A 57,671-nucleotide genomic window follows, 5' to 3' on the forward strand; every position below is an offset into this window, starting at 1 on the left:
CTCTCGGGGCATCGGGCTGGCAGACCTTCTGGCATGTGACGCTGCCCAACATCAAATGGGGGCTGCTTTACGGCGTGCTTTTGTGCAACGCCCGCGCCATGGGCGAGTTCGGCGCCGTCTCGGTGGTGTCCGGCCATATCCGCGGCGAGACCAACACCATGCCGTTGCAGGTCGAAATCCTCTATAATGAATACAACTTCGTCGCCGCTTTCGCGGTGGCGGCGTTGCTGGCGCTGCTGGCGCTGATCACCCTGATTTTGAAGACGGCGCTGGAGATCCGCTACAGCGCCGAGATCGCCGCCAGCCGCAGGCACTGACCGGGAAAGCCGGCATTCGAAAGGTATTGTCATGGACGTGCGCGTTCACAACATCCGCAAGGAATTCGGCCGCTTCCCGGCGCTCGACGACGTCTCGCTCGACATCCGCTCCGGCGAGCTGATCGCGCTGCTCGGCCCCTCCGGCTCCGGCAAGACCACACTTCTGCGTCTCGTTGCCGGGCTCGAAAGCCCGACCGAAGGCACGATCTTCTTCGGCGACGAGGATGCCTCGCAAAAGACCGTGCAGGAGCGCAACATCGGCTTCGTCTTCCAGCACTATGCCTTGTTCCGCCACATGACCGTGCTCGACAACGTCGCCTTCGGCCTCAAGGTGCGGCCCTCCAATCGCCGCCCGCCGTCGGCCGAGATCCGCAAGCGCGCCCTCGACCTTCTCGACCTCGTCCAGCTCTCCGGCCTCGACAAGCGCTATCCGGCGCAGCTCTCGGGTGGCCAGCGCCAGCGTGTGGCGCTCGCCCGCGCCATGGCGGTGGAACCGAACGTGCTTCTGCTCGACGAGCCCTTCGGCGCGCTCGACGCGCAGGTCCGAAAAGAACTGCGCAAGTGGCTGCGCGACATTCACGACCGCACCGGCCACACGACGATCTTCGTCACCCATGACCAGGACGAGGCGCTGGAGCTCGCCGACCGCGTCGTCGTCATGAGCAAGGGCGTGATCGAACAGGTCGGCACCCCCGACGAGATCTACGACCATCCGGTCTCGCCCTTCGTCTACGGCTTCATCGGCCAGTCGAACTGCCTCAATGTTACGCTGCAGAACGGCGAGATCTGGTTCGAGGATCGGCCGATCGGGCTGCGCGCCCCGTCCGAGCCCGACGGCCCCGCGAAACTGCACTTCCGCCCGCACGACATCGAACTGATCGACGGCTGCGGCGGTTGCCTTGCCGGCCTCGTTGCCGCCAGCCGCCGCGTCGCCGGCACCCGTCATCTCGAACTTGACCTTGGCCGCAACCATCCGCATGTCGAGATCGAACTCTCGCCCGAACGCGCCGCTGCCGGCGACCACAGCCGCATCGCCTTCCGACCGACAAAGTGGAAACTGTTCAGGGAGGAGCAGGCGAATGCGGCCGCAACGCCGGAGCCGCCGGCCGAAGTGGAGACCGCCGAACCGTTTGAACTGGCACGCACCGGCAGCTGACCGGTCGCGCTCCTAGCCCAGTTTCGCCCGTCTCGTCATGCCTAGCGTGCAAGCGCGCCGACAACGACGGGCTGAGAGTCGCCGTGCGGATATCGGTTTGCTTCGCGATGCGCTAAGCAAGGATACCCGCTGCCGACAATGGCTGCGGAACCAGGAGAAGCGCATGACCATCGTCGACGACCTGAAACAAGCCCTCGGCGACATCGTGCTCACCGGCACGCAAATCGGCGAACGCCACCGGAGCGACGCCAGCCTGACCGGCCGGGAGCTGCCCAAAGCCGTGATCCGCCCGACAAGCAGTGGCGAGATCGCCACGGCCCTCCGGCTCTGCAACGAGAACGGCCAAACGGTCGTCGTCCAGGGCGGCCTCACCGGACTTGCCGGCGGCGCCAATGCCGGCAACGACGCGGTGGTGATCTCGCTCGAGCGTTACACCGGCATCGAAGAAATCGACCCACAGGCAGGCACCATGACCGTGCGGGCCGGAACGCCGCTCGAAGTGGCGCAACGCGCCGCCGAAGACGCCGGTTTCCTGCTGCCAATCGATCTCGGCGCCCGCGGTTCCTGCCAGATCGGCGGCAACCTCGCCACCAATGCCGGCGGCATCCGGGTGCTTCGCTACGGCGTGACGCGCGACAACGTGCTCGGTCTCGAAGCGGTGCTCGCCGACGGCACGATCATCTCGTCGCTCAACAAGATGATCAAGAACAACACCGGCTACGACCTCCGGCAATTCTTCATCGGCTCCGAAGGAACGCTCGGCGTGATCACCCGCGCGGTCCTGCGCCTGCGGCCCTTGCCCGCCGGCCGGCTGACGGCGCTCTGCGCTCTCGAAAGCTACGACGACGTGGTCGCCTTCCTCACGCGCTGCCAACGCCGCCTGCCCGGCCTCTCGGCCTTCGAGGCGATGTGGGAAAACTACTTCCGCTTCAACGCCGAGGCGGAGAAGCTGAAGTTCTTTGACGAAATCCCGCCCTTCGCGGTGATCGTCGAGCAGGATCTGCTCGGTGATGCCAGCGAGCGTGACGGCTTCGAGGCCTTTCTCGGTGAGGCGCTTGAAGATGGGATCATTGCCGATGCGCTGATCGCCCAGTCGGAGAAAGAAAGCCGTTCGTTCTGGAGCGTGCGCGAAGGCCACGCGATGGACAGCCAGCTGCCGGCGCTCGTCAACCTCGACGTCAGCCTGCCGATCGGCGATATCGGCCGCTTCGCCACGGAATGTGGAGCGGCTCTATTTCAACGGTTCCCGGCCGCCCATGTCTCCTTCTTCGGCCACGTCGCCGACAGCAACCTGCATATCGCCTTTTCGGAGCCTGACAGCGACGCGGACACGCCGCATATCGTCGACGGCATCGTCTACGAAATCGTGCGGCGCTACAAAGGCTCGATCTCGGCCGAACATGGCATCGGCACGCTGAAGCGGGATTTCCTCGACCATTCGCGCAGCCCGGCCGAACTCGAACTCATGCACCGGATCAAACGGGCGCTCGACCCGAACGGCATCCTCAATCCGGGCAAGGTGATCTGAGGCAGCCTCATCGCCACGCAAACGGCTCAAATTCAGAGCCAGGACGCCGGCGTTTTCGGCAGGCGCCCTTCGGGATCGATAACCTTCAGTTCGGCACCCTCGCCCGTGTTCCAGTGCCACAGCGCGACGCAGGTGCCGCCGGGCGACATGAAGGACGGATAGATCAGGCCATCGAAGCCTCGGTCGCTCAACGCCAGTTGCAGGCGGTGCGTCTCCGGCACCAGACCACGATCGAGCGCATCACGCCATTCGCATCGGTGGATTTCTTCGGTGAGACCAAGGTCGGAAAGGATCTCCGGCGCCGTCAGATCGGCAAGACGGGCAAAGCGGAGTTCAAGCTGGGCGATCAGCGCCGGGTGTTGGACGAAACCCTGATTGTATTCGGCCCAGGCGGTCGAGAGCTCGCGGGCGGCATAGATCGTCGGCGTTCCCACGGGATTCCACCTCCCACCGTACCGCCCTGCCCCTTCGCCCGAGAGCGGCGCATGCGCCCAGCGCGGCACATAGGCGCGCCAGAGGCGCACCGGCTCACCAACCGCCATCAGGCGTAGACACCGGAACGCACGGCTTCGAGATAGGCGAGCACCTTGTCGGCCTTGCCCTCGCCGACGAGGTCATAGGCGGTCTTGCCGGCCCAGCCGGGGATCGGCTGGTGCTTGAACCAGATGACGGCGCGGCTGTCGTCGCCCGCCATTTCGCCGGCCATGGCAAGGATACGGACGACGCTGCTCAACGCCGCATCGACCTTTCGGGCACTGGACTTCGCCGTCAGCGTGTTGCGCGCGACACCGATCAGCTTCGCGAGTTCGGCAAGCGTCACGCCAAGGCGATCGGCAACCAGCCGAGCGGACAGGAAAGACGACTGGCTCTCGCCGTAGTGGGCGGTGGAGATGTTGAGACCGACAGCAGCCATGACAGGATCCGCACTTGTTTTGATCATCGTGTTGTCAAAGTAAGATCAAAACATGCCCAAATCAAGGACACCTATCGCCGCCAGGCGGGCTCGCGCTTGTCGAAGAACGCGCCGACACCCTCACGCGCCTCATCGGATTCCCAGCAATCGGCAAGCTGTTCGATGGTCGCGGCAATGGTCTCTTCGGTGATTGGAGCCCCAAGCGAGCGAGCCAGTCGCTTGGCCCGGCCGGTGGCCTCCGGCGCGACCGCCAGATAGGGCTCGATCTCCGCTTCGATCGCCACATCCAGCGCGTCGGCGGCGACAACGGTGGTGGCGAGCCCCAAGGCGCGCGCCTCCTCCGCACCAAACAGGCGGGCGGACATGAACAGCGGCCGCGCCTTACCCTCGCCGATGCGGGCGACGACATAGGGGCTGATGGTCGCCGGGATCAGGCCGAGACGTGTTTCGGTCAGGCCGAACTTGGCGTCGGTCGAGGCAACCGCCGCGTCACAGATGCTCATGAGGCCAACCCCTCCGCCAAAGGCATTGCCATGCAGGCGGCCGATCACGGGCTTCGAGATCTCGTTCAGCGCCTTGAACATCATCGCCAATCGCGTCGCCTCAGCAATGCGAGTCGCCCTGTCTGCATCGAACTGCTCGCGCATCCAGCCGAGGTCGCCGCCGGCGCAGAAGCTGCGGCCCTCGCCCTCAAGGATAACGACGCGGACAGAACGATCAGCCGAAAGCTGCTCTGCCGCCTCGGTCAGTTCGCCGATCATCCGCGCCGAAAGCGCGTTGTGCTTCTGCGGCAGTGCCAAGGTCAGCCGCGTGACACCGCGCGCATCGGTTTCGATCCGGATCGTTTCGAAGGTCATGATCCCGTCCTTAAGGTCCGCGCAAATGCGGCGGCCTGTTCGAGCTTCGCTAGGTCGAGCCCCGTCGAAAAACTCTTGGCCGTTACGAAGGCGTTGACGGCGAGCGTGTCGACATTGCCGGCAGCACCCGGCGCATAGGGGCAGCCACCGAGACCGCCGGCCGAAGCGTCGAAGACCCTAAGGCCGCGGTCGAGCGAAACGGCAATGTTGTCGAGCGCGCGGCCGGAGGTGTCGTGGAAATGCCCGGCGAGCCTGTTGGCCGGAATGCGCTCCAGCACCGCGGCCAGCATCGCGTCCACCGCCTCCGGCGTGCCGCGGCCGATCGTGTCGCCGAGACTGATCTCGTAGCAACCGAGATCGTCGAGCAGGCCGGCGACGCTTGCGGGGCTCGCTGGGGCGATCGCACCCTCATAAGGGCATTCGACAACGCAACTCACATAGCCGCGCAGCAGAATTCCTTTTTCCCGGCACAGTTCGGCAACCGGTACGAACCGCTCGATGCTCTCGGCGATCGAACAATTGATGTTCTTTTGCGAGAAGGTTTCGGAAGCCGAGGCGAAGATCGCCACCTCGTCGGCGCCGGCTTCGAGCGCGGCTTCAAGACCGCGCATGTTGGGCGTCAGCACCGCGTAGCGCGTCCCGGGCCGCCTCCGGATGCCGACCATCACTTCGGCGGCGTCGGCCATCTGCGGCACCCATTTCGGGCTGACGAAGCTCGTCACCTCGATCCGCCCGTAGCCGCAATCAGAGAGCATATCGACGAGACGTATCTTCTCAGTCGTTGGGACGAGCGCGCTTTCATTCTGCAGCCCGTCGCGCGGCGCCATCTCGACGATCGTCACATGCCCAGGCGCCGCTCCGCTCATTCCGCGCTCTCCGGCTGGAGCATCACCAGCACGGCGCCGGCTGTCACCTGCTCGCCTTCGCTGACCTGCACGCTCTCGACCACACCGGCGCGCGAGGCCGACAAGGTGAGTTCCATCTTCATCGCTTCCATGACGGCAAGCGCCTGGCCCTTCTCGACGGCATCACCGGGGCGGACCCGGATGAGCTTGACGATACCGGGCATCGGCGCCGAGACCGCGTCGTCGGCGACCTCGCTTGAGTGACCGGCACCAAGCGCGTCCGGCAAGCGAAGTCCGTAGGTCTCACCGTTCAGGAACAGCGTGATCTGCTCGCCTTCGCGCAGGAAACGGAACTCCTGCTGCGCGCCGGCGATTTCCGCCCGGGCGCCATCGGCAGAGCGATTGAGGATAACGACCGGCAGCGCCGCCGTCCCGGTGTGGACGGCGAACTGATCCCGGCCACGGGCCGCCAGCGCCACGGTCGTCCGTCCACCCAGGTGCTCGATCGCGATGTTGCGGTTTGCGTCACCCCAAATCTGCCAATGGCCGAGCGAAGACCAGGGATCGGCCGATCCGTCCGGCTGCAAGGCTCCGGTCGAAATGATGGCCGCAAGCGCGAGGGCCGCATCGTTCGGCACCGGCGACGCCGATAGCCGATCGATCGAACGATCGATCAGGCCGGTATCGGGGTGCCCGGCGCGAAAATCCGGTTCGGCCGCAAGGCGGGCCAGAAAATCGAGATTGGTGACCGTGCCACCGATGCGGCAGGCCCTAAGCGCGATCTCGAGCCTGGCCAGCGCCGTCGACCGGTTGGACCCGTGCACGATCAGCTTGGCGATCAGCGGGTCATAGAACGGCGTGATCCTGTCTCCCTGCCGGACACCGGCATCGACACGGACGCCCTCCTCCGGAAAGCTCAAGGTCGTGAGTTGCCCGGTCGCCGGCAGGAAGCCGCGCGACGGGTCTTCCGCATAGATGCGGGCCTCGAAGGCCCAGCCGTCGATGGAGATCTCGCTCTGGCGTTTCGGCAGCGCTTCACCGGCTGCAGCCCGCAACTGCCACTCGACGAGATCGATGCCGGTGATCGCCTCGGTGACAGGATGCTCCACCTGCAGCCGGGTGTTCATTTCCATGAAGTAGAACTGATCCGGCCAGAGCCCGTCGGTCACGTCGGCGATGAACTCGACAGTGCCCGCGCCGACATAGCCGATCGCCTGCGCCGCACGAACGGCGGCTTCACCCATGGCGCGCCGCACTTCCGCGGTCATGCCCGGCGCCGGCGCTTCCTCGATCACCTTCTGGTGGCGTCGTTGCAGCGAGCAGTCGCGCTCGTAAAGATGCAGGATGTTGCCGTGCCGGTCGCCGAAGACCTGCACCTCGATATGCCGCGGCTTTGTCAGATATTTCTCGATCAGGACCGCGCCGTCGCCGAAGGCCGCTTCCGCCTCGCGGCGCGCCGCCTCCAGCGCAGCCGGAAAGTCGGCGGCGCTGTCGACCCGCCGCATGCCCTTGCCGCCGCCGCCGGCGCGCGCCTTGATCAGCACGGGATAGCCGATGTTCACCGCTTCCCCGGCAAGGAAGTCCGGCTCCTGTGTCTCGCCGTGATAGCCCGGAACCACCGGCACGTCGGATTGCTCCATCAGCGCCTTGGCGGCATCCTTCAGCCCCATGGCGCGAATGGCCGACGCCGACGGTCCGACGAAGGTGATGCCGGCCGCCTCGACGGCTTCGGCAAAGTCGGCATTCTCCGACAGGAAGCCGTAGCCGGGATGAATGGCGTCTGCGCCGACGGAGTGCGCCGCCGCGATGATGCGTTCGGCCACAAGGTAACTGTCGAGCGCCGGCGCCGGGCCGATGCGGATCGCCTCGTCGGCCAGCGCCACATGCAGCGCGCCGACATCGGCATCGGAATAGACGGCGACCGTGCGGATGCCGAGGCGCTTGGCTGTGCGGATCACCCGGCAGGCGATCTCACCGCGATTGGCAATCAGGAGTTTGGAAAACATCGGCATCTCCTGGCCCTATTGCGCTGCGATCACATCGATTTCGAGCAACCATCCGGCATCGAAGATGCCGGCGATCGCGACCGTCATGGCGGGTGCTAGCGCACCGAGATATTCGGCGCGGGCCGCGCGGTTGGCCATGGCGTGTTGCCGATCGGCAAGCAGCACCGTCACCTTGACGATATCGGCCTTGGTCATGCCCGCCGCGGTCAATTGCGCGTCGATGTTGGCCCAGACCTGGCGCGCCTGCGCCTCGAAACCCTCCGGCAGCGCGTCTTCAGGCGTCAGCGGCACCTGCCCGCTGACGAAGAGCAGACGCTCGAAGTTCTCCAGGCGAACGGCCTGCGAGTAGCCTCCACGCGGCTGCGGTGCGTTCGGGGCATTGATGTTTTCGCGTTTCATGGCGGTGTCCCTACATCCTGAAGAGGCCGAAGCGCGTGTCTTCGATCGGCGCATTGAGCGCCGCCGACAGCGACAGGCCGAGCACGTCGCGCGTCTTGCGCGGATCGACGACGCCGTCGTCCCAAAGTCTGGCCGAGGCATAGAGCGGATGGCTCTGGCGTTCGAAGAGATCAAGGATGGGCTGGCGGAAACGCGCCTCCTCCTCCTCGCTCCAGGGCGTTCCCGCCCGCTTCAGGGCCTCGCTGCGCACGGTCGTCAGGACGCCGGCCGCCTGCTCACCACCCATGACGGAGATGCGGCTGTTCGGCCAGGTCCACAGGAACCGCGGCGAAAACGCCCGACCGCACATGCCGTAGTTGCCAGCGCCGAAGGAACCGCCGACCAGCATCGTCACCTTCGGCACACGTGCCGTCGCCACCGCCGTCACCAGTTTGGCGCCGTGCTTGGCGATGCCTTCCGTCTCATATTTCCGCCCGACCATGAAGCCGGTGATGTTCTGCAGGAAGACGAGCGGGATCTTGCGCTGGGCGCAGAGCTCGACGAAATGCGCGCCCTTCAGGGCGGATTCCGAAAACAGCACGCCGTTGTTGGCGATGATGCCGACCGGGATGCCGTGCACATGGGCAAAGCCGCAGACGAGCGTGGTGCCGTAGCGCGCCTTGAATTCGTCGAAACGGGAACCGTCCACGGTGCGGGCGATGACCTCGCGGATGTCGTAGGGCGTGCGCAGATCCGAGGGCACGATGCCGGCGATCTCGTGCGGGTCGTAGAGCGGCGGCTCAGGCGTCACCAGCTCGACCGTCAACGGCTTCAGCCGATTGAGTGCCGAAACGGCCCGGCGGGCGAGCGCCAGTGCATGAGCGTCATCGCGCGCCAGATGGTCGGCCACGCCGGAGAGCCGCGTGTGCACATCGGCGCCGCCGAGATCCTCCGCCGAGACGACCTCGCCGGTCGCGGCGCGCACGAGCGGGGGGCCGGCGAGAAAGATCGTGCCCTGGCCTTCGACGATGATCGTCTCGTCGGACATGGCCGGCACATAGGCGCCACCCGCGGTGCAGGAGCCCATCACCACGGCGATCTGTGGGATGCCGGCGGCCGACATATTGGCTTGGTTATAGAAGATCCGACCGAAGTGATCGCGGTCCGGAAAAACCTCGTCCTGGTTCGGCAGGTTGGCGCCGCCGGAATCGACCAGATAGATGCAGGGCAGATTGTTTTCCGCGGCGATCTCCTGCGCGCGCAGGTGCTTCTTGACCGTCAGCGGATAGTAGGTGCCGCCTTTGACCGTCGGGTCGTTGCAAACGATCATGCACTCACGGCCAGACACCCGGCCGATGCCGGTGATCAGCCCGGCCGCCGGCGCATCGCCGTTATACATGCCGTGCGCCGCCGTCATGCCGACTTCGAGGAAGGGTGTTGCCGGATCGATGAGGTTGGCCACCCGGTCGCGCGGCAAGAGTTTGCCGCGGCTGACATGGCGTTCGCGCGCGGTATCACCGCCGCCGGCGGCCGCCACCTTCACCGCGTCTTCGACAGTCGCGATCGCCTCCGCCATGGCCGCCTGGTTTGCCTTGAACGTATCGGAGGACGGAGAAATGTGAGATTTCAGAACGGTCATCAAGTCCTCTTTCGATCGAGTTCGGCCGTTTCAGTTGCCGGCGGCTACCGCGTCTCGGTAAACAGCTCCCGCCCGATCAACATGCGGCGGATCTCGCTGGTGCCGGCGCCGATCTCGTAAAGCTTGGCGTCGCGCAGCAGGCGACCCGCCGGGTAGTCGTTGGTGTAGCCGTTGCCGCCGAGCGCCTGGATCGCCTCGAGCGCCAGCGCCGTCGCCTTCTCAGCCGCATAGAGGATGCAACCGGCCGCATCCTTGCGCGTGGTCTCGCCGCGATCGCAGGCCGCCGCCACGGCATAGACATAGGCGCGCGCCGCATTCGCCGTCACATACATGTCGGCGAGCTTACCCTGCATCAGCTGGAACTCGCCGATCGCCTGGCCGAACTGCTTGCGCTCATGCAGATAGGGGACGACCACATCGAGGCAAGCGGCCATGATGCCGAGCGGCCCGGCCGAAAGCACGACACGCTCATAGTCGAGCCCCGACATCAGCACGCGCACGCCACCGCCGATGGTGCCGAGCACGTTTTCTTCCGGCACTTCGCAGTCCTTGAAGATCAGCTCGCAGGTGTTGGAGCCGCGCATGCCGAGCTTGTCGAGCTTCTGGCCGGTCGAAAAGCCGGCATAGCCCTTCTCGACGAGGAAGGCGGTGATGCCGCGCGGGCCGGCGGTCGGATCGGTCTTGGCATAGACGACGAGCACGTCGGCGTCCGGACCGTTGGTGATCCACATCTTGTTGCCGTTGAGCACATAACGGTCGCCGCGCTTGTCGGCTCTGAGCGTCATCGAAACGACGTCGGAACCGGCGCCGGGCTCCGACATCGCCAGCGCACCGACATTCTCGCCGGAAATCAGCTTCGGCAGGTAACGCGCCTTCTGGTCGTCGTTGCCGTTGCGGTTGATCTGGTTGACGCAGAGATTGGAATGGGCGCCGTAGCTAAGGCCGATCGAGGCCGATGCGCGGCTGATCTCCTCCATCGCCACGCAATGGGCGAGATAGCCCATAGCGGCCCCGCCATGCTCCTCGCCGGCGGTAATCCCGAGCAAACCAAGCTCGCCCATCTCGCGCCAGAGCGGCATCGGAAATGCGTTGCTGCGATCGGTCTCGTCCGCCAAAGGCGCGATACGGTCCGTTGCGAAGCGCCGCACACTCTCGCGCAACGCGTCGATGTCCTCGCCAAGCGCGAAGCTCAATCCGCCCTGAAACATGTCTATCCTCCCATCGTGCCGCCCAGTGCGGTCTCCTCCCACAGCGGCCGGACGATAACGCTCCATCCTCTACGCGGATCGCAGCGAATGCAATGAGATCAACGCCGCGACATGGCCGGACGATAGCACCGCGTTTCGCTAATTTCCTTCCAAAGAGGGGCAAAGCCAAGCACGATATGCAAATCCGGAACCGCCTGCCGATTGCATCCTGTGCGCGAACGAGTTGGCGGGCCCTCGCGCCGAGTCCGGCGGCAAGCGTTCCACTCCTGGTACGGCAACAGGTGTCGCCGTGACATCGCGGGATCGACGATCAGTTCTTGTTCGGCCAGATTTCCTGGCTGGCCTCGACGGCCGCAAGGCCCTGCATCGCGTCTCTATTGCCGGTGGCGGCAAGCGCCTCGAAGATGCGTCGCGCTTCCGCGTGGTACTTGAGGTTCATGTAGGCGTAGCCGCGCAGCACCATCAGGTCCTGGCGGCGGGTCGAGATCTGCCCGAGCTGATCGAGAAAAAGGATGGCCTCGCGGTAGCGATTGGCATTGAAGGCGGCAATGGCACGGTCTGCGAGGATCGCCGTCTGCAGCTCGTCGACCCGCCCCCGGCTCTGCGTCGACTTGGTCGCCGACACCGCCGCCTTGTTGGTGAGGCCGGCGCGCAGGTAGGCCAGGCTCTGGCCATAGGCCGCGTCTTCGCGCATCTGCGACGCAGGCGCCTGCAAGGCCACCTCGAATGCTTCGGCGGCCTCCAGCGGCCGGTTGAGGTCCATCAGGCACCAGCCGCGCGCGAGCGCCGCCTGCGGCGCCATGCCGGCGGGATTGATGGTGGTTCGGCAGCCGGCCCCGCTGCGCACCGATTTCTGCACGACGCCGCCCGTGCGCGGCCTCTGAGCGGCAGGTTGCTCGACCACCTCTGTGACGACGGTGGTACGGGCCGTCGGCTGCGGTTGCGTCCGTTGCACCTCGGCCGTCGGAAGCGGCGCGCGGCTGACTTCGTCGAGCTTCTCCTTGACTTCGCCAAGCCGGGCGATGCGTTCGGAACGGCCCGACCACAAACGCTGGACTTCGACGACGCCATCCTTGTCGTTCAGCTGGTCACGGCTGAGCGCGAGGCCATAGGCCGACGGCTCGTCGTCCGGCTTCCAGCGCAGCGCCGTTGCAAACCATTGTGCGGCGGTTGCCGGCTGGTTGAGGGCGCGCGCATACCAGCCGAACTGCTGGGCCGTGGCCGGTTCGCGGGCCTTGGTCGTTTCCTGAGCGATCCGCGCCAGCACGGCGGCATCGAGGGCGACCGGCGGATCGATTGCCAGCAGATTGGCAGTCGCCGCGAAATAGGTCGCAAGGGCATCGGGCGAGCTATCGCGCCACGGGTAGAGTACGGCCTCGGCCTCGAGCGGTGCCTTGCGCGCGATCAGCGTCAGCGCCAGCCCCTGCGCGGCGGAGGCGCTGTCTTCCTTGTCATGGGCACGGCGGAACCATTGCTCGGCGGCGCTCATGTTGTCGCGGCGCAGCTGATACCAGCCGAGCAGCAGGGCGTCGCTTGCCGTGCCACCGGTCTCGGCCAGTTTTTCGACGCGCTGGACGTACTTGGGATCAACCGCAAGCGCTTTGTCTCCGTCACCTTCGGCAACGAAGCGCCGGGCGAGATCGTCACGGATGCTTTCGAACTCCGGCACGCCCTCCGGCGTGGTGCGCTCGAGCGCGAGCAGATCCTGCAGCGTCGCGTAGGACAGCACAGCGGCAGCCTTCTGCACGGTGGCGAGCCGTTCCGGCGCGTTGTCGCAGCTCTTCAGCACATAGAGATAGGCATCGCGGGCCCGGTCCGGCCGCTTGGTCTCGGCAAAGGCCTGCGCCACATGCCAGAGCACATCCACTTCCGAGCAGGTCAGAAGGCTCGGCGTGCTCGCAGCAATCGAAATCACGGTTTCATACTGCTTGAGCTCGGAGGCGTTCACCAGCCGGGCGCGAGCCTCGGCGACGTTGAGGCGCTCGAGCAGGTCCGATGGCGGCTGCCAGGCGGCTTCCTTCGCCTGACGCTCGGCGATCGCCTTGCGCACTTCGGCGTAGCGGCCTTCAGAGTAGAGCCGCCACATGGTTTCGAGCGCGACGTCGTTGTTGCGTGGCACAGCCAGCGGATCGGCGGGCGGGACCCAGTCGGGATAAAGCGAGCGCAGGCGCGAGATTTCCGCCTGCAGCCGTGCGGTATCGCCCTTGGCGGCAAAGTAGCGAAGCGCCGATTCGTCGACGACCGACTGCGGCTTGCTTGTGCTTTGTGCTTCCTCCGACGGCCTGTCGGCCTGGGCCACCTCGGTGAATTGCGGCGGCGCGCCGCGCTGGCCCTGGCCGGCGCTGCCGCCGACGGCGGGCGCCTCCTGGCTCTCGCCAGTCAAGCTGCCGAGTTTCTTGTTGTCCTGGCGCAAGAAGCCGCCATCGGTCAGTCCGGCAACCCCGATCGCCGTAGTCATCACAGCGGCAATGGCAACGATTGAGGACTTCATAGACACTCCGGACGCTTCTCCCTCACGTAAGACAGCCCCAACAGGTGCAGCGTGGAAGGGTAATATTGCGTCGGGCTGAACACCTTGACGCTGTCGGGTATCGGAACCCTGTCCAAGACACAGGCCAGAATATGGTTAACAAATCGATAACCGGGGTCCGTGAGGCTGGTTTGAACGGCCCCCGTAGAGGCGTCGCTGAGGACCAATGCGTCTTTGTCGCCGGCCATTCCCGCCCGCAGCCGCGCCATCAGATCGCGGCCACCCATGTCCGCCCGGGCGAGGTAGAGCGGGATCCGCAAAGCGTTGTAGCCGAACTCGGCGGGAAAGCCCTGGGCTGGCTTCGGCATCGCACGCAGGCTGACCCAGTCGGCCGGCAGTTTTCTCGGGCCTGATTGCAGGGCATTGAGCAAGGCCAGGCCGTCATCCGAGAGCGCCTTCCAGCGCGGCGACGGCGCTACCCGATCAAGTGCGGGAAAAGCCTCGAAGATCCAGTAGGACGGATTGACCACCGGGCCATCCGGGCGATCGGTCGTGCCGAAGCCCGTAACGCCGGGCAACAGCAGCGTTCGCCCGCCATGATCGAGCAGGGTGTTGTCGAGGATGGCCTTGGCGATCCTCGATGCGGCCTGCAGGTAATCCTGCCGCTTCCAGCGTTCACCGGCGAGCACCAGCGCATAGGCGATCAGGATGTCGCCGTCGGTGGCATTGTTGATGTCGATAATGTGCGGCGTTTCGGTGGCACTCCACTTCCACGCCGCCAGCCCATCGTCGCGCAGCAGCAGCTCACGGCGCGTGAACGACCAGATCAGCGCGAAGTCGGCCGGGTTGTCGGCCAGCACGGCGAGAAGCAGGCCATAACCCTGTCCCTCGCTATGGCTGACATTGCCATTGGCGTCGTCGATGATCCGGCCACCGGAATCGAGGAACCGCGCCTTGTACTGGTCCCATTCCCCAGCCTTCACCGAGCCCGCCTGTTCGTCGGCTCCGGCCGCCATCGGCAAAAGGAGCGCAAGCAATCCGGCGAGAAGCGCGGTCCGCCACCTCATTGGCGCCGCCCCAGGCGGGTCAGCATCGAGGATGTTGCCAGCCCCAGAAGCACCGACAGCACGATCAGCAGCAGGGCATAGACCATGATGTTGCTGGACAGCCAGTTGGCAAAGATCAGGCGATAGTTGGTGAGCGACGGCGGCTGCGTCTGGACGAAATCGAATCCGGCGACCGGCGTCGCCTCGATCTTGTCTGTCGCCGGCTCATAGGCCGAGACCCGCCCGGCAAGCTGTTGCCAGCGCGTGACGTCGGCGATCGCCGCCGTGCCCTCACGCAGACGCTTTCCGGTTGGCGCCGTCAGCAGCGTCCAGGTCGCGTCGTCGCTCGGATTGGCGCCTTGCGCAATCACAAGCCCGGCACTTTCCGGCGGAATATAGGCGGCTTGCGCTTCGGGCAGGATACGCAGCGAGCTCAGCGAAATGTCGAACTCCTGCTTCACCCAGGTCTGAAACCCCGTGACCTGGTTGCGCCAGGCGCCGCCGCTCAGGCGCGTGCGCCATTCGTCGATGGCTTTCTGGGTGTCGTCAGGACGGCCGGTGTCCTCCGCATTGCCCCAGGACATCTGCCTGGCGGGGTCGATACCGACCTGTGTCAGCACCGTCTTCGGCAACTGCGGCATGGCGCCGATGAAGATCGCGTTGCGGCTGCCGGCTGCAAGCGGCGATGTGATCACCTCCACCAGCATCGGCCTGCCGCCGGCAACAGCCAGGCGGGCAAGGAAGGTCGCGGCCGCCGACAGCGTGTCCTCGTCGGCACGGTCGAGGAAAAGGGGAACGGCGGCGCTATCACTGCGATAGGGGGCGGCAGCACCGGAAATCGCAGCGATATTCGGCCGGCGACCGATGCGCGCGAAGTCCGGCATTCGCAGTTCGGACGTATCGAAGAGCGCGAAGCGCGGATCGTTGGAGGCCGGCGTTCCCGGCGCGCAGGCCTTGTCCGGCTCGGCGGAGAGCACCGCCTCGATCTCGATCAGGTTCGGACCGGGCTTGAAATGGCGCATCGTTACTTTGATCGGCAGGTGGCGCAGGATGTCGCCTGTGGCCGAGTTCAAAGGGATCGTCGATGCGATGTTGCCGTTGATATAGATGTCGATGTGGCTGCCTGGAAGCACGGCATCCGTATAGGCAGCGTCGAGCAAAAGCGTCGCGTCGCCATAGGCGTCGGCATAGAAATCCGACGGCACGGCTACGGAGAAACGCGTGCGAAAGCGCCGGCCGGTAAATTCGCTGGTTTCCACCCCGAGTTCGGAGAAGCGCAGGCGCGCATTCGTCACGACCAGCGGCGTCTCCGGCAACTGCCAACGCCCGGTGGCGATGACGTCGCGCGGCACGTTGCTCGGGCGGTCCATCGGCTGCGTGATCCCCTCGATCGCCTCCTGAACGGCGGACCAGTCTGGACCGCTGATCACCAGCACCGACGACTTCGTCTTGCCGTCGCGCACGAACATGGCGACAGGGCCGCTCGACGCACCTTCCGGCAGTCGCTCGAGGAACGGCGCCACTTCCTCCGCGGTGCCGACGAGCGCAGTCATCTGCCCGGGTTTCGCGAGTTCAGGCATGGTCTCGCTGAGGGCGAATTCCTGGGCGGGCATCTGGCCGCGCAACGCCATGCCTTGCGCAAGCCGCATCAGAGTTGCCGTTCGGCTCGGCTGCTGGAGGCCGGGTACGACCAGGTTGAACTGCGTCCGGCCGCGCGCATCGAGCCCGACCGCGCGTACGTCGTCGAGACTGGAAAGCGTCGCGCTGTCGCCGGAGGAAAACCGGATGAAGGCCGATTCCGGTGCGATCTCAGTCCACAGTTCATAGGTCGATTCGACCGTGCAGTCCGTGCGGTGGCGTTGGCGAACCTTGACGCGAATATCGTTGGATCCGGCGCGCAGCAACCCGGGCTTCAGGTCGTAGCTCAGCGGCGTGGCGGCCTCCGCCGAGCCGATCGGCTTCTCGCCGGCCAGTTCGCCATTGACGAAGATCGAAAGCGTCGACGCTTCCGGCGCAACGACGATCGCGTTCTGATAGGCGAAATTAAGCGAGGCGGCAGATTGCGCCTGCGCCGGCGTCAGATAGACGGACCAGGTGCGTTCATCGACCTCGCCGGTCAGCGACAGTGCGCTGAACGGGATGATGAAGCGCTTGAAGTCGTCCGGCGGCTTGAGCGTGACGATGGGCTCTGCCGGCCCGGCGTTGCTTCCGGTGTCTGCCGGCGGCTGCAGGATCGGAGCATCCGCCGGGCGCTCGCCGGACATGTCGAAAGGCGACGGCTGCGCCGACACGCCGGTTGCAAGGCTCGCAAGCAAGAGGGCTGGGAGAACGAGGCGCCTGAGCATCAAGCGCCCTCCTTCTGCGCCTCGGAGCCACGCAGGCTGCGAAGGAAGTAGATCATGCCGCGGCTCGTCTGATAGAGCGCCAGCCAGAGGAACCAGAACGTTCCGCGCACCAGTCCCGGATTACCGCGCCGGGCGCTTTGAAACTCGCTCCATTGCCGCGAATTGGCAAAGATCAGGTCGGCGACCAGGCTGTGATGGCGGGCGACCTGCGGCAGGTAGCGGCAGCCCATGATGGTGATATCGCCGGCAACCTCCTTGTTGCGGATCGCGACAGGCAGCGTCTCGGCCACGCCGCTGCCGCTGTAGGGCTCGAAGCGGATCCCGCCCTCGGTGTCGGTCGGCAGCGTCGATGCGTCGATGCCGTAGACCTGGACGCGCGCGCCGTGCGCCGAGACATCCTCGATCGTTGCCGGATACCATTTGTCGGCGACCCCGAACTCGCAGCGGCGGCTGACCTTGACGCGCCGGGAGGCTGCCCGCTCGCCGCGCTCCGACACGACGCCGAGCACGCAGCCGGCCATGATCAGGTTCAAGAGGTTCCAGCCGCCGACGACGAGCGTCACGTCTGCCTTGTACGGCTCGGTGTAGACCCGGTAGACCGTCATGAGCAGGGCGACGAAAAGCACCGCGAAGATGACGAAGAACGGCCGGGCAATCTCGGAGAGCCGGCTTTCCAGGATCGATTCATCCTTTGCCGTCACCTTGAAGGTCGGCCGGCTCGGCCGCAGCAGCACCGAGATGACCGCCGGCAGCAGATGCACCGTCTGGGCGAACTCGTAGAGTTCAGAGATCCAGGGCCAGCGGAACGAGCCGTAGAGATAGTTCTGCATCATCAGGTTCACGACCATGTAGGCCAGCGTATAGGCGAGGAACTCGCCGCCAGACGCCGTGAAGATCTCAAGGTCGAAGAACAGATAGAAGAGCGGCGCAAAAAGGAAAATCGTCCGCGGGATCGGAAACAGCCAGAACAGCGTCGACGACATGTAGCAAAGCCGTTGCGGGATCGACAGTCCGCCCTTGAACAGCGGAAAGCGGAATATGAGGATCTGCATCATCCCTTGCGCCCAGCGGCTGCGCTGGCCGATGAAGCTGGCGAAGGTCGCCGGTTGCAGGCCGGCGATCAGCGGGCGGTCGACATAGATGCTGTTCCAGCCGCGTCCGTGCAGCGCCAATGCCGTTTCGCAATCCTCGGTGATGCTCATGCCGCTGAAGCCCTCGGTATCCTCCAGCGCCTTGCGGCGGAGAACGGCGGCCGAGCCGCAGAAGAAGGCGGCATTCCACTTGTCGAGACCGCGCTGGATGATGCCGTAGAACATCTCGTTCTCGCTCGGCATTTTCTCGAAAGTGCGCAGGTTGCGCTCAAGCGGATCCGGATTGAGGAAGAAGTGCGGCGTCTGCACCAGGAACAGCTTCGGGTCCTGCTCGAAATAGCCGACGGTCTCTAAAAGGAAGTCGCGCGCCGGCGCGTGGTCGGCATCGAAGACCGCAATCAACTCGCCGTCGGAGTGCAGCATGCCGTTGTTGAGGTTGCCGGCCTTGGCGTGCTCGTTGCGCTCGCGCGTGAGGTAGCGCACGCCGAGATCGTCGCAAAGCGCCTGCAGTTCGGCATTGCGGGCGGATGCGCGCTGCGCTTCGACAAGGTTTGCCGAGTTGCGCTTCTGCAGGGTGCCGCCGTCGTCGAGCAGCCACACCGTCAGCTTGTCGGCCGGATAATCCATCGCCTTGGCGGCGGCAAGCGTATTGGCGAGCAGGCCTGCGTCCTCGTTGTAGGATGGCACGAAGACATCGACCTTCGGAAACTTGCCGGGAGAGATCGAACTCGCCTTTCGCGGCGGCAACGGCATCGCCACTACGAACAGGCTGAGCGACAACATCATCACGCTGTACATTTCAGCAAGGTAGAGCAGGAAGCCCGGGATGAAGTTTTCAAGCTGGTTGAGCGGCGGCAGCGTGCTTGTCGTGCGCCAATAGACATAACGCAGCACGATCGCCGTACCGAAGGCGAGCGCGATCAGCCGCCAGCGGCCGCCGGCATTGGCAAGCTTGAGCACGGCCATGAAGGTAACGATGAGAACGCTGACGATGAGCTGCGTCTGGAGGTTCACCGGCAGCGTGATGACCGCCATCACACAAAGCGAGAAAAACGCCCAAGCGGCAACCGATCCGATCCTGCTCATACATTTGCCTTCCAGCGTTCGGCATCATGCCACTGGTATTGCCCGACCCATATTCGACCGAGTCTCCCCTACCGACACCAGCCCATAACAAAGGATGGTTAGCGGTCGATTAAGGGCAGGCTCCTCCGGTCTGCTGCCCTGCGCACGCGGGAGCCGGCACGATCACGTTCGGCAAGGTTTTCGCCGTGGTTTCCGCCTGCGCCTGCGGCATTGAGACGGTCCCGTCCGGCTGCGGAACCGGGATCGACGTCACCGCGGCGGGCGCAACGACCTGCTGTTCGACGCGTGCCGGAACGCTGCTGACTTCACGCCGTGCCACGGGCTGCACCTGGCGCCGCGGAACCGCCACCGGAGCGCTCGTGGTCACCGCCTCTTCCTGGCGGTAGATCGGGCTGCCGGTTCGGCCGAGACCCGCCTCCAGCGGCGGCGGCGCGCCATAGGGGTTCCAGGCAGGATCGCCGAAGGTGCCGGTGATCGTGTAGCCGTAGACCGGGGCCAAAAGCTCGGTCTCGCTGGCGCCTGCCGCGCAATAGCGCAGCCGCACCTGGATCGTGCCGTAGCCCTTGAGCGGCGAGCGATGGTTCTCCGCCTGGCGGATCTGCTGCCAGGCAAAGATGCAGGCGTCGTTCGCCCGGCCCTGACCGAAGGCATAGCCGAACGGCCCGTAATTGTTCTGCAGGAAGTAAGGGTTGAGCGACAGCGAAACGCCGGGCAGCGCCCGGCGCGCCTCAGCCATCATTTTGTTGTCGCGCACAGCGGCATAGTTCGAGCGGGACTGTTGGTCGAACTTGGCGTTCATCGGGCCGAAGAACTTGGCCCGCAGCAGGTTCTGACCTGGGGTCGCCGCCGAGGTGTAAAGATAGATATCCTGCTCGATCGCGTTGGTGCTGCGCCGTTCGACGACGTTCAGAACCGCAGGCCCGCCGGGCGGCGGCAGGATCAACGCGTTTTCCGAGGGAACCATGATGCTGCCGGTCGGCGTGCCGACGTCCTGGCGCGTGTTGCAGCCCGACAGCACGGTCGCGGCCACCAGCGACACCGCAGCCACGCGCCAGCCGTTCGCAGGGCGCAGCCGTCTCTCCGACGTGCCGAATCTCCGACTCAGATATCGTTGCATCATGGCTGAGCATTAGTTGATTCACCCCATTTCGCAAACCCGCGAAGAATGGGGGCAGAGATGCGACCGGGCGACGACGCACGGCTTTGTCCCCTCAAAATCGATTGTTTCAGGGCGGGCCGGCGCGCTTCGGCGGCGCCGCGACCAGTCGCCTCAAACCGCTTCTCTGGGACGGGCAAGATCGTTGACACCCTCGTCATCCGGGGCCTGCCCGTAGCTCATGCGGCGCATCTGCGCGATGACGCGCTCCATCTCGTCGTCGGGCAGAACCGGCGGCTCGCCAAGCGTCAGCGCCTGAACATACATGCGCGACAGGGTCTCAATCTCGATCGCCAGCCACAGGGCGGACTCGAGCGTCCTGCCGAGCGAGATCTGGCCGTGCTGGCCAAGCAGGCAGGCCGTACGGTCCTTGAGCGCCACAAGCGCATTGTCGGACAATGCCTGCGTGCCGAAGGTCGCATATTCTGCACAGCGGATCGTCGTGCCGCCGGCAATGCCGGTCATGTAGTGAAAACTCGGGATGGTCTTGTGGTGGCAGGCAAGCGTGGTCGCATAGACCGAATGGCAGTGCAGTACGACGTTGATATCCGTGCGTTCCCTCAGGATATCGCGGTGGAAACGCCATTCCGACGACGGACGAAGACCGACATAGGTACCGTCGAAATCCATCTCGACCAGATCCTCAGGCTGCATCGTCTCATAGGGCAGCGACGACGGCGTGATCAGGAAACCGGTCTCGGTACGAACAGAAATGTTGCCCGCAGTCCCCTGGTTGATACCGTTCGAATTCATGCGGCGGCAGATGTCCACCATCTCGCGGCGGAGCGACAGAATGTCGGCCTTGCTCATCGATATGTCCTTTCGAAGTCGCGACTGAAACCATTGTTGCGCCCAGCCCGGGCGCGGGCTCGCCATTGCGACGCATAGACGGCGACAGCAGGCGAGAGGTGAGACACGTCGCCGGGATCGGCGAGCGAAAGCGGCGCCGGGCGCCGGCGCCGGCCCTCGCTTGCAAGCAGTGCGGCGCCGGAGGCCACGCCATAGGCATCGAGATTGAAACGCACACGCCGGTTCGGCATCAGTGCGGCGACGAGGCGGGCATAGAGCGGGTCGCGCAGGAAGCTTCCGTCGAGTACGACCAGCGGCCCCGGCCCCAGCGCCTCCACGCACTCCGCCGTTAGAAGCGCGCAATAGAGCAACGCCAGCGCCTTGCGTTCGATCGGCGTTTCCGGCGGTGGCCCGCTGATGCGACCGCGACCGGCACTTCCCGGAAAGAGGCCGTCATCGTCGCCGAACGACGGCAGAGCCATGCTGCGTCTGGCGATCAAGCAGAGAACGACGTCGTCAGGCACCGCGGCGTTCGGCGGTTCGCAGCCCGCCACATGGGAGAACTCGCGGCCACCCATCGTGAGCACGCCGCCGAGCGGGCGCCCGAAGACGTCGCTGTTCAGCGTCATGCCGCGGTGTTCGTCGAGCCGGTCGAGGGCCGTGCGGCCGGAAAAGCCGACGATCCAGGTTCCGGTCGAAACGACGATGAAATCGTTGAGCCCGCCGGCGTGATAACGATAGTGGTTGAGGCTGCTGTCGTGGCCGCCCGTAAGCACGCGCAAGCCTTCCGGCAACCCGTGGCGCCGGACAAGCTCGGGACGAGCGGAGCCGAGGACCTGCCAGGCATCGGCGAAATCCGGCATCAGGCTCCGCCAGCCGCGTGTCCCGACAATGGGCGCGAAGCGGCGTTCGGCGACATTCCAGAGATGCGATTGCGCGCCGAGCAAGCTCGCCTCGGATGCAGCAACGCCCGACAGCCGCCACGCCCAATATTGCGGCAGGCCGAGATACCAGCACGCGGCGGCGACGGCATCGGGCGCATGCTCCTGCATCCAGTAGAGTTGGCGCGCCTGATGGGTGGCGCTGTGCATCGTCGCGCTGCCGCGGTCGAAAAACGAGCCGGATAGCGGCGCGTAGCCGAGCTGGATTTTCTCCGGCACCGGCTGCTCGTAATCGATCATCGGTAGAGCCGCGCCAGCGGCCATATCCGGGTCATCGCCGACGAGTACGCCGCCGGACCCGTGACCGGCGGCGACGAAGGTTTGCAGCGGATGGCGGCGACCAAGATCTGCGAGACTGGCGAAGACCCATTCGCCAAGGCTTTCGAGATCGTGATGCCGCCAGGGCGGGCCCGGCAGCACTGGGTTGGCGACGCTCAGCGTTTCCACGACGAAACCGTCTGATGTGACCGCGTTCAGCTTCACATTGGTCTTGCCGACGTCAAGGACGGCGACCGTCCCCGTGTCCGCATCCGCTGAAACTGCCATACCGAGACCCTCCGTCCTGATAGAGGCGGCCCTTAATGCGCGCGCGCCTAGATCAATCCGTATTGCCGGGCCTTGTTCCTAAGGAACGGCAGGCCGTTGCCCATCACTTCCTCTTCGTCCCTGGCGACCGGCCGCCAGACCGCAAGGCCATAGGCCACTTCCGGCGGCATGTTGATGAAGCTTTCCATCGCCAGTCCACCCTTGAAACCGATCGCAGCCAGCGTCGCGAAGATCTCGTCCCAGGCGCAGTTGCCATAGCCGGGCGTGCCGCGGTCGCTTTCGGACAGGTGGATGTATTTGATGAAGTCGCGTGCATCGAGGATGCCGGTGCCGATGCCCTTTTCCTCGATGTTCATGTGGTAGGTATCGAGATGCACGAAGACGTTGTCGGCGCCCACCCGCTTGATCATGTCGACCGCTTGCCAACCGGTGTTGATCAGGTGGTTCTCGTAGCGGTTGACCGCCTCGACGCCAAGTTCGATGCCACGGGTTTTGGCGTGCTTGGCGGCGGCCTGCAGCACACGGGCGATGTTGTCGTACTCGGCTTCAGTCGGCGGCACGCCGGTGCGCTCGCCGATGCCGCCGTAGATGACGCCGGACAGCGCCTCGCCGCCGAGATCGGCCGTCTTGTCGATCGCCACCTTCAGATGCTCGATCGCGGCATCGGGTCGGACGGATGCCCAGGCGCGCTCCGGCAGGCCGAGCGAGCAGACCGCGCGCAGCTTGTTTTTCTCCAGCAGCGCCTTGGTATGGGCAGTATCAACCGCCGGCGGATTGAGCATCGGGATCTCGATGAAGTCGACGGCGTATTTCACCGCCGCCGCAACGGCGCGCTCCGCACCGGGGCGATCCCAATTCATGGTCCACATGCTCGTATGGACGCCAAAACCCTGCATGGTCATGTTTCCTTTCTGACAAATGAAATCTTGAATTTCGTCGCGACGAAGCGCAGCACCATGACGCCGGCGAGCAGCAAACCCCAGACGGCGGTCGCCAGATGCTGGTTGGCGCCGACGAGGTTGAGACCCGAAGAGAGAAGCTGCAGCACCACCAGCGCGACAAAGACAGGGATTACCCGACCGAAGCCGCCGAACGGATTGACGCCACCCAAGAAGCAGGCGAGCACCGTGATCAGCAGGTAGCTTTCACCGTGGCCGATGCGCACGGAATTGAAGCGCGCCAGCATGATGATGCCGGCAATCGCGCACATGGCGCCGGAGAGCGCATAGACGAGCACGATCACCTTGCGGGTGTTGATGCCGGAATAGCGGGTCGCCTCGAGGTTGGAGCCGATCATGTACGTGTTGAAGCCGAGCTTCGTGCGGGTCAGCAGCACGTTCCAAGCGAGCACGCAGACGATAAAGACGATCAGCGGGATCGGCACGCCGAGAAACGAGCCGTGACCGAGCGGACCGAGGAAGGCCGGAAAGCCGGATACGTCGCCGCCGCGCGTCAGGAACTCGCCGAGGCCGCGCAGGAAGATCATCATCGACAACGAAACGAGGATCGGATGCGCGCGGGTAAAGGCGATCACCAGTCCCATGATCACGCCGCTCGCCGCCCCAACGAGAATGGCGAGCACCGAACCGAGCAGGAAAGCGCCGGGGCCGGCCTCCACCCCGCCATTGGCCTGCAACACCCAGGCGAGCGTCAGCCCGGCGATGTTGGCCGTGAAGGTGATCGCGAGATTGAGCCCGCCCGTCAGGATCGGCAGCAACATCGCGAGCGTCAGAAGGCCGAGCTCCGGCAGCTGGAAGGCGACCGAACCGAAGGTGGCCGCGCTGAGGAACTGCGGCGAGGCGATGCCGAACACCAACACCACGGCGAGAAACGCCAGCCCCGGCCCGGCTATTTCCGGACCGATGAGGGTCTTCACGCGTTCGACGATCGCACTCATCGTCCGGCTCCTTTCTGGCTGACGAAGGGCAGAAGTCTTTCGATGCGGGTGTTGGAGAGCGTGATCGCCCCGAGGATGATGGCGCCGATGATCATCTTGAAAGCGAAGGGCGAGACGCCCATCAGGTTGAGGCCGTTCTGGGTGATCGAGATCAGGAGCACGCCGAGCACGCAGCCGAGCACCGAGCCCTTGCCGCCGCCAAGCCGCGCGCCGCCAAGGACGACCGCCGCAAGCACGTCGAGTTCGCGACCATAGAGCGCGTTCGGCACCACCTCCTGCGCATAGTGCGCCTGGATGAGCCCACCGATGCCGGCCATCAGACCGAGCCAGCCGAAGGCGATGAACTGCATGGCGCCGATGTTGATGCCGAAGCGGCGCGCGCCTTCCGGATTGTCGCCGAACGCATAGAGCTGGCGGCCGGTCGTGGTGCGGGTGATCAGCACCCAGGTGGCGATGACGCAGAGCACCATCACCAGCACGGGAAGCGTGATCTCGATCCAGGTTCCGTCCGGCATCTCGTGTTCGAACAGGATGACGCGGTCCGTCAGCCAATCCGGCAGGTCGTAGATCGACACGCCCTTGGTGAAAAACATCAGGAGGCCGAAGTAGATGTTGAAGGTCGAGATCGTCGCGACGATCGAGATGACGCGGAAGCGGTGGATCAGGAAGGCGTTGATGGCGCCGAGTAGGATGCCGAGCGAGCCGGCAATCAAAAGGCCTGAGATCCAACCTCCGCCGCCAATCCAACCAAGAGCAATGGCCGTACCGTATTGCACGACCGAGGCGGCAACAGCGAAGGAGATATCGATGCCACCGGCGATCAGCACGACGAGCAGCCCGACGGCGAAGATGATGTTGACCGAGCTGATGTTCAGCAGGTCAAAGGCGTTGCCGAGCGAGAAGAAGTTGGCGGTCGAGACCGACAGCACGGCGCTGATCGCGATGATGACGGCAAGCAGCGACACTTCCGTCGCGTGGGTGCGGACGAAGCTACGCATAGACCGCTCCTTCGATCTCGGCGAGCGAAGCGCTGCGCGGATCATAGCTGCCGACGATGCGGCCTTGCGCCATGTGCAGCACACGGTCGGCGTTGAAATAGACCTCCGGCACCTCATCGGAGATCAGAATGATCGCAAGGCCGGTCTCGGCAAGCCGCGCGACGATGTCGAAGATGCCAGCACGCGCACCAACGTCGACGCCGACAGTCGGGGCGTCGAGGATCAGGAGCTTCGGATCGGTCGCCAGCCACTTGGCGATCGCCACACGCTGCTGGTTGCCGCCGGAAAGCGTCGAGATCGCATCCTGCTGCAGCCCGATCTTGACGCCGAGATCGGCGATCCAGCGCGCGACAAGACTGCGCTTGCGATCCTCGGAGAGCAGTCCGCCTGAAAGGATCTTGTCGAGCGAACTAATCACGAGATTGTCGGCGATCGACTGCGGTTGGATGAGGCCAAGCGTCAGCCGGTCCTCGGAGAGATAGGCGACGCCCGCCGCAATCGCATCGCGGTTGGACGAAAAGCGGACCGGCTTGCCTTCAAGCGCAATGGTACCGGATGCCGGCTTCAGCATGCCGAAAAGCGTCAGCGCCAGTTCGGTGCGCCCGGCGCCGAGCAGGCCGGTAATCCCAAGTGTTTCGCCGCGCCTGACCGAGAGCGAGATATCCTCGAATTGCCCGGGGCGGGACAGGCCCTTCACATCGAGCACGACGGGCTGACCGTCGCGGAATTTCGCGCGCACCTGCTGGTCGAAGGTCTTGCCGGTCATCAGTTCGGTGATGCGCGACTGGGTCATGCCGGCGGCGGGGTAGACGCCCACCAGCGCACCATCGCGCAAGACCGTGATGCGGCTCGAAATCTCCAACACCTCGGCGAGCCGATGGCTGACGAAAACGACGGCGACGCCGGAGCCGGAGAGCCCGCGAACGATATCGAGCAGATGGTCGGTTTCCGATTGCGTCAGCGACGCGGTCGGCTCGTCCATGAAGACGAGCCTCGCTTCACCCACAAGCGCCCGGGCGATCGCCACGATCTGGCGCTGGGCAATCGCATATTCCTTGAGCGGCAGGTCGACGTCGAGCGCCACGCCAAGACGGGCGAGCGCATCGGTCGCGATCTGGCGCATTCGGCCATAATCGACCAGTTTCGGCCAGCGGCCGAGCACCGTCTGGAAGGCGATGTTTTCGGCGACGCTCATTTCGGGAAACAGCGCCAGGTCCTGCCAGATCACCTGGATGCCGCGATCCTGCGCGGTCACCGGTGACATGTGGAAATAGGTTTCGCCATCGAACTCGATCGAGGCGCCATCGGCGGGGCGGTAAACGCCGGTGATGATCTTGATCAGCGTGCTCTTGCCGCAACCGTTTTCGCCGGCAAGGCAATGAACCTCGCCCGGTCGGACGTCGAAGCTCACATTCTTGAGCGCACGAACCCCACCAAACGTCATATTGATATCGCGCAGGGCCAGAAGCGGCTTCTCGCTTCCTCCCGCGGTCGCAAGCTGGTGCATGGACTGCCCCTAAATCACGTTAAGTCCGAGCAAGATGCGGGCAGAAACCGCAAACACCTTTCCTCATCCGGCTCCGGTACGGTTGAGGGACTTGCCAGGCCGGCCGAAGCCGGCCCAGCAGCCGGGAGAACCCTTGAGGATCAGAGACCCATGGCCGCGAGATCCGCGACCGTGTCCTTGTTGATCGGCACGAGCTGATCGACGATGATGTTGCGGTTTTCGAAGTCCGGCTTGACCTTGCCGAGACCTTCGATCTCGTCACCGTCCTTGACCTCCTCGCCCTTCATCAGCTTGTCGGCAAGCGTGACGAAGACTTCGCCGGCCTGCTTCGGATTCCACATGAAGCCGCCGGAGATCGCGTCGGACTTCACCAGCTTCTGGCCTTGGCCGGGAGAGAAGGGACCGAGCACGAAGATCTCGCCGACCTTGCGGCGCTCTTCGACGGCGCGGCCGGCGCCGATCGGCCCCTGGCTGCCGAAGGCAAGGAAGCCTTTCAGGTTCGGATGGGCAGAGATCAGGTCGAGTGCAGTCGACCGGCTCTTGTCGACGTCTTCGGCAACACCGTAGCGATCGCCGACCAGCGTCATGTCCGGATGGTTCTTCTTGATGTAGGCGATTGCCGCATCGGCCCAGGCATTGTGCAGCGGCACGGTCAGCGAGCCGACGAAGACGGCATATTCGCCCTTGCCGCCCATCTTCTCGGCCAGCAGCTTGCCATGCGCCTCACCGAAACCGGTCGAGGATGCGAGCTCGAAGTCCCAGTCGGCACCCTTCTGGCCCGGGGATTCGTGGGTGATGACGATGATGCCCTTTTCCTTGGCCTTGGTCAGCACCGGCTCAAGCACCTTGGCGTCGTTCGGCACCACGCCGATGACCTTCACGCCTTGGGCGATGAGATCCTCGATGGCGCGCACCTGCAGCGCCGGGTCGGCGCTGGTCGGGCCGACCATGAAGGCGTCGATACCGAGCTTCTGGCCGCGTTCCTTGATGCCGGCTTCCATGGCGTTGAACCACGGAATGCCGCCGATCTTGACGACGACGCCGACCTTACCGGCATCCTGCGCAAAGGCGGTCGCCGAACTCGCAAGCGCCAGCGATGTCGCCAGGGCGGCGACGAGAATTTTCCTGATCATGTTCTCTCCTCCACTCGTTCCCATAGGGGGAACGCGCCCGGTCGCCTCAGCGCCGGCCTCCAGTTTCAAATCATCACTGGCGAAGTGTTCCTCGCCTCCCTGAAACGCCGCCTCCTCAGACGACACCATGTGCACAATCGATATTTCTTGTTTGCACAATCGATGGTGCAAGAACTATTGTGCAGACTTAATCTTTCGTCAAGGGGAAATCGGCACTAAAACCACCAGGGGGAGAAACCGTTGGCCAGCAGCAGCAAGAAGAAAGCGACGATCTACGACCTGTCGGTGTTGTCAGGAAGCTCGCCTTCAACCGTAAGTGCGGTCCTGAACGGCACCTGGCAGAAGCGCCGGATCAAGGAGAGCACGGCGGAACTGATCCGCAACCTCGCCGAGACGCACCAATATACGGCCAATCGCCAGGCGCGCGGACTGCGCAGTTCGCGCTCCGGCCTGATCGGGCTGCTCCTGCCGATCCATGACAACCGCTACTTCTCGTCGATGGCGCAGACCTTCGAGGCGCATGTCCGAAGCAAGGGGCAATGCCCGATCGTCGTCAGTGCCAGCCGCGATCCGGAGGAAGAGCGCAAGACCGCCGAAACGCTGATCTCCTATTCGATCGACGAGCTGTTCATCTGCGGCGCGACCGACCCCGACGGCGTGCACGAGGTCTGCGAGGCGGCCGGCCTCAAACACATCAACATCGACCTGCCCGGCACCAAGGTGCCCTCCGTCATCAGCGACAACTACGAGGGCGGGCGAATGCTGACGGAGGCGATCATCCGCCACTTCCAGGCATCAGGCCCGCTTGCGCCGCACGATCTCTACCTTTTCGGCGGCCGCAACGACCATGCCAGCCGCGAGCGCATCCGCGGCTTCCGTGCCGTCAAAAGCGAACTGCTCGGCGCCGATCCGGACGAATGCATCCAGCCGACGGGCTATGCGCCGAACAATGCCCGCCTCGCCTTCGAGGCCTTCTACGAAAAGCACGGCAAGCTGCCGCGTGGTCTCTTCGTCAACTCGTCGATCAACTTCGAGGGGCTGCTGCGTTTCATGGCAGGGCATCCGCACGAAAACTTCGCCGACCTCGTGGTCGGCTGCTACGATTACGATCCCTTCGCGTCCTTCCTGCCCTTCCCCGTCATCATGATCCGCCAGGACGTCGAGGGCATGATCACCAAGGCCTTCGACGTCATCGAGGAAGCCCGGCCGCAGCCGCGCATTCACCTGATCCAGCCCGAACTGGTGCAGCCGCGCACGGCACTGACCGGCCCGCTCGACGCCTTGAAAGACATCGAATAGCCCCGGCGACCAACGTTTCCGCGGAAACTGCGGTTTCATACAGAAAAATCATCTGTACATTCCATTAGAAACAGCGTATTCATTGGAAATGGATGACGTTGACAGAAAAATCGTTGAAATTCTTGCTGACGATGCGAGGCGATCGCTGACCGATATCGGTGCTGCGGTGGAGTTGTCGCCGTCGGCCGTCAACGAACGCATTCGCCGGCTCGTCGCCAATGGCGTGATCCGAAATTTCACCGTCGAGGTCGATCATCGCGCGCTCGGCCTCGACGTACTCGCCTTCGTCTGGGTCGGCCTTGCGCCGGACGCGGACGAGGAAGCGTTCCGCAGCTTCATGGCCGGTCACCCTGCCGTAGCGGAATGCCACCATGTCACCGGCGCCTGGTCCTATTGCGTCAAGGTCCGGATGCCATCGCTCGGCGACCTCGAGCCGTTCCTTGCCGAAATGAAGCAACGGCGATTCCTGGCGCGAAGCGAAACGGTGATCGCGCTGTCGACCGTGCGGGAAAGCCTGGCAACGACCGCGCCGCGCGCCTGACCGGACGCGCAAACTGCTGCAACATTTTTTGTTTGCCGGGCATGTACCGTCCTCGAAGCGAACGGCGCAACCATGCCCCGGCCGGAGCCCTATGCCATGTCCACATTGTTGTTTGGAAAAAGCCTCCTCGTCGGCCTCGCGGTCGCAGCCCCTCTAGGCCCGATCGGGGCGCTCTGCATCAACCGCACGCTGGAGCGCGGCTTCTGGGCGGGCGTGGCCGGCGGCCTCGGAACAGCCGCCGCCGATGCCACCTATGCGGCACTGGCTGCGATCGGCTTCGCGGCCTCCGCAGCGGTCCTTGCCATCATCGCCACGCCGCTTAGCTTGGCCGGCGGACTGTTCATGATCTGGCTCGGGTGGAGCGGATTGCGGCCAAGGGCGGTGACGGCAGCCGCCGATGTCGGCGGACGCGATCTCATTCGCACGACCATCGCCACCTTTTTCCTGACGATGACGAGCCCGGCGACGATCCTCTCCTTTGCCGCGATCTTCGCCGGCCTCGGCCTTGCCGAAGCGGGCGACGCGCTCAGCGCTGCCGTCGTGGTCATGGGCGTCTTCCTGGGATCGCTCGGCTGGTGGTTTTTCCTAAGCGGCGGCGTTGCGATCGCCCGGACGCGACTGCCCGACAGCTTCGTCGTCTGGGTATCGCGCATTTCGGGGCTGGTTCTGATCGCTTTCGGCATCATTGCCATCGGAGCCGCCGTGAAGGGGCTGCTCTAGCCCCTGTCGACGCTGCCTCTACCGGCTGCGTCAATCACTTTCGACCCCTGCTCGTCAGGTCGTGGGCTTCACCGCCTCCACGTGCCACCACTTGGGTCGGGCAGTGCGATAGCTGTGGCTCTTCGGGATCAGATCGACGGCACTCGTCTTGTCGAAGACGCCGAGCAGAAGGGCAACCACCGGCGCATCGTCGATCGCACCGAGACTGCTGCCGCAGGCCGGGCAGAAGGCGCGGCTGGAATAGTCCGAGGAGCGATAGACCGATGGCGCGCCGCCCGGTCCGGTCCAGGTTACGGCTTCGCTCGGGAATTCGACCCACGCCAGGGTCAAGGCGCCCGAATGGCGCTGGCACATCTTGCACGAACACGTATGCGGCTTTCCGGCCGTCCCCAGCGCCTCAAACCGGATTGCTCCGCAGAGGCATCCGCCCGTGTGCGGCTTAAGCCTCTTGGCAATGGCCCGCGTCATACTTACTTCCAGTTGTGGTTCGAATCGGCGCCAGTATAAACAACCGCGACAAAATTGGAGGCATCCATGCGTGCAATTCGGGTGATATCTGCCCCTTTTGGTTGTCGGCGGCATCGCAGGCGAGGCGATGACTGAGTGTGCGCCCGTCTGCAGCCGGGCCAACGCCGAAGGGCCGGATCGTCTCCGGCGCCTTCGAGATGGACTTCACGAAGATCCCGTAATCGCGGCAGCTTACATGCCGGTACCGGCTCAGTAGAACCAGGCGCCGATGTCGCGAAACGCGCGTTTGCTCTGATCGCGCCTGTTGCCGTCCCGCGCCGCCGGGTCGTCGCCGATCGGCAGACTGAAGCCGAAAGGCTCGGCCGGCACGCCGCCGCGATCGCACCAATAGGCATCGAGGTCGGCCCTCATCATGCGGCGCCGCTTCAAGCGGCGGCGGTTGATGACGTGCTTGTCGTTCGAGACCGCAAAGACGTGGCCCGCGTGGCCTTCCGTCACCAGGCCATTGAGGACGAGCAGCGCCGCATCCTTCGGCCGGAGCCCGCCGAGATCGCGAGTTGCCGTGATCAGAGATCGCTTGGCCTCTTCGCCCTTCGGCCCCTGCATCCCGCCGATGGCGAGACTATAGGTGTCGCCTTCGCAACGCACGAAGATGAAGCCGACAGTGCAGAGCGCATAGCCATCGCTCTGCCGGCGCAGCCGGATCGCAAATGCCCCCTCATGGCGGGCGCCGCCATGGTCGGCCAGTTGCAGCTGGATGCGATAGTTCTCGCTGCGGCCGGAAACCGTGCCCATTTCCAGCGTGCTGCCGCGCCAAAGGGCCATCAGTGAACGTCGCGACAGGACCTCGCTTGCGACATCGAAGTGATTGAGCAGCAGGTCGAGCCTTGCTGTCGACGACGCGCCGTGCAGGAAGAATGTCGGGATCGACTTGCGCACGAGATCATCGTGCGGCAGACCCAGCCGGTAGCGTTCGGCGAATTCGCCTAGAAAGCCGATCCAGCGCGATGTCAGGAACGGATGGCGCGCAAACCGCATGGAAAATACGACGGCGCGCTTCAAGCTCACCCTCAGGCCGAGCTTGAGCACATGGCTGGTGATCGACGTCTCTCCCGAGCCTTCACCGACGACGGGCGCAGAAACCGGCCGGCCCGAAGGCGTCAGCTGTTCGCCGACGAATGCCTTGCCATCGACCGGCAACCGCAGATCCGCGCTGTATTCCTGACTGAATTCCAGGGACATGGTGCTATCCTTGAGAGCAAACGCTGTTGGCCGAAGGACTCGGCCGAGCTCAGGTTTGCCCGGGCACTGTCAAGGATTTGCGGAGAACCGGTGGGCAATTGCGCGCCGATTCTAAGCGGGCGCGACGGCGGCGAAGCCGCCGATGTTCCGATCGGGAAAAGCGGAAAATTGCTTGGCGCAACGGCTGTTGCGCCAATCGTTCACAGGACGATTTCCCGCGGCAGGACGAGCGTGATCACGGCGCCGCCGCCGGCACGCGCGGAAAATTCCAGCCGTCCGCCATGCGCCTTGGCGATCGCCTGGACGACGGAAAGCCCAAGGCCCGTGCCGCCCGTCGCGCGCGACCGCGAGGCGTCGCCGCGCCAGAACAGGTCGATCGAATGGATCGAAACGTCGTCCGGAAGACCGGGACCACGGTCCAGCATCCGGATAAAAGCCTCGTCGGCACCCCGCCGCCCGGTCTCGCAGCGCAGGACACGGCCGTCTGCGGCGTAGCGTGTAGCGTTTTCGATCAGCGCCAGCAGCGCCTGGCGCAGACGCTGCGAATCGCCGGAGACCCGCACCGGCTCAAGCGCGACCTCCACCGACATGCCAACAGAGCCAAGCAGGGTGTTTGACGCACCAAGCACCTGGGTCGCCTCCACGGCGAGGTCCACCGTCTGACGCTGGGTGACCAGCTTCTGGCCGGCGGCGAGCGAAAGCGTACGCAGATCTTCAACCAGGGCGGAAAGCCCCTCCACCTGCAGCAGCAACTGCCGCACCCTTTCCGGCTCGAGAGGAAAAACACCGTCGGCCATTCCCTGAAGGTTGCCCTGCAGGATCGTCAGCGGCGTACGCAGTTCGTGCGCCACCGCCATCGTATTGAAGCGCAGCCGGTTCTCCATGTTTTCCAGTTCGGCTGCCAACTCATCGAAGGTCTTCACGAGCGTCGCCACCTCCTTGGCACCCTTGCGAAACGATCCGACGCGCACCGCGAAGTCACCCGTCCTGAGGTCCTGCGTCGCCTGCGCCAGCACTTCCAGTGGCCGGCTGATCTTGCGCGCCAGCCAGTAGCCCACGAGCCCGCAGAAAGTGACTGCCGTCGCTCCGAAACCGAGGATGATCTTGTCCACCTCCCAGTTCGCCCAGTCTTCGAGTTCCGGCATCGTCGAAAGTAGCTTTTGCAGCGACTCCTGGCGCGGCAACTTGCCGGCATTGATGTCCTTGTAAGCCTGGGCCGCCTCCGCAGGCATCCGCTCCAGCAGTCTCGCCTCCAGCCGCGGCTCCATAAATTCGACGCCGGCATAGATGATGAACACGCTGATGATGAGCAGCGCGATCGTCACGAGCGCGGTGAGAATGCCGAGCGGCAGGCGCGAGAGACCGATCTTCATCTGGGCTCCACGAAACGGTAGCCGACGCCGCGCACGGCACTGAAGAAGCCGCAGGCACCGAGATCTTCCAGCTTGCGCCTGAGATTGGCGATATGGGTATCGACCGTGCGGGCGAGCGCATCGCTGTCCGGCAGGCAGGCGTCGAGGATATCGGCGCGATCGAAGGCATGCGTCGGGCGGCGGATCATGTGGGCAAGGATGCGGAATTCGCTGAGCGTCAGCGGCACCGACTGGCGATTGCCGGCCTTTTCGACGAAGGCGACATGGGCATCGAGATCGACCTCGACACTCTCGAAGCGAAGCACGGTGGCGCCGGCGCCGTTGCGGGTACGGCGCAGCACCGCGTTGACGCGCGCCACCACCTCCTGCGGGTTGAACGGCTTGATCACGTAGTCATCCGCGCCGAGCCTCAGCCCGGTCAGCCGGTCGAGATCTTCTGCCAGTGCCGTGACCATGATAACCGGCGTGTTCCCCTCGCGGCGAAGGCGGGCGAGAACCTCGAACCCATCGAGCTTCGGCATGCGAACGTCCAGCAGCACCAGGTCCGGCGACAGCACCGCATGGTGGGTCAGCGCCGTCTCGCCGTCGGCGGCACGCACCGTCCGGAAACCGTCGCGCACGAGATAGGCATCTAGGATCTGCGCAATCTCCGGCTCGTCCTCCGCCAGAAGGATGAGACCCTTATCGACCATGAACTAACTCCCTGGGTCTGATGTTGTGATCAGCAGCTTATGTGACGAATAAGCCCGCGTTGCAATTCGTCCGCGCGGCCCAATGGTCGCTTGATCGGCCCTCCGGATAGAGCTCCGAACAAATCTTCGCCGTTTCTTGACAATTGGCGGCGGACGCGCCGTACAACCGACAAAACGGGCCTCTCCCCGCGGCCGAAATGCGGGGCAGAGTGCCGGAGACCTCCTTCCCGCATGTCGGTCGCGCTCGACCAGAAGCTGTATCAGCCAACCGTTCGGTCTTGCGCATCAAGCGCTCCCAGTTCCTCGACGCAGCCTTGACAGAGCGGCGCAAGTGTCCGGCCCACACACAGACAACTTGCGAGCGACCGCATGCCCAGCCATTATTCATCCACGGCGACCTCTTCAGACAGCGGCCGATGGCCGCGCGCCAATCCTCGTCTCTGGCCGGGGCAGGCGCGCGCGCGCCTGGAACACCAGCCAATCGCGGCCGCCGGCGCACTGACCATTTGCGCGGCCTTCGTCTTCATGGCCTTTCCCGGCATCGATCTTGCCGTCTCGCGCTGGGCCGCCTTCGCCACCGGCGACTTTCCGCTCTCGCGGGAGCCGGAGCTGCGGGCCCTTCGCGACTTCAACCGTATCTTGCCGGTTTTCATTCTGCCTTGCGTTCTGGCGCTTCTGGTTGCGCAGGCCATCGCACCCCGCCCATGGCTGCCCCGCCCGCACAAGGCACTGTTCTTCCTGACCTTCTTTGCGCTCGGGCCGGGGCTCCTTATTCAGGCGCTGAAGCGGCTGATCGGACGGGCGCGCCCCCATGAGATCACCGATTTCGGCGGCAGCCTGCCGTTTACGCCGGCCTGGCAAGTGTCCGGCGCCTGCTCGCGCAGTTGCTCTTTTGCGTCGGGCGAATCCGCCACCGCGATCGCGCTCGTGGCGCTCGCACTGCTGTTACCGGTTCAATGGCGACGGGCGACAATCATCGCCCTCGTCCCCCTTGTCCTCGCCTTCTCGCTGAACCGGATCGTGTTCGGCGCGCATTACTTGTCCGATGTCGTTCTGGCGTGGTGCCTGATGCTGTGGCTGATGGCGTGGCTGTGGTCCGTCTTTGCCGACAACGGCGAACGGATCGATGCCGCCGTGATGCGCCTTTCGCGCCGAAGCGCGCCATAGAGCGCCCGAGAAACCGGTATCGCTTCAGCGCGGAAAGACGAGTTCCACCGTCGTTCCGCGCCCAGGCTGCGAGAGAATGCGGGCATCGCCGCCGCTTTGCCGAACGAAGCCGTAGACAACGGCGAGGCCAAGGCCGGCACCGCCCTCCTGGTCACGGGTGGTGAAGTAGGGCTCGAACGCCTTGTCCACCGCCTCCGGCGACATGCCGATCCCCGCATCGGTCACCGAGACGACGACATCACTCTCGACGCAGCCCGCGCGGACGAGGATCGTGCCGCCGAGCGGCATCGCCGCGGCGGCATTGAGGCAAAGGTTGAGGATCGCCTGCTCGAAGAGCGCTGCATCGAGATGCACGTTGGGCAAGCCGTCCGCAATCTCGAAGGCGAGCCGGCATTTTTCGCCGACGGCGATTTCAAGCACGTCGGCCATGCCGCGCAGCACCGCGCCGATTTCGAGCGCGCCCGGCTGGAGTGGATGCTGGCTGCCGACAGACAGCATGCTCGAGGCCAGCGAACGCCCCCGGTCGGCCGCCTTGCGAATGCGGGCGATATGACGTTTCTGCCGGTCGCTGAAGCCTGTCTCGCGCTCCAGCAGCCCCAGGCTGCCGGTGATGATACCGATCATGTTGCCGACCTCATGGCTCACCTGGTGGGTCATCCTCATGATCCCGTCCAGCCGCTGCGCCTTCGCCGCCTCGGCCTCCTGCCGGTCGATCTCCGTCACGTCCCGCGCCAGCAGCACGATGCCCCGGTCCGGCTGCCGCGACAGGGAGACTTCGGTCACCCGGCCCATGTCGGAGCGATGGCGCAGCACCAACCGGTCGTCGAGCGATCCCGCGTCGCGATCGGCGGGCAAGAGGGTTGGATCGATCTCCGGCATTGGGCTCACGAACCGGCGCAGCGGAAGCTTCCGCGCCGAGCCTGGCCAGCCGACGAGCTCCATGACGCGACGATTCATCGTGATCGGTTTGCCGCCGGGATCGAAAAGCGCGATCCCTTCGTTCATGTTGCGGAAGGTCGAGCGAATGGTGCGCGCCGCCGCCTCGGCCGTCCGACGAAGCCGCGACACGCGCTCGACGCTTTCGCGGAAGGCGCTGAAGGCTTCAAGCAGCCGCAGGAACTCGGTCTCAGTCCCCTTGTAGCTCGGTGTATCGACGTCACGGCGCCCCTGGGCAAGCGCGTTCATGCCCTTGGAGAGCGACACGATCCCGCGCGACACCCGCATGACGGAGCGGATCGAGAAGATCGCCATGACGAGCACCAGCAGGGCGGAGACCGCGACGATGACGAGCAGTCGGCTCAGCGCATCAGAGGTCGAGGCGAGATCCTCGTTGAGCCCCCGGGCAACGGCCTCGCTTTGTGTTTCCGTGGCGTGCGAAAGATCGCGCGAGACCGTGTGCAGCCGCGCCACCGCGGCGCGGATGGCGAACATTTCCAGAAGATAGTGGGTCTGCGCCTCGAACACCCGTTCATAGGGCGTCAGCTTGGCTGCCGAAATCCGGCTATCCGGCCCGGCGGGCGCCAGCCGGGGCGTCGTTACGGCAACGTAGCGGCGGCGCAGTTCGCCAAGCTGGAACAGGCTGTCGGAATTGGATGCCGATTGCACGATCGCGTTGAGGCTCTGGCGAACCTCTGCGTCGGCTATGCCGTTGCCGGTGGCGATCTCTCCGAGCGCTGCTGCCGCATCGGCCTTGTACTGCTGGGCCGAATCCGCGTCGGCGGCGAGTGTCACCGTCTGTGTGCGGATCGCATCCAGCAACTCGACGATGTGGGCGCTGGCAAAGCCCTCGACCGCTGTCTTGCCGGTCTCCGGCGCCATGGTCTGAAGCAGGACGTCGACCTGCGCGACGACCGACCGGCTTTCGCTCGACACCCGATAGGGCGAGGTTGCGTTCATCAGGAACGGCGCGCTGGACACGAGATCGGAAACCTGGCGCGAAACCAGCGAGGCCTTGGCAAGGCTGGAAAAGGCCTGCAGCCCGTAGGCCGCCATCTCGTCACGCGCCCGTTGCAGGCCGAACACGGCGACCGTTGCCAGGCTGAAAACGAGCACGCAGATGAAGACGATCGCAAACGGCAGGCGGAAGGCGATCGACGAAAGGAACGGGCGGCTGATCACGGCCGGGCCTCGTCGTCGTCGGTGTCCAGCACATAACCCTTGCCGCGCCGCGTCTTGATGTGGCGCGGAAGGTCCGGATTGCGCTCGATCTTGCGCCGGAGCCGAAGCACGAGCACATCGACGTTGCGGTCGATGTAGCGATCGCTTTCGGCGCCCAGCCGATCGAGGATATGGGCGCGGGTGACCGGCGTGTTCGGCGTTTCCGCGAGAATTTCCAGCAGAGCGAACTCGGCGCTGGTGAGCGAGCGGGTCGCATCGGAAAGGCAGACCGCGCGCCGGCTCTTGAGGTCGATCGACCAGTCGCCGAGTTTCAGCGCCGCGGGCTCGTGCTCGCGCTCGGTCTCCCGCTCCGGCTTCAGCGACGGGTAAGTCCGTCGAAGCACGGCCTTGATCCGGGCCGTCAGTTCGATCGGCTCGAACGGCTTGACGACATAATCGTCGGCGGCCGTCTCCAGTCCAAGCACCCGATCCGCGGCGCTGCCTGCCGCCGTTACCATGACGATGCCGATATTGGTGCGCGCCCGCAGCCGCTGGGCAAAGGTTCGGCCCGAGGCTCCAGGCAGGTTGTGGTCGACGAGCACCAGGTGCACCGTTTCCCGCTCGAGGACGACAGCGGCGGCCTCCGCCGATGGCGCCGTCAGCGGCATCCAGCCTTCGGCCTCCACCAGATCGGAAACAAGCTCCGCCATGTCCGGATCGTCTTCGACGATCAGAATCCGTATTCTCTCACTCAGCATGCACGTCCTCCCGCCGCCATCATAGGCGGGGCTGCCCCAATGATCAAAGCGGCTCGCGTTATCCGCATTGTCACATTTGTAATCTTTGTAATCTTGAAACGGCAAAGCCGCATCCGTGTTGTAAGAACGGTAACCATTCTGCGGGTTGCGACCCGCAGGGAATACCGACATCCTGATTGCGGAGATTGGGGCGGCAACGCTCCAAATGGGAGGACATCGTGAAAGGCATTACCGCTATCGGCGCGGGCGTGGCCCTATGGCTGTGCGCCGCCACGTCAGGCATGACGGCACCGGCGCTCACCGTGCTTTGCGGTGTCGACGAAGCGTGGTGCGCGACGATGAAGGCCGCTTTCGAGGCGAAGTCGGGCATCGAGGTCGCTATGACCCGAAAGAGCAACGGCGACATCCTCACCCAGATCCGGGCCGAAAAGGACACCCCTACCGTCGATGTGTGGTGGGGCGGGACAGGCGACACCCATCTGCAGGCGGGATCGGAGAACTTGCTCGAACCCTATCAGCCGGCGCATGAGCGCGACATGCTGCCCTGGGCGCAGAATTTCTTCGCCATCTCCGGCGGACGTTCGGCGGGCATTTATGCCGGAGCGCTTGGCTTTGCCTACAATGCCGACCTGCTGCATACGCTGAAATTGCCGGCCCCGACCTGCTGGAAGGATCTCGCCGACAACGCCTATCGCGGCCGTATCCGCAGCGGCAATCCGAACTCGTCGGGCACCGCCTTCACCACGCTTGCAACGCTGGTGCAGCTCTTCGGCGAGGATGAGGCCTTCCGGTTCATGGGCGCACTCAACCGCAACATAGACCAGTACACCACGGCCGGCTCGGCACCGGTCAAGGCGGCAGCACGCGGGGAAACCCTGATCGGCATCTCCTTCATGCATGACGCGGTCACGCAGAAGCAGGCGGGCTTCCCACTCGTCATCGTCGCGCCGTGCGAAGGGACCGGCTACGAAATCGGCGCCGTCAGCATCGTCAAGGGCGCGCGCCATCTCGAAAACGCGAAAAGCTTCGTCGATTTCGCGCTCACCCCGGAAGGCCAGGTACGGGTGCAGCTGCCGGCCAGAACCAGGTCCCATCCAACGCCCGCGCGGAGTTGCCGCCTGGCGCACCGGACATATCGCTGATCAAGATGGTCGATTTCGACTTCGCCACCTTCGGCTCGCCGGAGGAACGAAGTCGATTGCTCAAACGGTTTGACGCGGAGATCGCCGCGACGAACTGAGCGCTTCGCAGAAGCGTAGCAAAATCCACAGCAGCGAAATCGTGAACGTGCCGCCCGGCGGGCAGGCCGATGGCCGCGCCATGCCCGTTCGCGCCCAAGTTTCAAACAGGCAACAGGAGGATGCCCCAATGAAAACAACGACGCTTTCCCTCATGCTCTTTGCAGGCACGGCGCTTGCCGCCCTGCCCGCCCAGGCTGCCGGCAGCCTCAACCTCATCTGCTCCGCAGACGTGGTCATCTGCGAACAGATGACCGGCGATTTCCAGAAGGAAACCGGCATCAAGGTCAACATGGTTCGCCTGTCTTCGGGCGAAACCTACGCCAAGATCCGCGCCGAGGCGCGCAATCCGAAGACCGACATCTGGTGGGCAGGCACCGGCGACCCGCACCTGCAGGCAGCCTCCGACGGCCTGACGCTCGAATACAAGTCGCCGATGCTGGACCAGCTCCAGGACTGGGCGAAGAAGCAGGCTGAAGGCTCCGGCTATCGCACCGTCGGCGTTTATGCCGGCGCGCTCGGCTGGGGCTACAACACCGAGATCTTCCAGAAGAAGGGCCTGAAAGAGCCGAAGTGCTGGGCCGACCTGCTCGACGCCTCGCTGAAGGGCGAGATCCAGATGGCCAACCCGAACTCTTCCGGTACGGCCTATACCGCGCTTGCCTCACTGGTGCAGATCATGGGCGAGGACCAGGCATTCGACTATTTGAAGAAGCTCAACGGCAACATCGCGCAGTACACCAAGTCCGGCTCGGCACCGGTGAAAGCAGCCGCACGCGGCGAAGCCGGCCTCGGCATCGTTTTCATGCACGACGCGGTGGCACAGACTGCCGAAGGCTTCCCGATCAAGTCGATCGCGCCTTGCGAGGGCACCGGCTACGAGATCGGCTCGATGTCGATCATCCGCGGCGCCAAGAACCTGGACAATGCCAAGGCCTGGTACGACTGGGCGTTGAAGCCCGAGGTCCAGTCGCGCATGAAGGACGCCAAGTCCTTCCAGCTGCCGTCCAACAAGTCGGCCGAAGTGCCGAAGGAAGCACCGAAGTTCGAGGACATCAAGCTGATCGACTACGATTTCGCCACCTTCGGCGATGCCGAGAAACGCAAAGCCCTGCTCGAGCGCTGGGACCGCGAGGTCGGCGCGAGCGCCAACTGATCGCGGCCTGAACGGTTCGGCCGGGTGATTGATCCGGCCGGCACCGCCCAACGGTCCCAACCGTCGTTCATCGCTTCCGGCATGCGTCGCGGCGATGCGATGTCACATCATCTTTCATTCCAAATTGCGCGAGGACCGTCATGGAACATCGCAACCGCAGGCTCGACCTCACGCTCGGGCTCGGACTGGCCGCATTCTTGGCTGTCCCCTGGTATCGCATCGAAGGCGGCTTCTTCGGGCTCGGCTGGCTTGCCGATTTCCCCGGGGATCCAGCCGTTGCCCCCGGCCCGATGCAGATTTTCGCCCATGGTAAGCCGTGGCTGATCGTGGCGCTGGCGCTGCTCGGCATCTGCGTGGCAGCGCGTTTCGTCCGCGATCCCGCGCGTCGAGGGCTTCTGCTTGCCGTCGCCGGCGCAGCGGGGGTTCTCTATCTCGCTCTCCAGGGGCTGGCGATCGGCTTTTCCGGCTGGACCTGGACGATCAGCGAGACCCTGTTCGGCACGCTTTCCGACGGTCAGCCGTCAATGGGCGCCGGCGCCGTGCTTATGGCACTCACCTTCGTTCTTCTGTTCGCCTTCGGGCTGGCCGAGCGCGGCGTGCTCAAGGGCGACGCCTTCATCGTCGCGGCGATTTCCCTGCTCGTCACCCTCGTCATCGTCTTCGTCTTCTATCCGGTCGGCAGCATGTTCGCGGCGTCGGTTCAGGATTTCGACGGCTCGTTCAAACCGGATGGTTTCATCCGCAATATCCAGGACGCCTCGATCTGGAGCCTGAGCTGTGTCGTCGGCGAAGGCCGCTGCGGCGTCGCCTGGCGCACCCTATGGCTGGCGCTGATGACGGCGTCCGGTTCGACGCTGCTTGGCCTTGCCTTCGCGCTTGTCGCCACCCGCACCCGCTTCCCCTTCAAGAAGGGCATGCGGCTCTTGACGGTGTTGCCGATCATCACGCCGCCCTTCGTCATCGGCCTGGCGCTGACGCTGCTCTTCGGCCGCGCCGGGGTCGTTACCGAATTTCTCTCGGATGCCTTCGGCGTCGAACCGGGGCGCTGGCTCTATGGCCTTACCGGCATCTGGATCGCGCAGGTCCTCTCCTTCACCCCGATCTCGTTCCTCGTGCTGATCGGCGTCGTCGAAGGGGTCAGCCCTTCGATGGAAGAGGCGTCGCAGACGCTGCGCGCCGACCGCTGGCGCACCTTCTGGACCGTCTCTCTGCCGCTGATGAAGCCGGGCCTGGCGAACGCCTTCCTCATCGGCTTCATCGAAAGCATGGCCGACTTCGGCAATCCGCTGGTGCTCGGCGGCAGCCATGGCGTGCTCTCGACCGAAATCTTCTTCGCCGTCGTCGGCGCGCAAAACGATCCGTCCCGTGCGGCCGTGCTCGCCATCATCCTTCTCTGCTTCACGCTCACGGCCTTCGTGGCGCAACGCTACTGGCTCGCCGGCAAGAACTATTCGACCGTGACCGGCAAGGGCGATTCCGGTGCCCACAGTGCACTGCCACGCTCGATCTCGATCGGCGTTCACGCCATCGTCATTCCCTGGATGATCTTCACCGTCGTCGTTTACAGCATGATCCTCTTCGGCGGCTTCGTGAAGACCTGGGGTCTCGACAACTCGCTGACGCTCGACCACTACGCCAAGGCCTTCTCAATCTCGTTTGCCGACGGCGCAATCGCCTGGACGGGTGTTGCCTGGAACTCCTTCTGGACGACCATGGAGATCTCGCTGATCGCAGCACCACTGACGGCTATGGTCGGGTTGCTGACGGCCTATCTGATCGTGCGCCAGCGTTTCGCCGGCCGTGATGTCTTCGAGTTCGCGCTGATGCTGAGCTTTGCTATCCCCGGCACCGTCATCGGCATCAGCTACATCATCGCCTTCAACCTGCCGCCGCTCGAAATGACCGGCACGGCGCTGATCCTCGTCGCCTGCTTCGTCTTCCGCAACATGCCGGTCGGCGTGCGCGGCGGCATTGCAGCGATGAGCCAGCTCGACAAGAGCCTCGACGAGGCGTCGCTGACGCTTCGGGCAACGAGCTTCCGCACGTTGCGCAAGGTCATCCTGCCCTTGCTGCGTCCGGCGATCGTCGCGGCACTCGTCTATTCCTTCGTCCGGGCGATCACCTCGATCAGCGCCGTCGTCTTCCTCGTCAGCGCCGAGTACAACATGGCCACCGCCTACATCGTCGGCCTTGTCGAAAACGGCGAGTTCGGCGTGGCGATCGCCTACTCCTCGGCCCTCATCCTGGTGATGATCACCGTCATCACCGGCCTGCAACTCCTCGTCGGCGAACGCAAGCTGAGGCGCGAGAACCGCCTCCTCGGCGCCGCTCCGGTCCGTTCGTCCAACACCATCTCCCAGGAGAAAACCGCATGAGCACCTCCATGAGCACCCCGCGCACCGGCTCGGTCGTCTTCCAGAACGTGCGCAAGCAGTTCGGCAGCTTCACCGCCATCCACGACCTGTCGCTCACCATCGAGCCGGGCACGCTGGTGACCCTGCTTGGCCCCTCCGGCTGCGGCAAGACGACGACGCTGCGTATGCTGGCCGGCCTCGAACACCCTTCCGCCGGCCGGATCCTGATCGGCGGCAAGGACGTGACCATGCTGCCGGCCAACGAGCGCGACGTGTCGATGGTCTTCCAGTCCTATGCGCTCTTCCCGCACATGTCGGCGCTCGACAATGTCGCCTACGGCCTCGAATCCTCGGGAATCAAGAAGAAGGAAGCGCGTGAGCGCGCCGAAGAAGGCCTGCAGCTCGTTGGCCTCGGCGGCCTCGGCCAGCGGCTTCCGGCCGAACTTTCGGGCGGCCAGCAGCAACGCGTCGCCGTTGCCCGCGCGCTCGTGCTCGAACCGCAGGTGTTGCTGCTCGACGAACCGCTGTCCAACCTCGACGCGCGACTGCGCCGCAAGGTGCGCACAGAAATCCGCGAGTTGCAGCAGCGCCTCGGGTTCACCGCCGTCTACGTCACCCACGACCAGGACGAGGCGCTTGCCGTTTCCGACCGCATCATCGTCATGAAAGATGGCGCGATCGCGCAGCAAGGTGCGCCGCGCGACCTCTATGAAGCACCGGCCTCCACCTTCATCGCCGACTTCATGGGCGAGGCCAATGTGCTGCCCTGCGAGGTGACCGCGACCGACGCCGGCCTGGCGACGATCCGCATCGGCGGATTTGAGCACCGCCTGCCCTCCAAGGGCGCCCGGACGGGTCCGTCAAAACTCGCCGTAAGGCCCAACGCGGTGACGCTGACGCCGGCCAAGGGTGCCGCCCTTTCAGGCACGATCAGCAGCGCCGCCTATCTCGGCGGCCACGTCGAATACGAGGTCGAAACGCCGGCGGGTCTCCTCTTTGTTGTCGATCAGGCGGTGGAGGAAATGCTATCTCCGGCAACGGAGGTCGCGATCGGGTTCCGCAGCCGCGGCCTCGCTTTGATTGACGCATGACTTTTCACAACTGGATACGAGAAGGACACTTGCATGACTGCTGAAATTGCCGGCCTCGATGCCCGGTTCGCGCTTGCCAAATCCATGGCCGAGGAGGCCGGCCGGCTCGCCTACGATTACTTCCTGAAGCGGGAAACACTCGTCATCGAAACCAAGCGTGACGCCCACGACGTCGTCTCGATCGCCGACCGCAACGTCGAGACGTTGATCCGCGACAAGATCGCCGCCGCGTTTCCGGACGATGGCGTGCTCGGAGAGGAGCATGGACTTCTCGACGGCACATCCGGCTTCACCTGGGTGCTCGATCCGATCGACGGCACCACGCCCTTCGTCAACGGCATGCCAAACTGGTGCGTCTCGATTGCGGTGGTCTATGCGGAGAAACCCGTTATCGGCGTGATCCACTCGCCCTGCCACCAGGAAATCTATGCCGCTGCAACCGGCCGGGGCGCGACGCTGAACGGCAAGCCGCTTCGTCTCGACGGCACGCGCACGATCCGCAACGCCGTCACCGGGCTTGGCGCCAACGATCAGGTGAAACCTGGCGAGATGGGTGCCATCGTCGAGCGCCTGCTCTCGAATGGCGGCAACTTCATGCGCAACGGTTCCGGCGCACTGATGATCGCCTATGTGGCGGCAGGTCGCCTCGTCGGCTATTACGAACCCTACATGCATGCCTGGGACTGCCTTGGCGGCTATTGCCTGGTGACCGAAGCCGGCGGCTGGACGCTGCCTTTCCCCGCGCGGGGCGAGGCGCTGACGCATTGGGCGCCGGTGTTGGCCGCAGCCCCCAGCGCCGTCGATGACCTGCTGAAGGTCGCCCAGCTTGACCGGGCAGCAGCTTGATCACTCTTGCGCCGAGCCGGTGGGTTTGTCGGGCTTGAATCCCAGCAGACCACCGAGTTCCATCGGGAACGGGAAGATCACGGTCGAGTTCTTCTCGCCGGCAATGACGTTCAAGGTGCTCAGATAGCGCAACTGCATGGCCTGAGGCTGCCGGGCGAGGATCTCGGCGGCCTCGAGCAACTTGGCCGCGGCCTGCTGCTCACCCTCGGCATTGATCACCTTGGCGCGCCGCTCGCGTTCGGCCTCCGCCTGACGGGCAATCGCCCGAACCATGCTCTCGTTGATGTCGACATGCTTGATCTCGACGGTCGCCACCTTGATGCCCCAGGCATCCGTCTGGCTGTCGAGGATCTTCTGGATATCGTCGTTCAGCCGATCACGCTCGGCCAGCATCTCGTCGAGATCATGTTTGCCAAGCACGGACCGCAGGGTCGTCTGCGCCAGCTGGCTCGTCGCCATCATGAAGTCCTCGACCTGGATCGTCGATTTCTCGGCGTCGATCACCCGGAAATAGATCACGGCGCTGACCCGAACGGAAACGTTGTCATGAGAGATGACGTCCTGGCTCGGCACGTCCAGCACCCGGGTTCGGAGATCGACCCGCACCATCTGCTGCACATAGGGCACAAGCAGGATCAGCCCCGGCCCCTTGACGCCGGTGAACCGGCCGAGGGTAAAGATCACGCCCCGTTCATATTCACGCAGGATCCGGATCGAATAGGCGATGACGAGAATGACGAGCACCAGCAACGCAGCAAAAGGAGCAAGGCTCCCGAACATGTCCATGACCATTCCTCCATTCCGGGCGCTTTCACCGCGCCCTCACCCGATCCGCGGGCGCTATGTCTTTGGTCCGTCGCGGATCACTTCGAGCGTCAGTCCGTTCCGCCCGATGACCTTCACGTTCTCGCCCCTCGACAGCGTCTCCGTGCTGACGGCCTGCCAGCGCTCGCCATGGGCGATGACGTAACCGGCCGCGCCGGTCCAATTTTCGACCGTGCCGGCAAGGCCGATCATCTGTTCGCTGCCGGTCACCACCGCGTGGCGGCTCGAACTGAAGGCGAGCCGAGCGACCAGAAGGCTAAAACCGAGGCTTGCAACCGCAAGCGCCGCCAGCACGGACCAGGAAACCCCAAAACCCGGCGTATCCGTATCGAAGAGAATGGCCGCGCCCAGAACCAGTGCAAAACTGCCGCCGGCGCCGAGCACGCCGAAGGATGGCGAATGCGCCTCGGCGACCATCAATCCGATCCCGAGCATGATCAGCCCTATGCCGGCATAACTGACGGGCAGCACCGAAAGCGCATAGAGCCCGAGCAACAGGCAGATGCCGCCGATCGTTCCCGGCGCCACCGACCCCGGCGACAGGAACTCGAAGATCAAGCCGTAGATGCCGATCATCATCAGGATGACCGCGATATTGGGATCAGTGACCACTGAAAGCAGCCGGGTGCGCCAGTCGGGCACGAAGTCCTCGGTCGTAAGACCTGCGGTATCGAGCACGATCTCTCGCTGCCCCACGCGCACCGTCCGCCCGTTCGCCTGCTTCAGGAGATCGGTAACGTCGGTCGCGGTGAAATCGACGGCCTTTTCCCGGACGGCCGCCTCGGCCGAGAGGCTTGCAGCCTCGCGCACCGCCTTTTCGGCCCAGTCGGCATTGCGCCCGCGCAACTCCGCCAGCCCGCGGATATAGGCCACGGCATCGTTGACCATTTTTGCCTCGGCAGGGCTCTGCGCCGCCGGCTGTTTGTCGCCGTCCTTACCCTCACCGAACATGTCGCCACCGATCGCAATCGGCGTCGCGGCGCCGAGGTTCGTTCCCGGCGCCATCGCCGCAATGTGGCTGGCATAAAGGATGTAAGTGCCGGCGCTCGCCGCTCGGCGCAACGTAGGTTGCGACGGGTACGGGCGAGCCAAGGATCGCGCGGATAATCTCGCGCATCGAGGTGTCGAGGCCGCCGGGCGTATCCACCTGCAGGACCACCAGCGGCAGGCGGCGCTCTTGCGCCTTCGTCAGGCCACGCCTGACATATTCGGCGGTCGCCGGACCGATGGCGCCGTTGACATGCAGCACCAAGGCGACCCGATCGTTTTCGGCCCGCGACGAAGCTGGAAACGCGAAGGACAAGATCAACAAAAACAACAGCGTGAGGGTTCGCAACATCCGTCGTCAGAACCTCGCATGCTCGACACCTGCGAAGAGGGCCACGCGCCGCATGATAGCACAACACAAGGTTAGCACGAAGCGAAGGCCTCTACTGCGCCCGCGGGCTCGCACGTCAGAGCACGGGACGCCGGCGGCCTCTCGGCTGCGACGGGATGACAACGGCGGCGATCGGCGGTATCTGCTAGATGTTCACTTGAGCGGCAACGCTTCGCCGCCAATTCGAGGCCGCCTTTGGCGCCTTCCAGTTTCAGCAGAACAGGATTTTGGGTTTGGAGACGACCCTCTACCAGCCGATCAAGAGCTTCCTCGAAACCCGCGGCTATAGCGTCAAGGGCGAGATCGGCGGATGTGATATCGTCGCGCTCAGCGACGACGAACCGCCGCTGGTGGTCGTTTGCGAACTGAAGCTGAGCTTCAATCTCGAACTGATCCTGCAGGCGGTCGATCGCGCCACCGCCGGCGACGAGGTGTGGGTCGCCGCCCGTGTTTCGGCCAAGGGCAAGGGGCGGGAGAGTGACCGGCGTTTCCGCGATCTCTGCCGCCGGCTCGGCTTCGGGATGCTGGCGGTCGCCGACAATGGCATGGTCGATGTTATTCTCGCGGCTTCCGCGGTGATGCCGCGCAAGAACAACAGGAAAAGAGCGCGCCTGATCAGCGAGCATCGCCGCCGCAAGGGCGATCCGACCGCGGGTGGCGCCACGCGCACACCGATCATGACCGCGTATCGGCAGCAGGCGCTCGCCTGCGCTGCCGCCCTGCAAGTCGGCCAGCAGCGCCCGCGCGATCTGCGCCCGGTAGCACCCGATGCCGCCAAAATCCTGCTCAGCAACGTCTATGGCTGGTTCGAGCGGGTCGACCGCGGCATCTACGCGCTGTCGGAACAGGGCGCCGAAGCACTTCGCCGCTGGCCTCCGCTCGAGACCGCAACGGTCGTGATCGCCGAGGCATCCGAAGCATGACACAGCCTGGAGCCCTCCGGTGAACCCCGCGCTTCGCCTTCTCTATCTTTGCCTCGCATGGCTGATGGTCGGCCTCGGCGTCATCGGCGCCTTTCTTCCGATCCTGCCGACGACGCCGTTCCTGTTGCTGGCAGCCGGGCTCTTTGCCCGCGCCTCGCCCCGGCTGGAGCAATGGCTGCTCAACCACCGGGTCTTCGGGGCCCCACTTCGGCTGTGGCGCGAAAAGGGGGCGATATCCCGGCGGGCCAAGACCGGTGCGGTCAGCCTGATGGCCGCCAGCTTCGGCCTCTTCCTTTTCTTCGGCAATCCGAGCCTCTCGCTCGCCGCTATCGTCGCAGCCGCAATGGCGCTTCCCGCGCTTTTCATCCTGACGCGTCCAGCGGAGTAGCCGGTCGGCACGGCCAACGAACCAGGCCGGTGCAAACGGGAAACGATACTTTTCCTCTCAAGAAATACTTGATTGCGCGCGAAAAGTCGAAATATTCTCCGGGGGCACACGCTATAAGCGTATACATCCATACTTAGTGTTTTTGTAAATCAAAATATACTTCGAACAACTCAAGAACAAAGTTGTACAAATGTGCAATTTCCGCGGCCGCGCAGCGGCTCGCTCTCTTGCTCGACCGTTGTTCCGCATCCACGCAATGCACGATCGCGTGAATTTATGCATCGCGAACGGCCGTGGAAACGTTTCATCGGCTCACATAGGCACCTGCTGAACGCAGATAGACCCCAAAACTGACGATTGGCGATTGACAAGCCGGTCCGGTTGGCTCCATCTATTGCATTACAAAGGCAGCAATTCCTTAATAAAGGAATATGTGGAGGAGCATATGCCTGACATGCTGGTGAGCTTGTATTCGCCGATCCTCGGTGAACTCAAGCGCAGAACAAAAACCGACAAGGTGACGATCCGTCCCGCCTTGCCGCCGGAAATGGGCCTGGTCGTCGGCTGGGTTCGGGAGAATTTCAGCGAGAACTGGGCGAGCGAGGTGACTGTCGCCTTCACGCGCAGGCCCGTCGCCTGTCTTATCGCGGTTGACGACGGCAAGCTCGTCGGCTTCGCCTGCTACGACACGACCGCTCCCGGCTTCTTCGGCCCGACTGGCGTCGATCCCGTCGCCCGCGGCAAGGGCATCGGCGTCGCCCTGCTTTCCGATTGCCTCGACACCATGAAGACGCTTGGCCACGCCTATGCCTTCATCGGCGACGCCGGCCCGGTCGATTTCTACGCAAAGACCGTAGGCGCCGTGCCGATCCCCGCCCCCGACAAGGGGATCTACCAGGGCATGCTGCGCCGCCCCTCCAAATAATTCCAATCTCGGAGCCTCTGAATGTCCTCGACACCCCTCGCCCTTTTTGTCGGTCTTCCGAACCCTACGCTTTCGGACGACGAGTTCGCCCTGTTTCGCGAAACCAACCCGCTCGGTCTCTTCGTTGGCCGCCGTAACCTGCGTGATCCGCAGCAGGCAAAGGCTCTGATCGAACGCTTCCGCGAAGCCGTCGGCCGCGAAGACGCTCCCGTCTTCACCGACCAGGAAGGCGGACGCGTTCAGCATCTCGACGCCGGCCCCTGGCCGCTGTTCCGCTCCTTCGGCGAATTCGCCGAACTCGCCCGCCGTGACTATGCCCTCGGCAAGAAGGCCCTGCGCCTGTCAAGCCAGGCCATGGGCACGATGATGACCGATCTTGGCCTGACGAGCGGCTGCTCGCCGGTGCTCGACCTCGTCTTCTCGACGACGAGCTCCGTCATTGGCGCCCGCGCCTTCGGCGCCGACCCGGACTTCATCGCCGCACTCGGCCGCGAAGTGGTCGACGGCCTGCTCGAGACCGGCAACATGCCGATCATGAAGCACATTCCCGGCCATGGCCGCGCGACGCTCGATTCGCACAAGGAGCGCCCGGTCGTCGACGCCTCGCGTGAATTGCTGACGTCCACCGATTTCAAGCCCTTCGTCGCCCTGCGTGACACGCCCTGGGCCATGGTCGCCCACGTCGTTTACTCGGCCTTCGACAAGGAACTGCCGGCGTCCATCTCGCCGATCATGCACGACGTCATCCGCAACAACATGGGCTATGACGGCGTCCTCATCTCCGACTGCATCTTCATGGAATCGCTGCGCGGCACCCTGCCGGAGCGTGTTCGCCAGGTGCTCGATGCCGGCTTCGACATCGCGCTCCACAGCCATGGTGATCTCGCCGAAAGCGAAGCGGCAGCCAAGGCGGCAAGCCCGCTGACCGCCGCCGCGCAGAAACGCATCGACGCCGCCAACGCCCGGCTCGGCACGCTCAAGGTCGACGTGCGCGCCGTGCATGCGGAAGTCGAGGACATGTTCAACAGCGCCCTCGTTGCCTGACCGAAACAAGAAATCCTAGCGATCTAAAAGGGGAACTACCGTGAAAAAATCGCTTCTCGGCGCAGCCACCGCGCTCGCCCTCATCGCCGGCCCGGCGGCGGCACAAACGGTGCTGACGGCCAATATCGAGCCGGCGACCACCTGGGTTCGCAACTTCAACCCGTTCAACCAGACCTCGGCGCGCCAGAGCACGCTCGACTTCATCTACGAGCCGCTGGTCGTCTTCAACCGTTTCGACGGCAACAAGCCGGTCTTCCGGCTGGCCGAAAGCTTCAAGCTCTCGGACGACCTGAAGTCGATCGAGTTCAAGCTTCGTCCGAACCTCAAGTGGTCCGACGGCAAGCCGCTGACGGCGACCGACGTCAAGTTCACCTACGACTACCTGAAGAAGTTCCCGGCGCTCGACTTCGTCAGCATCTGGACCTTCATCACCGGTGTCGATGCCGTGGACGGTGAGACCGTGCGCTTCACGCTCGCCAATCCGAGCTCGCTTGCAGCCGAACAGCTGGCGCAGCTGCCGATCGTGCCCGAGCACGTCTGGAAGGACATTGCCGAGCCGGTCACCTTCGCCAACGAAACGCCCGTCGGCAGCGGTCCGCTGACCGAAATCCCGCGCTTCACCGGCCAGACCTACGACCAGTGCCGCAACCCGCACTACTGGGACGCAGCAACGCTCAAGGTCGACTGCGTGCGCTTCCCGCAGCTTGCCGACAATAACCAGATCCTGACGGCGACCGCGTCGGGCACGCTCGACTGGGGCGTCTCCTTCATCCCGGATATCGAGAACGTCTATGTCGCCAAGGATCCGGAACACTTCCACTTCTGGTATTCGCCAAGCAGCATGGTCGCCTTCCTGTTCAACCAGGAAACGGCGAACGAAAACAACCGCAAGGCCTTCAACGACGTGAAGTTCCGCCGTGCCGCCTCGATGGCGCTCGACCGCGGCACCATGGTCGACGTTGCCGGCTACGGCTACCCGACGCTCAACGAAGACCCGGCAGGAATGGGCGAGCTCTACAAGAGCTGGGCCGATCCGTCAGTCGCGGCCGATTTCGGCAAGTACGGCAAGTACGATGCGGATGCCGCCAAGGCGCTGCTCGACGAGGCCGGCTACGCCGACAAGGATGGCGACGGCTTCCGCGACAACCCGGATGGCAGCAAGATCTCGTTCTCGATCATCGTTCCGAGCTCCTGGACCGACTGGATCGACACGGTGACGATCGCCGTCGAGGGCCTGCAGGCCGTCGGCCTCGACGCCAAGATCGAGACGCCCGAGGAAGCGGTCTGGACCGGCAACCTCATCAACGGCACCTTCGATGCGGCGATCAACAGCCTGCCGGCATCGGCCTCGCCCTACTACCCCTACAAGCGCGCCTTCAGCGCGTCGGACAAGGGCAAGACCCGCTTTACCTCGCAACGCTGGTTCAATCCGGATGTCGAAGCGCTTCTGACCGAGTTCACCCAGACCGCGGACCCGGCCAAGCAGAAGGAAGCGATGAACAAGGCACAGCGCATCGTCGCCGAAAACATGCCGATGATCCCGGTGTTCAACAACCCGAACTGGTACCAGTACAACACCAAGCGCTTCAAGGGCTGGGCGACGGCGGAAAACCCCTTCGTCAACCCGTCGATCACCCGCAACAACCCGGCGCGTCTTCTGCACCTGCTGGCGCTTGAACCGGTGAAGTAATCCCTGATCGAAGGCGCGGCGCCCTTTCGGACGACGACCCGGGAGGGCGCCGCATCTCGATCGGCAACGGTGGCGGGCGCCTTTCGCCCGCCACGCAATCGTCCTTGGGGTCAGTCTCCACGGGCGGTTCGACAAGAAGACAGCCCTGCCGCCTGACGCGCGCTTGCGGCAGCCGCAGTCGATGGAGTTCCCTATGGCTTTTCTGCTACGCCGCCTCTGCTTCTATCTGGCGGCCTTCGTCGCGGCGGCGACGATCAACTTTTTCCTGCCGCGGCTGATGCCCGGTGACCCGGTGCAGATCATGTTTTCGAGCGCCGGCGCTGAACTGCCGCCCGAAAGCCTGCAGGCCCTGAAACTCACCTTCGGCTTCGTCGATGGCCCCCTTTGGCAGCAGTACCTCACCTATCTCGGCAGCATCTTCAACGGCGACCTCGGCCGTTCCATCAAGTATTTCCCGCTGCCGGTGACCACCGTGCTCGGCAACGCACTCGTCTGGACCGTCGGCCTGATGGGAACCGCCACCATCGTCAGTTTCGCGCTCGGCACCTTCCTCGGCATTCTCGCGGCCTGGCGCCGTGGCAGCCTGTTTGACGTCATCGTTTCCGTCGGCGCGATCTTCGCGACCTCGGTTCCCGCCGTCGTCACCTCGCTGATCGTCGTCTTCACCTTCGGCTTCACGCTTGGCTGGTTCCCGACCGGCTATGCCGCCGATCCGGCGCTCGATCCCGCCTTCACGTTCGAATATTTCGGCAGCATCCTCTACCACGGCATCCTGCCGATGCTGACGCTCTGCGCCGTTCTGACCGGCGGCTTCGCCGTGACCATGCGCAACAACATGATCAACCTGCTCGGCGAAGACTACATCGTCATGGCCCGCGCCAAGGGGCTTTCCGACACCCGCGTGATGATCTGGTATGCGGCGCGCAACGCCCTGCTGCCGACCGTCTCGAGCCTTGCCATCGCCATCGGCACGGTGCTCGGCGGCTCGCTGGTGACCGAGGTGGTGTTCAACTATCCGGGCCTCGGCAACATTCTCTACCAGGCGATCCTCGCCCGCGATTACCCCGTCATCCAGGGACAGCTCTTGATCATGACCGCCACCATGCTCATTGCCAATTTCGTCGTCGACGTCAGCTACGTGCTGCTCGACCCGCGACTGAAGAGGGCGTGATATGAAAACCTCCTCCTTTCCGCTCATCCACAACCGCAAGGCCATGGTCGGCGCGCTGATCGTCGCCTTCATCCTGGCTGTCGCGATCGCAGCCCCCTTGCTGACCTCCTATGACCCGGGCGCGCGCGTCGGACGGCCGCATCAGTCACCGTCGCTCGAGCACTGGCTCGGTACCACCCGTATCGGCCAGGACGTCTTCGCCCGCCTCATCTACGGCGCACGCACGTCGCTCGCCGTCGGCTTCGGCGCCGGGCTTCTGATCACCATTGTTGGCACAGCACTCGGCATCATCGCCGGCTATCGCGGCGGCAAGATCGACGAGGTCATCAGCTTCTTCACCAACATGGTGCTGGTCGTGCCGAACCTGCCGCTGCTGCTCGTGCTTGCCGCCTTCATCGGCCAGGCAAGCCCGTGGGTCATCGCGCTCATTCTCGGCTGCACGTCCTGGGCCTGGGGTGCCCGCGTCACCCGCGCAGAGACGCTGTCGGTCAAACAGAAGGACTATGTGAAGTCCGCCGAGATGATGGGCGAGCCACGCTGGCGCATCATGACCTTCGAAATCTTCCCCAACCTCATCTCGATCGTCGGCATCAACTTCATCGGCAGTGTGATCTTCGCGATCATCACCCAGGCGACGCTCGAGTTCCTGGGCCTCGGCGATCCCAAAGTCGTTTCCTGGGGCACGATGCTCTATGCGGCGCAGAAGGCCTCCGCCCTTTCGGTCGGCGCCTGGTGGGACATCCTGACGCCCTGCTTCGCGCTCGCCTTCCTCGGCATCGGCCTGTCGCTGCTCAACTTCGCCGTCGACGAAATCGCCAATCCGCGGCTTCGCACCGGCAACCGGCTCGGCCGCTGGTCCGCGCTCATCCGCTCCGGGGAGGGCCGCCTGTGACCGCACCTTTGCTTTCGGTCAAGAACCTGACCATCGATTACATTGGCGAGACCAACGATTTCCGCGCCGTCGACAATGTCAGCTTCGACGTTGCCCCCGGTGAGGTCTTCGGCCTTGCCGGCGAATCCGGCTGCGGCAAGAGCACGATCGCCTTTGCCATCAGCCGGCTGCACAAGCCGCCGGCGCTGATCCGCAAGGAAAGCGCCATCCTGCTCGACGGCCGCGACGTGCTCGACCTCGACCAGAAGGATCTCGCCGACTTCCGCTGGCGCGAAGTGGCGATGGTGTTCCAGAGCGCAATGAACTCACTGAACCCGGTGTTGCGCATCGAACAGCAGTTCTACGACGTCTTGAAGACGCACAAGCGCATCACCCGCGCACAGGCGCGTGATCGCACCGCCGAGATGCTCAAGCTCGTCGATATCTCGCCGGACCGGATGCGCGATTATCCGCACCAGTTTTCCGGCGGCATGCGCCAGCGCATCGTCATCGCCATCTGCCTTGCGCTCGATCCGCGGCTGATCGTCATGGACGAGCCGACGACGGCGCTCGACGTGGTGGTGCAGCGCGAAATCCTGCAGCGGATCAACGAACTCCGGCGCAAGCTCGGTTTTGCCGTGCTCTTCATTACCCACGACCTCGGGCTGATGGTGCAGTTCTGCGACCGCATCGGCATCATGCTCGGCGGCAAGCTGGTCGAACAGGGCACCGCCGACGCCATCTACCGGACACCGGAGCACGACTATACCAAGAAGCTCTGGGCCTCCTTCCCCTCGCTGCACGGAGGCGTTCTTCGATGACCGGCATGTCCGCACCCATTCTTACCCTGGACAAGGTCAGCAAGACCTTCGGCAATGGCCCCGCCGCCGTGCGCGCGGCGAGGGCTATCTCGTTCTCATTGCATGCGGGCCGGGCGCTTGCCGTCGTTGGCGAATCCGGCAGCGGCAAGACCACCTGCGCCCGCATCGCCATGCGCGAATACGAGCCGAGCGAAGGACGGCTGCTCTATAAGGGCAAGCCCGTCGACGCGGCCGGATCCAAGGAAATCGCCGACTATCGCCGCTCGGTGCAGATGATCTTCCAGGATCCCTTCGCTTCGCTCAATCCGGCCCACACCATCGCCTACCACCTGAAGCGGCCGCTGATGCTGCACCGTGCTGACATCAGGGGTGCGGCGGTCGACGAAGAGATCAAGGCCCTGCTTCGGCAGGTGAAGCTCGATCCTGAGATCGTCGCGCCGAAATACCCTCACGAACTTTCCGGTGGCCAGCGCCAGCGCGTCAACATCGCGCGGGCGCTCGCGGCCAAGCCCGAAGTCATCGTCGCCGATGAGCCGACCTCGATGCTCGACGTTTCCGTGCGGCTCGGCGTGCTCAATCTCTTGAGCGAAATGAAGCGCGAGATGAATCTCGGCCTGCTCTACATCACCCACGACATCGCGACGGCCCGCTACGTCGCCGAGGATATCGCGGTGATGTATGCAGGCCAGATCGTCGAATGGGGCAACACCGGCAAGGTCATCGACAACCCGGCCCATCCCTATACCAAGCTGCTGCTCTCGGCGGTGCCGGATCCGGACATCCGCTTCGACGATCCGAACGCGCAGGTCAGTTCCGCTGAAGCCGATGAAACGCGCCGGCGTTCGGCGGCGACCCAAGAGACAATCCGCGAAGTCGAGCCCGATCATTTCGTGCGCGCGGCCTGAGCCGCCCACCGACTAGCTAAAGCAAAAACGCCCCGCTTACCGCGGGGCGTTTTTGTTTGGTCGCGAAAAGCGCAACCCCGTCGATTTTTGGCCCGGCGCCCTCGTGCGCCGGGCCATAAAATCAGGCGGCTTCGCGCTTTTCGACGTCGGTCGGAACGGTGGAGATCGTCTTCAGGATCTGCGAAGCGATCTGGTAGGGGTCGCCCTTGGAGTTCGGGCGGCGATCTTCGAGATAGCCCTTGTAGTCGTTGTTGACGAAGCTGTGCGGAACGCGGATCGACGCACCACGGTCAGCAACACCGTAGCTGAACTGGTGGATCGAAGCGGTTTCGTGCTTGCCGGTCAGGCGCATGTGATTGTCTGGGCCGTAGACGGCGATGTGATCGGCACGAGCTTCGGCGAAAGCAGCCATCAGCTCTTCGAAGTATTCCTTGCCACCGACTTCGCGCATGTAGGCGGTCGAGAAGTTGGCATGCATGCCCGAGCCGTTCCAGTCGGTGTCGCCGAGCGGCTTGCAGTGGTATTCGACGTCGATGCCGTACTTTTCGGTCAGGCGCTGCAGCAGGTAGCGGGCAAGCCAGATTTCGTCGGCAGCCTTGCGCGAGCCCTTGCCGAACACCTGGAATTCCCACTGGCCCTTGGCGACTTCCGCATTGATGCCTTCATGGTTGATACCGGCAGCCAGGCAGATGTCGAGATGCTCTTCGACGATCTTGCGGGCCACGTCGCCAACGTTGCTGAAGCCGACGCCGCAGTAGTAGGGGCCTTGCGGCGCGGGGTAACCGGCATCCGGGAAGCCGAGCGGGCGGCCGTTCTGATAGAAGAAGTATTCCTGCTCGAAACCGAACCAGGCGCCGTCGTCATCCAGAACCGTAGCGCGGGTGTTGGACGGATGCGGCGTCTTGGCATCCGGCATCATGACTTCGCAAAGGACGAGAACGCCGTTCTTGCGCTCCGGATCCGGATAGACGGCGACCGGCTTCAGCACGCAGTCCGAGCTGCTGCCTTCGGCCTGCATCGTCGACGAACCGTCGAAGCCCCAGAAGGGCAGCTGTTCCAGCGTCGGGAAAGCATCGAATTCCTTGATCAGGGTCTTGCCGCGCAGGTTCGGGGTGGGCTTGTAACCGTCGAGCCAGATGTATTCGAGCTTAAACTTTGTCATTTCGTTCTCTCACATGACGCCAGGAATGGCTTGGTTCCGAAGCGGTTGGGCAATCCAGACTGGCTGCCCGACGACCGATGAGCGTTAAGAAGCATTAATCGTGCCAACTCGGATTGAGCGTCGAGAATCCAGAAAAAAGGGTCACTAGAGGCAGGTGCGAGCGCGGCCGAACCGATGGCACAGCGCAAGGAAGCAGCGATTCGCACAAAAAATAGGCAAAACCTGCCCGACTCCGCGGCAAAGCAGGGCGGCAAGTCTGCGATCAAAGATCCAGCGTCAGTAGATGCCGGCGATTGCCTGCAAAACGTGCAGTGGCGCAATGAACCGGACAGGTCAACTTCAGCGCCCGACGACGCATTGGCGCATGATCGCGGGCAGGACCTTGAACAGCCGCGCGTCCTCGCACTGGGAAACATTGAAGCGCATGAAGCCGTTGGCGGTTCCGGCGTGAGAGAAGACGTTGCCGGGCGCCAGCACGATTTCCTGCTGCAGCGATTTCTGCGCCACCTCGGCCGCGTCGATGCCATCGGGCAAACGGCACCAGAGAAACATGCCGGCCTGCGGCTCGATCCATGGCGTGATGCCGATCTCGCCGAGCCGCGCCGCCGTCTCGTTCATCGACCGTGCCAGGCGCTCGCGCAGCGCCTCCATGTGCTTGCGGTAGCTGCCGTCCT

The 57,671-nt window shown here is 64.3% G+C and carries 49 protein-coding genes and 2 pseudogenes (1 of these 51 running past the window's edge); 21 read left to right on the plus strand and 30 right to left on the minus strand.

Annotated features, from left to right (window positions below; all coding sequences use genetic code 11):
• The 3 genes from IB272_RS30240 to IB272_RS30250 form a co-directional block, all read left to right on the plus strand.
• On the plus strand, nt 1-317 hold a 317-nt coding region (locus IB272_RS30240; RefSeq protein ID WP_192445650.1), incomplete at its 5' end, for an ABC transporter permease subunit.
• Between the two features lie 31 nt (nt 318-348).
• Nucleotides 349-1,473 (plus strand): sulfate/molybdate ABC transporter ATP-binding protein, encoded by a 1,125-nt coding sequence (locus IB272_RS30245; RefSeq protein ID WP_064817026.1) that lies wholly within the window; start codon nt 349-351, stop codon nt 1,471-1,473.
• A 163-nt stretch (nt 1,474-1,636) separates the two neighbouring features.
• Complete coding sequence (locus IB272_RS30250; RefSeq protein WP_192445651.1) at nt 1,637-3,001, plus strand: FAD-binding oxidoreductase; 1,365 nt, start codon at nt 1,637-1,639, stop codon at nt 2,999-3,001.
• 32 nt (nt 3,002-3,033) lie between these two features.
• On the opposite strand, the gene IB272_RS30255 is transcribed toward IB272_RS30250, so the two are convergent.
• The 20 genes from IB272_RS30255 to IB272_RS30350 form a co-directional block, all read right to left on the minus strand.
• Entirely contained in the window at nt 3,034-3,543 is a 510-nt protein-coding gene (locus IB272_RS30255; RefSeq protein WP_060585805.1) for an RES domain-containing protein, read from the minus strand.
• Nucleotides 3,543-3,914, minus strand: a complete 372-nt coding sequence (locus tag IB272_RS30260; RefSeq protein WP_060585838.1) for an antitoxin Xre/MbcA/ParS toxin-binding domain-containing protein — start codon at nt 3,912-3,914, stop codon at nt 3,543-3,545. Before IB272_RS30260 ends, IB272_RS30255 begins: the two co-directional genes overlap by 1 nt.
• 71 nt (nt 3,915-3,985) lie before the next feature.
• Nucleotides 3,986-4,771: a crotonase/enoyl-CoA hydratase family protein gene (locus IB272_RS30265; RefSeq protein ID WP_112975373.1), complete on the minus strand. Its 786-nt coding sequence runs from the start codon at nt 4,769-4,771 to the stop codon at nt 3,986-3,988.
• A complete protein-coding gene (locus IB272_RS30270; protein WP_112975372.1) occupies nt 4,768-5,637 on the minus strand; it encodes a hydroxymethylglutaryl-CoA lyase in 870 nt (289 codons plus the stop codon). Before IB272_RS30270 ends, IB272_RS30265 begins: the two co-directional genes overlap by 4 nt.
• Nucleotides 5,634-7,622, minus strand: a complete 1,989-nt coding sequence (locus IB272_RS30275) for an acetyl/propionyl/methylcrotonyl-CoA carboxylase subunit alpha (RefSeq protein WP_192445652.1) — start codon at nt 7,620-7,622, stop codon at nt 5,634-5,636. The genes IB272_RS30270 and IB272_RS30275 overlap by 4 nt, the downstream gene beginning before the upstream one ends.
• A 15-nt stretch (nt 7,623-7,637) precedes the next feature.
• Nucleotides 7,638-8,021 (minus strand): RidA family protein, encoded by a 384-nt coding sequence (locus IB272_RS30280; protein ID WP_060529107.1) that lies wholly within the window; start codon nt 8,019-8,021, stop codon nt 7,638-7,640.
• Nucleotides 8,022-8,031: 10 nt separating this feature from the next.
• Nucleotides 8,032-9,639 (minus strand): carboxyl transferase domain-containing protein, encoded by a 1,608-nt coding sequence (locus IB272_RS30285; protein WP_060529108.1) that lies wholly within the window; start codon nt 9,637-9,639, stop codon nt 8,032-8,034.
• Nucleotides 9,640-9,683: 44 nt separating this feature from the next.
• Nucleotides 9,684-10,847, minus strand: a complete 1,164-nt coding sequence (locus IB272_RS30290; RefSeq protein WP_060529109.1) for an isovaleryl-CoA dehydrogenase — start codon at nt 10,845-10,847, stop codon at nt 9,684-9,686.
• Nucleotides 10,848-11,157: 310 nt separating this feature from the next.
• Nucleotides 11,158-13,338 (minus strand): cellulose synthase, encoded by a 2,181-nt coding sequence (locus tag IB272_RS30295; RefSeq protein WP_192445653.1) that lies wholly within the window; start codon nt 13,336-13,338, stop codon nt 11,158-11,160.
• The gene (locus IB272_RS30300) at nt 13,335-14,333 is read right to left on the minus strand and encodes a glycosyl hydrolase family 8 (protein ID WP_246810482.1); all 999 of its coding nucleotides are present in this window, start codon (nt 14,331-14,333) and stop codon (nt 13,335-13,337) included. The genes IB272_RS30295 and IB272_RS30300 overlap by 4 nt, the downstream gene beginning before the upstream one ends.
• 47 nt (nt 14,334-14,380) lie before the next feature.
• Complete coding sequence (locus IB272_RS30305; RefSeq protein WP_089043685.1) at nt 14,381-16,708, minus strand: cellulose biosynthesis cyclic di-GMP-binding regulatory protein BcsB; 2,328 nt, start codon at nt 16,706-16,708, stop codon at nt 14,381-14,383.
• Nucleotides 16,708-18,885, minus strand: coding sequence for a UDP-forming cellulose synthase catalytic subunit (gene bcsA, locus IB272_RS30310; protein WP_034789955.1), 2,178 nt, complete (start codon nt 18,883-18,885; stop codon nt 16,708-16,710). Before bcsA ends, IB272_RS30305 begins: the two co-directional genes overlap by 1 nt.
• Before the next feature lie 109 nt (nt 18,886-18,994).
• Complete coding sequence (bcsN, locus tag IB272_RS30315; protein WP_063894939.1) at nt 18,995-19,933, minus strand: cellulose biosynthesis protein BcsN; 939 nt, start codon at nt 19,931-19,933, stop codon at nt 18,995-18,997.
• Between the two features lie 222 nt (nt 19,934-20,155).
• Nucleotides 20,156-20,851, minus strand: coding sequence for a class II aldolase/adducin family protein (locus IB272_RS30320; RefSeq protein ID WP_060529113.1), 696 nt, complete (start codon nt 20,849-20,851; stop codon nt 20,156-20,158).
• On the minus strand, nt 20,848-22,317 hold the full coding sequence (locus tag IB272_RS30325) for an FGGY family carbohydrate kinase (protein WP_112975370.1): 1,470 nt from the start codon (nt 22,315-22,317) through the stop codon (nt 20,848-20,850). Before IB272_RS30325 ends, IB272_RS30320 begins: the two co-directional genes overlap by 4 nt.
• Nucleotides 22,318-22,364: 47 nt before the next feature.
• Entirely contained in the window at nt 22,365-23,213 is an 849-nt protein-coding gene (locus tag IB272_RS30330; protein WP_034789974.1) for a sugar phosphate isomerase/epimerase, read from the minus strand.
• Between the two features lie 2 nt (nt 23,214-23,215).
• Nucleotides 23,216-24,214 carry an ABC transporter permease gene (locus IB272_RS30335; protein WP_060643947.1) on the minus strand — a complete coding sequence of 333 codons (999 nt, stop codon included), beginning with the start codon at nt 24,212-24,214 and terminating at the stop codon, nt 23,216-23,218.
• Complete coding sequence (locus IB272_RS30340; RefSeq protein WP_134887680.1) at nt 24,211-25,212, minus strand: ABC transporter permease; 1,002 nt, start codon at nt 25,210-25,212, stop codon at nt 24,211-24,213. The genes IB272_RS30335 and IB272_RS30340 overlap by 4 nt, the downstream gene beginning before the upstream one ends.
• Complete coding sequence (locus IB272_RS30345) at nt 25,205-26,719, minus strand: sugar ABC transporter ATP-binding protein (RefSeq protein ID WP_192445655.1); 1,515 nt, start codon at nt 26,717-26,719, stop codon at nt 25,205-25,207. The genes IB272_RS30340 and IB272_RS30345 overlap by 8 nt, the downstream gene beginning before the upstream one ends.
• 140 nt (nt 26,720-26,859) lie before the next feature.
• Entirely contained in the window at nt 26,860-27,852 is a 993-nt protein-coding gene (locus IB272_RS30350) for an autoinducer 2 ABC transporter substrate-binding protein (RefSeq protein WP_090299213.1), read from the minus strand.
• Nucleotides 27,853-28,092: 240 nt separating this feature from the next.
• Here IB272_RS30350 and IB272_RS30355 point away from each other — a divergent pair, with 240 nt between their 5' ends.
• The 3 genes from IB272_RS30355 to IB272_RS30365 all read left to right on the plus strand — a co-directional run bounded on the left by IB272_RS30355 (nt 28,093) and on the right by IB272_RS30365 (nt 30,412).
• The gene (locus IB272_RS30355; RefSeq protein WP_034789995.1) at nt 28,093-29,151 is read left to right on the plus strand and encodes a LacI family DNA-binding transcriptional regulator; all 1,059 of its coding nucleotides are present in this window, start codon (nt 28,093-28,095) and stop codon (nt 29,149-29,151) included.
• Between the two features lie 88 nt (nt 29,152-29,239).
• On the plus strand, nt 29,240-29,692 hold the full coding sequence (locus IB272_RS30360) for an Lrp/AsnC family transcriptional regulator (RefSeq protein WP_089043682.1): 453 nt from the start codon (nt 29,240-29,242) through the stop codon (nt 29,690-29,692).
• Nucleotides 29,693-29,788: 96 nt separating this feature from the next.
• Complete coding sequence (locus tag IB272_RS30365) at nt 29,789-30,412, plus strand: LysE family transporter (protein ID WP_113135512.1); 624 nt, start codon at nt 29,789-29,791, stop codon at nt 30,410-30,412.
• 54 nt (nt 30,413-30,466) lie between these two features.
• Here the strand turns inward: IB272_RS30365 and IB272_RS30370 are convergent, their stop codons facing one another.
• The 4 genes from IB272_RS30370 to IB272_RS30385 all read right to left on the minus strand — a co-directional run bounded on the left by IB272_RS30370 (nt 30,467) and on the right by IB272_RS30385 (nt 34,187).
• Entirely contained in the window at nt 30,467-30,880 is a 414-nt protein-coding gene (locus tag IB272_RS30370; RefSeq protein ID WP_113135511.1) for a GFA family protein, read from the minus strand.
• Nucleotides 30,881-31,129: 249 nt separating this feature from the next.
• Nucleotides 31,130-32,122, minus strand: a complete 993-nt coding sequence (locus IB272_RS30375; RefSeq protein ID WP_089043680.1) for a DUF535 family protein — start codon at nt 32,120-32,122, stop codon at nt 31,130-31,132.
• Between the two features lie 200 nt (nt 32,123-32,322).
• Nucleotides 32,323-33,495, minus strand: coding sequence for an ATP-binding protein (locus IB272_RS30380; protein WP_060585783.1), 1,173 nt, complete (start codon nt 33,493-33,495; stop codon nt 32,323-32,325).
• Nucleotides 33,492-34,187, minus strand: a complete 696-nt coding sequence (locus tag IB272_RS30385; protein WP_034790028.1) for a response regulator — start codon at nt 34,185-34,187, stop codon at nt 33,492-33,494. Before IB272_RS30385 ends, IB272_RS30380 begins: the two co-directional genes overlap by 4 nt.
• 369 nt (nt 34,188-34,556) lie before the next feature.
• On the opposite strand from IB272_RS30385, the gene IB272_RS30390 reads away from it, so the two are divergent.
• Nucleotides 34,557-35,354, plus strand: coding sequence for a phosphatase PAP2 family protein (locus IB272_RS30390; protein WP_060585781.1), 798 nt, complete (start codon nt 34,557-34,559; stop codon nt 35,352-35,354).
• Between the two features lie 24 nt (nt 35,355-35,378).
• Here the strand turns inward: IB272_RS30390 and IB272_RS30395 are convergent, their stop codons facing one another.
• Complete coding sequence (locus tag IB272_RS30395) at nt 35,379-37,472, minus strand: PAS domain-containing sensor histidine kinase (protein WP_060585777.1); 2,094 nt, start codon at nt 37,470-37,472, stop codon at nt 35,379-35,381.
• Complete coding sequence (locus tag IB272_RS30400; protein ID WP_034790032.1) at nt 37,469-38,209, minus strand: response regulator transcription factor; 741 nt, start codon at nt 38,207-38,209, stop codon at nt 37,469-37,471. Before IB272_RS30400 ends, IB272_RS30395 begins: the two co-directional genes overlap by 4 nt.
• A 218-nt stretch (nt 38,210-38,427) precedes the next feature.
• Here IB272_RS30400 and IB272_RS30405 point away from each other — a divergent pair.
• From IB272_RS30405 to IB272_RS30425, 5 genes and pseudogenes are all read left to right on the plus strand, one after another.
• A pseudogene (locus IB272_RS30405) lies at nt 38,428-39,449 on the plus strand (ABC transporter substrate-binding protein).
• A gap of 128 nt (nt 39,450-39,577) precedes the next feature.
• Nucleotides 39,578-40,603, plus strand: a complete 1,026-nt coding sequence (locus IB272_RS30410) for an ABC transporter substrate-binding protein (protein ID WP_034790034.1) — start codon at nt 39,578-39,580, stop codon at nt 40,601-40,603.
• Between the two features lie 140 nt (nt 40,604-40,743).
• On the plus strand, nt 40,744-42,978 hold the full coding sequence (locus IB272_RS30415) for an iron ABC transporter permease (protein WP_192445656.1): 2,235 nt from the start codon (nt 40,744-40,746) through the stop codon (nt 42,976-42,978).
• 8 nt (nt 42,979-42,986) lie between these two features.
• A complete protein-coding gene (locus IB272_RS30420; protein WP_060529166.1) occupies nt 42,987-44,048 on the plus strand; it encodes an ABC transporter ATP-binding protein in 1,062 nt (353 codons plus the stop codon).
• Nucleotides 44,049-44,081: 33 nt separating this feature from the next.
• The gene (locus IB272_RS30425) at nt 44,082-44,894 is read left to right on the plus strand and encodes an inositol monophosphatase family protein (RefSeq protein WP_060585772.1); all 813 of its coding nucleotides are present in this window, start codon (nt 44,082-44,084) and stop codon (nt 44,892-44,894) included.
• On the opposite strand, the gene IB272_RS30430 is transcribed toward IB272_RS30425, so the two are convergent.
• Nucleotides 44,895-45,680 carry a slipin family protein gene (locus tag IB272_RS30430; RefSeq protein WP_060519915.1) on the minus strand — a complete coding sequence of 262 codons (786 nt, stop codon included), beginning with the start codon at nt 45,678-45,680 and terminating at the stop codon, nt 44,895-44,897.
• 54 nt (nt 45,681-45,734) lie between these two features.
• Nucleotides 45,735-47,058 (minus strand): annotated as a pseudogene (locus IB272_RS30435) (nodulation protein NfeD).
• Nucleotides 47,059-47,330: 272 nt separating this feature from the next.
• Between IB272_RS30435 and IB272_RS30440 the strand changes: the two are divergent.
• The 9 genes from IB272_RS30440 (at nt 47,331) to IB272_RS30480 (ending at nt 55,835) form a co-directional block, all read left to right on the plus strand.
• Entirely contained in the window at nt 47,331-48,020 is a 690-nt protein-coding gene (locus IB272_RS30440; protein WP_060519920.1) for a DUF2161 family putative PD-(D/E)XK-type phosphodiesterase, read from the plus strand.
• A 19-nt stretch (nt 48,021-48,039) separates the two neighbouring features.
• Complete coding sequence (locus IB272_RS30445) at nt 48,040-48,408, plus strand: YbaN family protein (protein WP_082572828.1); 369 nt, start codon at nt 48,040-48,042, stop codon at nt 48,406-48,408.
• 445 nt (nt 48,409-48,853) lie between these two features.
• A complete protein-coding gene (locus tag IB272_RS30450; RefSeq protein WP_034790046.1) occupies nt 48,854-49,333 on the plus strand; it encodes a GNAT family N-acetyltransferase in 480 nt (159 codons plus the stop codon).
• Between the two features lie 21 nt (nt 49,334-49,354).
• The gene (locus IB272_RS30455; protein WP_034790067.1) at nt 49,355-50,377 is read left to right on the plus strand and encodes a glycoside hydrolase family 3 N-terminal domain-containing protein; all 1,023 of its coding nucleotides are present in this window, start codon (nt 49,355-49,357) and stop codon (nt 50,375-50,377) included.
• Between the two features lie 40 nt (nt 50,378-50,417).
• On the plus strand, nt 50,418-52,067 hold the full coding sequence (locus tag IB272_RS30460; RefSeq protein WP_090427675.1) for an ABC transporter substrate-binding protein: 1,650 nt from the start codon (nt 50,418-50,420) through the stop codon (nt 52,065-52,067).
• Between the two features lie 193 nt (nt 52,068-52,260).
• Complete coding sequence (locus IB272_RS30465; protein WP_192445657.1) at nt 52,261-53,238, plus strand: ABC transporter permease; 978 nt, start codon at nt 52,261-52,263, stop codon at nt 53,236-53,238.
• Nucleotide 53,239: 1 nt separating this feature from the next.
• Complete coding sequence (locus tag IB272_RS30470) at nt 53,240-54,130, plus strand: ABC transporter permease (protein ID WP_034790082.1); 891 nt, start codon at nt 53,240-53,242, stop codon at nt 54,128-54,130.
• Nucleotides 54,127-54,930 carry an ABC transporter ATP-binding protein gene (locus IB272_RS30475; protein WP_034790084.1) on the plus strand — a complete coding sequence of 268 codons (804 nt, stop codon included), beginning with the start codon at nt 54,127-54,129 and terminating at the stop codon, nt 54,928-54,930. The genes IB272_RS30470 and IB272_RS30475 overlap by 4 nt, the downstream gene beginning before the upstream one ends.
• Nucleotides 54,931-54,935: 5 nt before the next feature.
• Nucleotides 54,936-55,835, plus strand: a complete 900-nt coding sequence (locus IB272_RS30480; RefSeq protein ID WP_034790305.1) for an ATP-binding cassette domain-containing protein — start codon at nt 54,936-54,938, stop codon at nt 55,833-55,835.
• A gap of 121 nt (nt 55,836-55,956) precedes the next feature.
• On the opposite strand, the gene IB272_RS30485 is transcribed toward IB272_RS30480, so the two are convergent.
• The gene (locus IB272_RS30485; protein WP_034790086.1) at nt 55,957-56,997 is read right to left on the minus strand and encodes a glutamine synthetase beta-grasp domain-containing protein; all 1,041 of its coding nucleotides are present in this window, start codon (nt 56,995-56,997) and stop codon (nt 55,957-55,959) included.
• 339 nt (nt 56,998-57,336) lie between these two features.
• On the minus strand, nt 57,337-57,671 hold the end of the coding sequence (locus IB272_RS30490) for a PLP-dependent aminotransferase family protein (RefSeq protein ID WP_192445658.1). It continues 1,081 nt past the right edge of the window; only the last 335 of its 1,416 coding nucleotides appear in the window; its start codon lies beyond the right edge, outside the window; the stop codon is at nt 57,337-57,339.

The sequence above is a fragment of the Ensifer sp. ENS08 genome (assembly GCF_014852195.1).
GTDB classification, from domain to species: Bacteria; Pseudomonadota; Alphaproteobacteria; order Rhizobiales; family Rhizobiaceae; genus Ensifer; species Ensifer adhaerens.

Bases quoted from the DNA above. Each gene is read 5' to 3' on its own strand.
- IB272_RS30420 (WP_060529166.1), top strand. From the start codon at position 42,987: ATGAGCACCCCGCGCACCGGCTCGGTCGTCTTCCAGAACGTGCGCAAG.
- IB272_RS30330 (WP_034789974.1), bottom strand. From the start codon at position 23,213: ATGCAGGGTTTTGGCGTCCATACGAGCATGTGGACCATGAATTGGGAT.
- IB272_RS30450 (WP_034790046.1), top strand. From the start codon at position 48,854: ATGCCTGACATGCTGGTGAGCTTGTATTCGCCGATCCTCGGTGAACTC.
- IB272_RS30375 (WP_089043680.1), bottom strand. From the start codon at position 32,122: ATGTCCCTGGAATTCAGTCAGGAATACAGCGCGGATCTGCGGTTGCCG.
- IB272_RS30425 (WP_060585772.1), top strand. From the start codon at position 44,082: ATGACTGCTGAAATTGCCGGCCTCGATGCCCGGTTCGCGCTTGCCAAA.
- IB272_RS30465 (WP_192445657.1), top strand. From the start codon at position 52,261: ATGGCTTTTCTGCTACGCCGCCTCTGCTTCTATCTGGCGGCCTTCGTC.
- IB272_RS30265 (WP_112975373.1), bottom strand. From the start codon at position 4,771: ATGACCTTCGAAACGATCCGGATCGAAACCGATGCGCGCGGTGTCACG.
- IB272_RS30245 (WP_064817026.1), top strand. From the start codon at position 349: ATGGACGTGCGCGTTCACAACATCCGCAAGGAATTCGGCCGCTTCCCG.
- IB272_RS30380 (WP_060585783.1), bottom strand. From the start codon at position 33,495: ATGAAGATCGGTCTCTCGCGCCTGCCGCTCGGCATTCTCACCGCGCTC.
- IB272_RS30480 (WP_034790305.1), top strand. From the start codon at position 54,936: ATGTCCGCACCCATTCTTACCCTGGACAAGGTCAGCAAGACCTTCGGC.
- IB272_RS30350 (WP_090299213.1), bottom strand. From the start codon at position 27,852: ATGATCAGGAAAATTCTCGTCGCCGCCCTGGCGACATCGCTGGCGCTT.
- IB272_RS30365 (WP_113135512.1), top strand. From the start codon at position 29,789: ATGTCCACATTGTTGTTTGGAAAAAGCCTCCTCGTCGGCCTCGCGGTC.
- IB272_RS30415 (WP_192445656.1), top strand. From the start codon at position 40,744: ATGGAACATCGCAACCGCAGGCTCGACCTCACGCTCGGGCTCGGACTG.
- IB272_RS30370 (WP_113135511.1), bottom strand. From the start codon at position 30,880: ATGACGCGGGCCATTGCCAAGAGGCTTAAGCCGCACACGGGCGGATGC.
- IB272_RS30335 (WP_060643947.1), bottom strand. From the start codon at position 24,214: ATGAGTGCGATCGTCGAACGCGTGAAGACCCTCATCGGTCCGGAAATA.
- IB272_RS30290 (WP_060529109.1), bottom strand. From the start codon at position 10,847: ATGTTTCAGGGCGGATTGAGCTTCGCGCTTGGCGAGGACATCGACGCG.
- IB272_RS30430 (WP_060519915.1), bottom strand. From the start codon at position 45,680: ATGGACATGTTCGGGAGCCTTGCTCCTTTTGCTGCGTTGCTGGTGCTC.
- IB272_RS30410 (WP_034790034.1), top strand. From the start codon at position 39,578: ATGAAAACAACGACGCTTTCCCTCATGCTCTTTGCAGGCACGGCGCTT.
- IB272_RS30300 (WP_246810482.1), bottom strand. From the start codon at position 14,333: ATGGCGGCCGGAGCCGACGAACAGGCGGGCTCGGTGAAGGCTGGGGAA.
- IB272_RS30305 (WP_089043685.1), bottom strand. From the start codon at position 16,708: ATGCTCAGGCGCCTCGTTCTCCCAGCCCTCTTGCTTGCGAGCCTTGCA.
- IB272_RS30385 (WP_034790028.1), bottom strand. From the start codon at position 34,187: ATGGTCGATAAGGGTCTCATCCTTCTGGCGGAGGACGAGCCGGAGATT.
- IB272_RS30340 (WP_134887680.1), bottom strand. From the start codon at position 25,212: ATGCGTAGCTTCGTCCGCACCCACGCGACGGAAGTGTCGCTGCTTGCC.
- IB272_RS30390 (WP_060585781.1), top strand. From the start codon at position 34,557: ATGCCCAGCCATTATTCATCCACGGCGACCTCTTCAGACAGCGGCCGA.
- IB272_RS30455 (WP_034790067.1), top strand. From the start codon at position 49,355: ATGTCCTCGACACCCCTCGCCCTTTTTGTCGGTCTTCCGAACCCTACG.
- IB272_RS30345 (WP_192445655.1), bottom strand. From the start codon at position 26,719: ATGCACCAGCTTGCGACCGCGGGAGGAAGCGAGAAGCCGCTTCTGGCC.
- IB272_RS30260 (WP_060585838.1), bottom strand. From the start codon at position 3,914: ATGGCTGCTGTCGGTCTCAACATCTCCACCGCCCACTACGGCGAGAGC.
- IB272_RS30275 (WP_192445652.1), bottom strand. From the start codon at position 7,622: ATGTTTTCCAAACTCCTGATTGCCAATCGCGGTGAGATCGCCTGCCGG.
- IB272_RS30470 (WP_034790082.1), top strand. From the start codon at position 53,240: ATGAAAACCTCCTCCTTTCCGCTCATCCACAACCGCAAGGCCATGGTC.
- IB272_RS30255 (WP_060585805.1), bottom strand. From the start codon at position 3,543: ATGGCGGTTGGTGAGCCGGTGCGCCTCTGGCGCGCCTATGTGCCGCGC.
- IB272_RS30485 (WP_034790086.1), bottom strand. From the start codon at position 56,997: ATGACAAAGTTTAAGCTCGAATACATCTGGCTCGACGGTTACAAGCCC.
- bcsA (WP_034789955.1), bottom strand. From the start codon at position 18,885: ATGAGCAGGATCGGATCGGTTGCCGCTTGGGCGTTTTTCTCGCTTTGT.
- IB272_RS30285 (WP_060529108.1), bottom strand. From the start codon at position 9,639: ATGACCGTTCTGAAATCTCACATTTCTCCGTCCTCCGATACGTTCAAG.
- IB272_RS30400 (WP_034790032.1), bottom strand. From the start codon at position 38,209: ATGCTGAGTGAGAGAATACGGATTCTGATCGTCGAAGACGATCCGGAC.
- IB272_RS30280 (WP_060529107.1), bottom strand. From the start codon at position 8,021: ATGAAACGCGAAAACATCAATGCCCCGAACGCACCGCAGCCGCGTGGA.
- IB272_RS30270 (WP_112975372.1), bottom strand. From the start codon at position 5,637: ATGAGCGGAGCGGCGCCTGGGCATGTGACGATCGTCGAGATGGCGCCG.
- IB272_RS30250 (WP_192445651.1), top strand. From the start codon at position 1,637: ATGACCATCGTCGACGACCTGAAACAAGCCCTCGGCGACATCGTGCTC.
- IB272_RS30295 (WP_192445653.1), bottom strand. From the start codon at position 13,338: ATGAAGTCCTCAATCGTTGCCATTGCCGCTGTGATGACTACGGCGATC.
- IB272_RS30325 (WP_112975370.1), bottom strand. From the start codon at position 22,317: ATGGCAGTTTCAGCGGATGCGGACACGGGGACGGTCGCCGTCCTTGAC.
- IB272_RS30320 (WP_060529113.1), bottom strand. From the start codon at position 20,851: ATGAGCAAGGCCGACATTCTGTCGCTCCGCCGCGAGATGGTGGACATC.
- IB272_RS30360 (WP_089043682.1), top strand. From the start codon at position 29,240: ATGGATGACGTTGACAGAAAAATCGTTGAAATTCTTGCTGACGATGCG.